Origin of the sequence: Terrabacter sp. Soil810 (genome assembly GCF_001429645.1) — a bacterium.
Classification (GTDB): Bacteria; Actinomycetota; Actinomycetes; order Actinomycetales; family Dermatophilaceae; genus Terrabacter.
On record NZ_LMSW01000012.1, the window covers coordinates 1 to 56324 of the forward strand.

The following is a 56324-nucleotide window of genomic DNA, read 5'->3' on the forward strand; positions in this document are numbered from 1 at the left end:
TCAGCGCCGATGGTACTGCACTGGTGACGGTGTGGGAGAGTAGGACGCAGCCGGACACACTTTCAGACAACCCCGCCGGGTAACCGGCGGGGTTGTCGCATTTCCATACCCTTTTCGTCGTCTCTTTCGGAGGCCGGCGACGCGTTCCGATGTCGGGACGCCCCGCCCAGGAAGGTGCTGAGGGCCCATCGGCCAGGGTCTAGGGTTGGCTCGTGCCTGAACTCATTCCCTTTCCCACCCGTATCCCCGTCCCCGGCGGCAAGGTCATCGACGAGCACGTCGGTGCCGTCAACACCCCGGGCGCGAGCCTGCAGGCGTCGGTCTCCGTGGCGCGGATGGTCGCCCCGGGCGGTTGGTCCGAGCCCTTCCAGACGCCCGAGTTCGACGAGATCACGCTGGTGCTCGCCGGAACGGTGATCATCGACCACGACGGTGGCACCCTCGAGGTCGCGGCCGGCCAGTCGGTCGTGACGCGGGGCGGCGAGCGCATCCGCTACTCGTGCGGTCCTGACGGCGCCGAGTACGTCGCCGTCTGCCTGCCCGCCTTCAGCCCGGACTCGGTGCACCGCGAGGACGAGACCGAGACGGGCGCCGGTGACGCGTCGTGAGCGCTGACGACGTCCGTCGGGCTCCCAAGGTCCTGCTCCACGACCACCTCGACGGAGGTCTGCGCCCGCAGTCGGTCATCGAGCTCGCCGCGGAGGTCGGCTACGACGTGCTGCCCGAGACCGACGCGGAGTCGCTGGGCACCTGGTTCCGGGAGAGCGCCGACTCCGGCTCGCTCCCGCGCTACCTCGAGACCTTCGACCACACCCTCGCCGTCATGCAGACGCGTGAAGGCCTCTTCCGGGTGGCCAGCGAGTGCGCCCAGGACCTCGCCGCCGACGGCGTGGTCTACGCCGAGAGCCGCTACGCGCCGGAGCAGCACCTGACCCGTGGTCTGACGCTCGAGGGCGTCGTCGAGGCCGTCAACGCCGGCCTGCGCGACGGGGAGGCGCGGGCTGCGGCTGCGGGACACCCGATCCGGGTCACCTCGCTGCTGACGGCCATGCGGCACGCGGCCAAGTCCACCGAGATCGCCGAGCTCGCGATCCGCTATCGGGACCAGGGCGTCTCCGGGTTCGACATCGCCGGAGCCGAGGCGGGCTACCCGCCCACCCGTCACCTCGACGCCTTCGAGTACCTCCGCCGCGAGAACTTCCACTTCACGATCCACGCCGGTGAGGCGTTCGGTCTGCCGTCCATCTGGGAGGCCATCCAGTGGTGCGGCGCGGACCGGCTCGGCCACGGTGTGCGCATCGTCGACGACATCACCATCGACGGCGCACCCTTCGCCCAGTGGGTCGAGGGCAACAAGGACGACGTCGGCGCCCTGACGACCCTGGAGCTCGACCGGGTGCGCCTGGGTCGGCTCTCGGCCTACGTGCGCGACAAGCGCATCCCCCTCGAGATGTGCCCGAGCAGCAACCTGCAGACGTCTGCGGCGCCGTCGATCGCGCTGCACCCGATCACGCTGCTGCGTCGCCTGCGCTTCCGGGTCACCCTCAACACCGACAACCGGCTCATGAGCGACACCTCGATGAGCAAGGAGGCGGCCCTGCTGCGAGACGAGGCCGGCTGGACCCTCGAGGACCTGCGCTGGGTGACGATCAACGCCATGAAGTCGGCGTTCATCCCGTTCGACGAGCGCCTCGCGCTCATCGACGACGTCATCAAGCCGGGGTACGCCGCCCTCGGCTACCAGGCGCCTCCCATCGCCTGAGGCTGCCGAGCCCCGTCCGTCCGGCGGGCGCCGCCGTGGGGGAGTCAGTCGCCCGCGAGCGCGGCGGTCACCGCGGCCTCGACGTGCAGGCGGGTCGTCGGGAAGACCGGCACGTGCGAGTCGGACTGGTCGACGAGCAGTTCGATCTCGGTGCAGCCGAGGACGACTCCCTCGGCGCCCGCCGCGACGAGCCGGGCGATGACCTCGCGGTAGGCCTGCCGGGACTCCTCGGTGACGACGCCGAGGCACAGCTCGTCGTAGATGACCCGGTGCACCAGGGCGCGGTCGTCGGCGTCGGGCACGAGCACCGTCAGGCCGTGGCCGGCGAGGCGCTCACGCAGGAAGCCCTCCTCCATCGTGTAGGCCGTCGCGAGCAGGCCGACCCGACGGAGGCCCGCCGCTCGCACCGCGTGGGCGGTGACGTCCCCGATGTGCAGCAGCGGGATGGAGACGGCCTCCTCGATGGCGGGGGCGACCTTGTGCATCGTGTTGGTGCACAGCACGATCAACTCAGCGCCTCCGGCCTCGAGTCCCGCGGCGGCCGCGGCGAGCAGCACGCCGGCCTCGTCCCAGCGGTCCTCGGCCTGCAGGCGCTCGACCTCGGCGAAGTCGACGGAGTGCAGCAGCAGTCGCGCGGAGGCGAGCCCGCCGACCCTCTCTCGCACGAGCTCGTTGGCGAGCCGGTAGTACTCCGCGCTCGACTCCCAGCTCATGCCGCCGAGCAGGCCGATGAGCCTCACGCCGGTCTCGCGCTGGGGAGTGCGCCGAGCTCGGTCTCTGCGTCGCGCGGGTGCACGCACCTGGCGCCGTGGGCCTGTGCCTCGGCGACCACGTGCGGCTCGTCGCGCCAGAGGGCGATCCCGCGGCGGACGAGGATGTGGGGGGGTTTCCGTCGCTCGGACAGGTCCCGCACGAACCGGCGCAGGGCCGTCAGGGTGCGGTTCTGCCGTACGCACAGGGCGTCGGCGAGCAGGCCCTCGCGCTGCAGGGGCTCGACGAGCCGGCCGGCGAAGAGACCCTCGGCCAGCACGAAGTCGGTCGGGCCGGCGTGCACGACGTGCCGACCCGTCACGGCGGACGCGCCGATGTCGTAGACGGGGACCTCGACGTGCCCCTCGTCGACGAGCCGACGCAAGGCGTCGACCGCGGCCTGGCTGTCCCACGAGTCGGCGTGGTCCCAGTCGGGGATGCCGATGGGGGACCGCGGCAGTCGGGGATCGCTCGCCTCGCGGTAGAAGTCGTCGAGGCGCACGACCGGCCACCCGTGGGCGGCGCTCAACCGAGCCGAGAGGCGGCTCTTGCCGGCGCCGCTGGGTCCGGTGAGGAGGATGACGCGGCGACGACCGGCACCCGTCTCGCGGTTGCCGCCCGCGCGGTGGTCGACCGACGCCACCTCGTCTCCTCCCACCGAACCAGGGTTCCGACCCGAACCGGGCTCAGAGACCCTTGGGGTGCCAGACGGTCTTCGTCTCGACGAAGGCGCGGATCCGACCGAGCCCCGGGTCGGCGTCCCAGTCGGGCTCGACGGGGGCGCCGTCGGCCAGGGCCGGCCGGTAGACACGCTTGAGGTTGCCCGCGGCCTCGGCCTCGAGCGCGGCCCAGTCGACGCCGTTGGCGCCGGCCACTCCGGTCAGGTCGATGGCGTTGACGTCGCGGTGCGCGGCGAGCCACGTCGCGACCTCGGCGGTCTGCGCGGTGACGATGTTGACGACGCCACCCGGGACGTCGGACGTCGCGAGGACCTCGCTGAAGGTCACCGCCGGGAGCGGTCGGGCAGCCGAGGTGACGACCACGGCGGTGTTGCCCGCCGCGATGACGGGGGCCACGACCGACACGAGACCGAGCAGCGAGGAGCCTTGGGGCGCAAGGACGCCCACCACACCGGTCGGCTCAGGAGCCGACACGTTGAAGAACGGCCCGGCGACGGGGTTGAGGTTGCCGAGCACCTGGGCGATCTTGTCGGTCCACCCGGCGTACCAGACGACGCGGTCGATCGCGGCGTCGACGACGGCACCTGCGGCACGGACCGTGAGCCCCTCGCTCGCGGCGACCTCGTCGACGAACTGGGCTCGGCGGCCCTCGAGCACCTCCGCGACGCGGTAGAGCACCTGGCCGCGGTTGTAGGCCGTCGCGCCCGCCCAGCCGGCCAGCGCGCCCCGAGCGGCGACGACGGCGTCCCGGACGTCCTTGCGAGAGCCCATCGCGGCGTTGGCGAGGAACTCGCCCGAGGCCGAGACGACCTCGTAGGAGCGACCGGACTCGCTGCGCGGGAACGTGCCCCCGATGTAGAGCTTGTAGGTCTTGCGCACGTCGAGGCGGCTCATCGGGCGGCTCCCGTCAGGGTCGAAGGGGCGGTGGTGACGTAGGCCTCGAGGCCGTGGCGGCCGCCCTCGCGGCCATAGCCCGACTCCTTGAAGCCACCGAACGGCGACGTCGGGTCGAAGCGGTTGAAGGTGTTGGCCCAGACCACGCCGGCCTTGAGCTGGTCGGCCATCCAGAGGATGCGCGAGCCCTTCTCGGTCCAGACGCCGGCCGAGAGGCCGTACGCCGTGTTGTTGGCCTTGGCGACCGCCTCCTGCGGTGTGCGGAAGGTCAGCACGGACAGGACCGGGCCGAAGATCTCCTCGGTCGCGACACGGTGCGTCTGCGAGACGCCCGTGAGCACCGTCGGCGGGAACCAGTAGCCCTTGGCCGGCAGGGTGCACTCGGGGCTCCAGCGCTCGGCACCCTCGGCGACGCCTGCCTCGACGAGCGAGGTGATGCGGTCGAGCTGCGCCTTGCTGTTGATCGCGCCGAGGTCGCTGTTCTTGTCCATCGGGTCACCGACGCGCAGCGTGCCGAGACGACGCTTGAGCTTCGCGACGACCTGGTCGTGGACGTTCTCCTGCACGAGCAGGCGCGAGCCGGCGCAGCACACCTGGCCCTGGTTGAAGAAGATGCCGTTGACGATGCCCTCGACGGCCTGGTCGAGCGGGGCGTCGTCGAAGACGATGTTCGCGGCCTTGCCGCCGAGCTCGAGCGTGGCCTTCTTCGACGTGCCGGCGATGGTCCGGGCGATCGCCTTGCCGACCTCGGTCGAGCCGGTGAAGGCGATCTTGTCGACGTCGGGGTGCTCGACGAGGGCCTGACCCGTGCGGCCGTCTCCGGTGATGATGTTGACGACGCCGGCGGGCAGCTCGGCCTGCTGGCAGACCTCGGCGAAGAGCAGGGCCGATAGCGGTGTCGTCTCGGCGGGCTTGAGCACGACGGTGTTGCCCGTCGCGAGGGCCGGGGCGATCTTCCACGCGAGCATGAGCAGCGGGAAGTTCCACGGGATGACCTGGCCGACCACGCCGTGCGGGCGCGGCACGTCGGCGCCCGAGGCGGACAGGCCGGCATACTCCAGCTTGTCGGCCCAGCCCGCGTGGTAGAAGAAGTGCGCCGCGGCGACCGGGACATCGACGTCGCGGGTCTCCTTGATCGGCTTGCCGTTGTCGAGCGTCTCGAGCACGGCGAACTCACGGGCCCGCTCCTGGAGGATGCGGGCGATGCGGAAGAGGTACTTGCCGCGCTCGGCGCCGCTCATGCGACCCCAGACGCCCTCATAGGCGCGGCGAGCCGCAGCGACCGCCTTGTCGACGTCCTTGGGGCCGGCCTGGCTCACCTCGGCGAGGACCGTCTCGTCGGCGGGGTTGAGCGTGGGGAAGGTCGCCTTGGGGCGCGTGAAGGCGCCGTCGATGAAGAGCCCGTAGGACTTCTCGATCGTGACGATGGCGCGCGACTCCGGCGCGGGGGCGTACTCGAACTTCGGCATCAGGGTGTCTTTCGTGGGCGCTGTCGTGTGGCGCGGTCGGTCAGTCGCGGTCAGTCGATCGTCACGTAGTCGGCGCCGGAGTAGGCACCGGTGGCGAGCTTCTGCCGCTGGAGGATGAGGTCGTTGAGCAGGCTCGAGGCACCGAAGCGGAACCACTCGGGGGTGAGCCAGTCGTCGCCCGCGATCTCGCTGACCATGACGAGGTACTTGATGGCGTCCTTGGTGGTCTTGATGCCACCGGCCGGCTTGACGCCCACCTGGGTGCCGGTGAGGTCGCGCCAGTCGCGCACGGCCTCGAGCATGATGAGCGTGACGGGCAGGGTCGCCGCAGGCTGGACCTTGCCGGTGGACGTCTTGATGAAGTCGCCGCCGGCGAGCATCGAGAGGTAGGACGCGCGGCGGACGTTGTCGTAGGTGACGAGCTCGCCCGTCTCCATGATGACCTTGAGGTGCGCCGTGCCGCAGGCCTGCTTGACCTCGGCGATCTGGTTGAAGACCGTGAGGTAGTCGCCCGAGAGGAACGCCCCGCGGTCGATGACCATGTCGATCTCGTCGGCTCCGGCCTCGACGGCGTCACGGGTGTCGGCGAGCTTGACCGGCATGCTCGCGCGCCCGGACGGGAAGGCGGTCGCGACGGCCGCGACGTGGATGCCACTGTCACCGAGCGCGGCCTTCGCGGTCGCGACCATGTCGCCGTAGACGCAGATCGCGGCGGGCCGCGGCGTCGTGGGGTCGAGCGGGTCGGGCACGAGGGCCTTCGCGCACAGCGAGCGGACCTTGCCGACCGTGTCGGAGCCCTCGAGGGTCGTCAGGTCGATCATCCCGATGGCGGTGTCGATCGCCCAGGCCTTGCTCGTCGTCTTCACCGAGCGGGTGCCGAGGGACGCGGCTCGCGCCTCGCAGCCGACCTGGTCGACCCCGGGCAGGCCGTGCAGCCAGGAGGTCAGGGCATGGTTCGTCAGGCGCGACACCCCGAGGACGTCCCGCGCCTGCGCGGTGAGGTCCTGCGCGGTGCGCGTCGTGGTGCTTACTGTCACCACGGGAGTCTATCCACCTATCGAGACGGCCCGTCACGCGTGAGAGAGTCGGTCCGTGAGCCCTGACGTGTCCCCACCGCCCTCCGACTCACCGGCCGAGGCCCCCGACGAGAGCGACGCTCTGCGCGATGCCCGCACCCTCCGGCCGGGCTCGTCGATCGTCGTCGGCGTCGTCGGCGGGGTCGCCGGACTCGCCCTGCTCGTCCTCGCCGCGCTGACCGAGCCGCGGAGCTGGACGCTCATCTCGACCGTGGTGCTCGCCCTCGCGCTGCTGTGGCTCTTCGTCGTGCGACCGTGCGTCGTCATCCACGCCGAGGGCATCCGGCTCGTCAACCCGCTGCGGGTCGTCGACGTCACGTGGCCCGCCATCGCCGAGGTGCGGTCGAGGTGGGCGCTCGAGATCGTCGCGGAGGGCCGGCGCTACACGGCATGGGGCGTGCCGGCCGATCCCGGCCGTCCGAGGTACGGCCGCGGCATGCTGACCGTCGGCGCCAACAAGGTGCGGGGCAAGGGGACCACGGAGGAGCCGACGAAGTCCAAGGTCGAGGCGCAGGCCGTCGCGGCCGAGGTCGAGGCGCGCATGAGCGCCGACCGCAAGCGCAAGGACGGCCGGACGCCGCGCATCGCGCACCAGGCCTGGGACCCGGTGTCCGTCGGCCTGCTCCTCGCCGCCGCGGCCTTCTTCGTCATCGGCACGTTCGTCGTGTGACGGGCTGCCGCTCACCCTGCCCCACGCGTACGCCGTCGATGGCGTACGCGTGGGGCTCCCTCAGAGGGACGTGAGGCGTTCCATGTCGGCCCGGACGCGGGCGAGCCGGGTCTCGGCGAGCGCGCGTGACTCGCCGAGGGCCGCCGGACCGGCGACCGGCTCGATGACCTCGAGGTAGACCTTCACCTTGGGCTCGGTGCCGCTCGGGCGCACGATGACGCGGGAGCGGTCGACGAGGTGGTAGCGCAGGCCCTCGGTGGGCGGCAGCCCGCCGTCGCCCCGGGCGAGGTCGTCGATGCGGTCGACCTCCACGCCGGCCACCGAGGCCGGCGGCTCGGCGCGCAGGCGCCCCATCAGGGTGTCGGTCTGGGCGAGGTCCGAGACGCGCACCGAGAACGAGTCGGTCGCGTGCACGCCGTGCTCGACGGCGAGGTCGTCGAGCTGGTCGATGAGCGTGCGCCCCTGTGCCTTGAGGGTGGCTGCGAGCTCGGCGAGCAGCAGGGCGGCGCTGACGCCGTCCTTGTCGCGGACGAGCTGCGGCGCGACGCAGTAGCCGAGCGCCTCCTCGTAGCCGTAGCGCAGCCGGTCGACGCGGGAGATCCACTTGAAGCCGGTGAGCGTCTCCTCGTGGGCGAGTCCGGCGGCCTTCGCGATCGACGCGAGCAGGCGCGAGGACACGATCGAGTTGGCGAAGACGTCGCGGCGCGAGACGCCACGCCGGACGATGTGGGCACCGAGGAGCGCCCCCACCTCGTCGCCGCGCAGCATCCGCCAGTCGCCGAGGGCCGGGTCGAGCACGGCCGCAGCGCACCGGTCGGCGTCCGGGTCGTTGGCGATGACGAGGTCGCACCCGACGGCGCGGGCTCGGGCCAGCGCGAGGTCGATCGCGCCCTTCTCCTCGGGGTTGGGGAACGCGACGGTCGGGAAGTCCGGGTCGGGTACGGCCTGCTCGTCGACGACGACCGGCGCCGCGAAGCCGGCCTGGACGAAGGCGGTGTGCACCGTGCCGTGACCGACGCCGTGCAGGCTCGTGTGGACGACGCGGAGGTCGCGCGGCGAGCTCGGGTCGACGACGCCGACGACGGCGTCGACGTAGTCCTCGAGGAGGTTGTCGCCCAGCATCTCCCAGCCATCGGCGGCGCGCGGCACGTCGGCCACCCGCTCGACGCGGCCGATGTGGGCGGCGATCCGGGCGTCGGCGGGCGGCACGATCTGGCTGCCGTCGCCGAGGTAGACCTTGTAGCCGTTGTCCTGCGGCGGATTGTGGCTCGCCGTCACCATGACGCCGGCATCGGCGCCGAGGTGGCGGATCGCGAAGGCGAGGACCGGCGTCGGAAGGGGCTGGGGCAGCAGCAGCGCCCGGCCGCCGGCCGCGACGACCACGGCGGCGGTGTCGCGGGCGAAGACGTCCGAGTTGTAGCGCGCGTCGTAGCCGACGACGACCGTCGGCGCGTCGCCGGCGCGCCCCTCGTCCTTGAGGTATGCCGTCAGGCCGGCCGCCGCTCGGATGACGACGCTGCGGTTCATCCGGTTGGGGCCGGCGCCGAGGGCCCCGCGCAGCCCGGCGGTGCCGAACTCGAGCAGTCCGGCCATGCGGTCGGCGAGGTCGGCGGCTGCGTCCGCGTCGCCCGCCGTCGCCCTGCCGAGGACGGCGTCGAGCTCGGCCCGCGTCGTCGGGTCGGGGTCGTCGTCGCGCCAGGCCCGCGCCGCGGCATACAGCGTCTCGGTGGTGTCGATGGTCGTCATCAGAGGCGCCCCACGACCTGGGCGAGCAGCCGGCCGCAGCGTTCGGCGGCGGCCTGTCCGGCCTCGAGCACCTCGGCGTGGCTGAGCGGCTGGTCCGAGATGCCGGCCGCGAGGTTGGTCACGAGCGAGATGCCGAGCACGTCGAGCCCGGCCTGGCGCGCGGCGATCGCCTCGAGGCTCGTCGACATGCCGACGAGGTCGCCGCCGATGACCTTGGCCATCTGCACCTCGGCCGGCGTCTCGTAGTGCGGCCCTCGGAACTGGACGTAGACGCCCTCGTCGAGGTCGGGGTCGACCTCGCGGGCGATGTCGCGCAGTCGCGGGGTGTAGAGGTCGGTGAGGTCGACGAAGTTCGCACCCTCGACGGGGGAGTGCGCGGTGAGGTTGATGTGGTCCCGGATGAGGACGGGAGTGCCGGGTGCCCACGCGGGGTTGAGGCCACCGCAGCCGTTGGTCAGCACGACGGTCGAGCAACCCGCCGCCTTCGCGGTGCGGACGCCGTGGACGACGGCCCGCACGCCGCGCCCCTCGTAGAAGTGGGTGCGGGTGCCGAAGACGAGCGCCCGGCGGCCGGTGTTGCCGATGGCCACCGAACGCATGCTGCCGGAGTGTCCGGCGACGGCGGCCTTGTGGAAGCCGGGGACGTCGGCGTTCTCGACGGTCGCGAGCGTCTCACCGATGAGGTCGGCGGTCTGGCCCCAGCCCGATCCGAGCACGAGGGCAACGTCGTGGTGGTCGGCGCCGGTGCGCTCGGCGATGACGGCGGCGGCGTCGGCGGCGACGGCGAAGGGGTCGGTGGAGGGGTCGCTGAGATCACGGTGGGAACTGGTCACGCTCAGGACTCTAGCGAGGTCGACCCGGTGCAGGAACCGGCCCGGTCGGGTCAGCCCGGACTCTCCGCGAACGCCGTGAGCACCGTGTCGACGGTGCGCGTGACGAAGGCCCGCCGGCGCCGCGCCGGCTGCGCCAGGGCGCTGAGCAGGACGCCCTCGAGGGCGGCCACGACGGCCTCTGCGCGGGTCCTCGTGTCGCCGTCTCGGCTGCGGCTCACGACCTCCTCGACGACGTCGAGCAGCCGGATGCGCCACTGCGCGAAGGCGGCGGCCAGCTCGTCGTCGCGGGCCGCCTCGAGCGTCAGCTCCAGACGGGCCAGCACGACGTCGGGATCGCGCAGCCAGCCGGCGAAGAGGTCGGAGACCTGGGCACCTGCGAAGGTCGGGTCGCCGGGTCGAGTGGCGAGGCGGCGGGCGAGTGCCTCGACGTCGTCGGTCAGGCCCGTGGCGACGTGCTGGGCGAGGGCGTGGACCAAGGCGGCACGCGTGCGCAGGTAGGCCGAGCAGGTCCCCGGCGGCAGCCCGGCCCTGGCGTCGACGGCGCGATGGGTCAGTCCACGGAGCCCGCCCGCGGCGACCACCTGCACGGCGGCCTCGAGCAGCTGTCGGCGGCGCGGGGAGAGGGGGGCGTCCGTCGGGGACATCGGTCCTGCCTGTCGCACGAGTGGGAGTCGTCACACCGAGGGTAGCCGGGAATGTGTGGCGGCTCGGACGGTGTTTCTACATATGTAGAATCTACGGATGTAGAAACCTTCAGGAGGTCCACCATGCAGATCCTCACCGGCATCACGCCGTTCCTCGTCGTCTTCTTCTCTCTCGCCGCGATCGCCGCGCTGCTCGTCCTCGGGGCTGCAGGCGCCTTCCTCGTGCGCAACCGCTCCCTGCGTGTCCGCGCCGGAACGCCCCTCGTGCCCTACTACCGTGGGCTTGCCCTCAGCCACTGACGGCCGGCTCCGCCCGGTCGCCGGGCGGTCGGACGCCCGTCCGAGGGATGGTTGGATGGTCCCGTGATCACGCGCGAGACATCCGTTGTCATCATCGGCGGCGGCCCCGGGGGCTATGAGGCGGCGCTCGTCGCGGCCCAGCTCGGGGCGCAGGTCACGATCGTCGAGAAGGACGGCCTCGGCGGCGCGGCCGTCCTCACCGACTGCGTCCCCAGCAAGGCCCTCATCGCGACCGCCGACTACATGTCCGACTTCGAGACCGCGTCGCGGCTCGGTGTGCGGCTGCAGGACGACGACGGTGACGAGGTGTCCGACGCCGTCGCCCAGGCGCACACCGTCAACGACCGCATCCTCGAGCTCGCCGCCGCTCAGAGCGCCGATATCCAGGGGAGCCTCGAGGCGGTCGGCGTCACCGTGCTGCGCGGCACCGCCCGGATCGTCGGCCGCGAGCGCGTGGTCGCCGAGCTCGCGGACGGGACGACGCAGGAGCTCACCGCGCACGTCGTCCTCGTCGCCACCGGCGCTGCACCTCGCGTCATGGACACCATGCGGCCGGACGGCGAGCGCATCCTGACGTGGCAGCAGATCTACTCCCTCGACGAGCTGCCCGAGCGGATCATCGTCATCGGGTCAGGTGTCACCGGCGCCGAGCTCGCCCAGGCCTACCTCGGCCTCGGCTCCCAGGTCGTGCTCGTCTCCTCACGCGACCGGGTGCTGCCCGGCGAGGACGCCGACGCCGCCACCGTCATCGAGGACGTCTTCCGCAAGCGCGGCATGGAGGTCCTCAACAAGTCGCGAGCGGCGTCCGTCGAGCGCACGGCCGACGGCGTCGTCGTCACGCTCGTCGACGGGCGCACCGTCGAGGGGTCGCACGCCCTGCTCGCCGTCGGATCCGTGCCGAACACCGACGGTCTCGGCCTCGAGGAGGCCGGTGTCGAGCTCAGCCCCTCGGGGCACGTCCAGGTCGACCGGGTCTCGCGCACCAGCGTCGGCGGCGTCTACGCGGCCGGCGACTGCACCGGCGTGCTGCCCCTCGCGTCCGTCGCCGCCATGCAGGGACGCATCGCCATGTGGCACGCGCTCGGCGACGCCGTGTCGCCCCTCAACGTGCGGGGCGTCGCCGCCAACATCTTCACGGAGCCCGAGATCGCGACCGTCGGCATCAGCCAGAACGCGGCCGACGAGTCACCCGACGTCGAGTCCGTGACCCTGCCGCTCGCACGCAACCCGCGCGCCAAGATGCAGGGCATCAGCGACGGCTTCGTCAAGCTCTTCTGTCGCAAGGGCTACGGGACGGTGCTCGGCGGGGTCGTCGTCGCGCCGAAGGCGTCCGAGCTGATCTACCCCGTCGCGCTCGCGGTGCAGAACCGCCTCAGCGTGGACCAGGTGTCGAGCACCATCACGGTCTACCCCTCGCTGTCGGGCTCGATCGCCGAGGCGGCGCGCCAGCTGCACCAGTCCGACTGACCTCGACCGAGGCCGCGCCGTCCCGGGGTGAGCAGACGTCCGACGCGGGACGACCGACCCGGCCGGACGGCATACCGTGTCGGCGGCTGCTCAGTGCTCGTCGTCGCGCGGCGCCGGGCGGTCAGCCTGCCCGCGCTCGAGCTCGGCTCGACGGTCCTCCTCAGCCCATCGTTCGCGCCGGCGGCGCGAGACCACCTCGCGCAGCTTCTTCTGCAGCGGGTAGACGATCGCGGCCACGATGACGAGGATGACGAGGTTCGCCACGGAGAAGACGGGCTGGTCGGCCGAGGCAGTGGGGAGGGTCGCAAACACATGAGCAGTGTGCCAGAGGCGTAGCGTCGGGCCCGTGGCGGCGTCGTCGCCATGTCAGGGATGGCTGTCCACCCGCGGGCGGTGGTTCCTGAGCAGGTCGGACCGTGGAGGCAAACGCAGTGAGCGACTGGATCCAGAAGGCCAAGGACTTCGTCAAGGGCCACCCCGAGCAGGCCCAGCAGGGACTCGACAAGGCCGAGGAGCTCATCAACGAGCGCACCGGGGGGAAGTACGCCGACCAGGTCGACCAGGGCAGCGACAAGCTGAAGGAGGGCCTCGGGCTGCCGCCGGACGCCGAGGGCACCCAGCCTCCCGGCGCCCCGGAGCCGCCGGCCACCCCGCCGCCGGCTCCGAGCCCGCCGCCGGCCCCGACGCCCGAGCCCACGCCGACACCGGAGCCCGTCCCGACGCCGGAGCCCGTTCCGACACCGGAGCCCGGACCCGTCGAGCCGAGGCCGCCGGTCGACCCGACCGACCCGGCTCCCGTCGACCCCCACCTGCCCGGCGGACCCGGCCCGTCGGAGATCCCGCCGGCGGGAGGGCCTGCCGGCGAGCAGGAGCTGCCCGGAGTCCCCGACCCCAACCTGCCCGGCTCGGGCGACGGCGACGTCACCCTCGGCGACCCGCCCGCCAAGCAGGGCTGACGAGACGCTGCCGGCGACGGCGGCACACGACGAGGGCCGACCCCGCCACGCGGGGTCGGCCCTCGTCGTCGGTCCGGTGGGTGGGCTCAGCCCTCGGCGACGTCGGTGATCTCGGCGAGCACGGCACCCGACGTGACGGTCTCGCCGACCTTCGCGGTGAGGCCCGACACGACGCCGGCCTTGTGGGCGGTGATGGGCTGCTCCATCTTCATCGCCTCCAGGACGATGACGAGGTCGCCCGCCGCGACGGTCGCGCCCTCCTCGACGGCGATCTTGACGATCGTGCCCTGCATCGGGGCGGTGAGGGAGTCGCCGGAGGCCGCGCCCCCGGACTTGCCGCCACCGGACCTCTTGGGCGCCTTCTTCTTGGCCGCAGACGCACTCCCGCCGCCGCCGAGCGACAGACCGCCCGGGAGCGAGACCTCGAGGCGCTTGCCCCCGACCTCGACGACGACGGTCTGGCGCTCCTCGGCCTCGGCCGCGTCGGCCGACCCACCGGCATACGCCTCGATCGTGTTGTCGAACTCGGTCTCGATCCAACGGGTGTGGATCGTGAAGGGCGCACCGTCGGCCGGCGCGAAGGCCGGGTCGGCGACGACGGCCCGGTGGAACGGCACGACGGTCGGCATGCCCTCGATGGTGAGCTCGGCCAGGGCCCGGCGCGACCGCTCGATGGCCTGCTCACGGGTGCGGCCGGTGATGACGAGCTTGGCGATCATCGAGTCGAAGGCGCCGGCGACGGTGTCGCCCTCGACGAGGCCGGCGTCCCAGCGCACACCGGGACCCTGCGGGACGACCATGCGGCTGACGGTCCCCGGTGCCGGCAGGAAGCCGCGGCCGGCGTCCTCGCCGTTGATGCGGAACTCGATCGAGTGGGCGTGCGGCTCGGGGTCGCCGTAGTCGAGGGACTCGCCGTTCGCGATGCGGAACTGCTCCCGCACGAGGTCGATGCCGGTGACCTCCTCGGTCACGGGGTGCTCGACCTGCAGACGGGTGTTGACCTCGAGGAAGCTGATGTCGCCGGCCGGGCCGACGAGGAACTCGCACGTGCCGGCTCCGACGTATCCGGCCTCCTTGAGGATCGCCTTGCTCGCGCGGAGCAGCTCGGTGTGCTGCGCCTCGGAGAGGAACGGTGCGGGCGCCTCCTCGACGAGCTTCTGGTTGCGGCGCTGGAGCGAGCAGTCGCGCGTCGACACGACGACGACGTTGCCGTGCTGGTCGGCCAGGCACTGGGTCTCGACGTGGCGGGGGTGGTCGAGGAAGCGCTCGACGAAGCACTCGCCGCGGCCGAAGGCCGTCACGGCCTCGCGGACCGCCGAGTCGTAGAGGTCGGGGATCTCCTCCATGGCGCGGGCGACCTTGAGGCCGCGGCCGCCGCCGCCGTAGGCCGCCTTGATCGCGACGGGGAGGCCGTGCTCCTTCGCGAACTCGACGACCTCGTCGGCTCCCGAGACGGGGTCCTTCGTGCCGGGCACGAGTGGCGCGCCGGCCTTCGTGGCGATGTGGCGCGCCTTGACCTTGTCGCCGAGGGAGTCGATCGCCTGGGGGCCGGGGCCGATCCAGATCAGGCCGGCGTCGATGACCGCCTGCGCGAACGAGGCGTTCTCGGCGAGGAAGCCGTAGCCGGGGTGGACCGCGTCGGCGCCCGCCTGACGGGCGATGTCGAGCAGCTTCTCCTGGACGAGGTAGCTCTCGCCGGGGGTCGAGCCCCCGAGGGCGTACGCCTCGTCGGCGACCTTGACGTGCAAGGCATCCCGGTCAGGCTCGGCGTAGACGGCGACCGAGGCGATCCCGCTGTCCGCGCACGCCCGCGCGATGCGGACGGCGATCTCACCACGGTTTGCGATCAGTACCTTGCTGATGGATGCCATGGTTCGGACTCTATCGGGATGACGTCGCGTCAATTCGGCGTCCTCGGGTCTATTCCCGGTCGTCTCGGAGTGAGGTCGGGCACACCACCCCGAGCGGCACCGACCTAGCGTGGGCAGCATGACGACACACGAGCCAGTCCACACCCTCGGCCTCGGCCACGCCTCAACCCCGGGCCTCGCTGTCCCGCAGGTCGGCTTCGGTGTCTGGGAGGTCCCGGACGCCGCCGTCGACGCCGCCTTCGGCCGTGCGCTCGATGCCGGCTACCGCCACATCGACACCGCGCGGATCTACGGCAACGAGGAGGGCGTCGGCCGGGTCCTCGGGCGCAGCGACGTCGACCGCGACGACGTCTTCGTCACGACGAAGGTCTGGAACGACGACCACAGGAGCGTGCCCGCGGCCTTCGACGCCTCGATGCAGCGCCTCGGCATCGAGGTCCTCGACCTCTACCTCATCCACTGGCCGGCCCCGCAGCAGGATGCCTACGTCGACGCCTGGCGGGCGATGCTCGACCTCCAGCGCGAGGGACGGGTCCGCTCGGTCGGTGTCTGCAACTTCCAGGTGCCCCACCTCGAGAGGCTGCTCGAGGAGACCGGGGTCCTGCCGTCGGTCAACCAGATCGAGCTGAGCCCGTACCTCCAGCAGAGGGAGCTGCGCGCCTTCCACGCCGAGCACGGCATCGTCACCGAGGCCTGGAGCCCGCTCGCCGTCCGTGCCGGGCTGCTCGACGACCCGGTCGTCGTCGCCCTCGCCGCGACGCATGCCGTGACGCCCGCCCAGCTCGTGCTGCGCTGGCACGTCGAGCTCGGCAACGTCGTGCTCGCGCGCTCCGTCACCCCGGCACGCATCGCGGAGAACGTCGAGATCTTCGGGTTCAGCCTCGGCGAGGACGACCTCGAGGCCCTCGCCGGGCTCGACCGGGGCACCCGTACCGGGCCCGACCCGGACGCCTTCGGCTGACCGGACCCGGGCCGCGTCCGAGCCACTAGATTGGCGGGCATGGGACTGTTCTCGCGCAAGGGCAAGGACGACACCGACGAGCCGGCGGGCGCGGCCCCCACGGTCGACGAGGACGCCGACGACGCCCTTGCCGCCGACTTCACCGGACGGCCGGTCGCGGTGCCGCTCGGTGACGAGGAGCGCGCGCGCATCACCGCGGCCCTCGAGCACGCGACGGATGACGGGGTGGACGTCGACGACCTCGCGTCCATCGGCGCGCACTACGACGCGGCCTACCGCCGCTGGGCCGACGCGGGCGGTTCGGGCGAGGGGCCGGACATCGTCGTCGAGACGTATGCCGTCGCCATCGGCGAGCACCTCGCGCGCCACAGCGCGCGTGACTGGGCGATCGTCACCGACGTCTTCGGCACCGACCTCGGTCTCGTGGCTGCACGTGCCGACACCGTGGTCGTGCCGCACAACCTCGTCGGCGCCCGGTGGATGCGCGGTGAGACCGGCTGGGTCCCGGGCGTCGTCTCCCACCTCGTGAGCATCCGCCCGCGCTCGCGCTGACGCGACCTCTAGGATCGCGGGCATGGACAGTGCCGCCCAGGGTGGGCTCGACCGGCGGAGCAAGCGCGACCTCGAGGAGGGCATCCAGCGTGACTTCACGCGCAGGATGTCCTACGGCGACTACCTCCGGCTGGACACCCTCCTCAGTGCGCAGCAGCCACTGAGCGAACCGCCCCAGCACGACGAGCTGCTCTTCATCATCCAGCACCAGACGTCGGAGCTGTGGCTCAAGCTCCTGATCCACGAGCTCCGTTCTGCCCGAAGCCTGCTCCGCGACGACGAGCTGGCTCCGGCGCTCAAGCGCCTCGCCCGGGTCAAGCACATCCAGCACACGTTGACCGACCAGTGGTCGGTGCTCGCGACCCTGACCCCGAGCGAGTACGCCGAGATCCGACCCTTCCTCGCCACGAGCTCGGGCTTCCAGTCGGCGCAGTACCGGGAGGTCGAGTTCCTCCTCGGCAACAAGAACGCCGACATGGTCGCCGTCTTCTCGCACGACGAGGGCGCCCGGGCGGCCCTCGACGCCCTGCTGCACGAGCCGAGCCTCTACGACGAGTTCCTCGCCTACCTCTCCCGACGGGGGTATGCCGTCCCGCCGGCTCTGCTCGACCGTGACTGGACGCAGCCCTACCGCCATGACGAGGGGCTCGTCGACGTCTTCGCGGCCGTCTACGCGCAGCCGAACGAGCACTGGGGCGTCTACGAGACCTGCGAGGAGCTGGTCGACCTCGAGGACAACTTCCAGCAGTGGAGGTTCCGGCACCTCCAGGTCGTGCAGCGCACGATCGGGCAGAAGACCGGGACCGGTGGCTCGACGGGTGTCGACTTCCTGCGCCGCGCGCTCGACCTGACCTTCTTCCCGGAGCTCTACGAGGTGCGCACCCGCATCGGCGGCTGACGAGCGTCTCGGGAGCGGCGGCGCGCGCAAGGGTGACCTTTCGGACAGGTCTGTCGTTGCCGACCCGTGGGCTCATCACCTACGTGTCGGGCGCCAGCGAGGACGCCGTCGCCGCTCTGGGCGGTACGACCTCCCTGCTGCTGCTCGGTGTGTTCACGATCGTCAACATCGTCGTCCTCGTGCTGCGCCGCGACCGGCAGACGAGCGACCACTTCGTCACGCCGTCCGTGCTGCCGGTCATCGGTGCCGTCCGCTGCTTCTTCCTGGTGCTGCCCTTCTCGGGACGACCGTCGGAGCACTACAGGATCGGCGGCGGACTGCCCGCGCCCGGCGTGGTGCTCTGGGCGTTGACGTGGATGGCCAACCGCGGCCTGCGAGCGAAGAAGACCTACTTCCGTGACACCGACGACCTCGGGGGCGGTGGGCCCGTCAACTAGGGGTGCCGTCACCCTCGAGCTCCCCGCGCTCCTCGTCGACCACGTCGGCGGGGAGCGCTCGGCGTCTGCCCAGCCGGTCGCGTCCCGGCTCGCACTGGCACGGGCACGCGGCGACGCAGAGCTCCTCGAAACACCTGTCGAGGCAGTGGCACTCGATGTCGGCCGTGGGTGGCGCGTCGACGCGCGGCTGCCGTCCACGCATCAGTCGACGCCGGAGCAGCAGCTCGCCTTCGGTCGGGTGGTCGGCCGGCCGCTCGCGGTGCGGGGCGTCGTCCGCGAGCTGGTCACGCGTCGAGCGGTGACGGAACCAGGCGCGTGCATCGGGACGGTCGTAGCGTGGGAAGGCCCAGCGTTCGAAGGGCACCTCGTCGGGAGGCGCGACGTCGAGGTGGGCGGGAAACCGTCGCCCCTGGTTGTCGCGCACCGTGTCGACCGGCACCGGCAGGACCTCGTGCCCCTCGCGGTCGACGACCACCAGCCGGAGTTCCGCCAGTGCGAGCAGTCGGACGTAGAGGGCGATGCTGGGCACCACGGCGCCGGACTCGATGCGACTCACGGTGCTCGCGGAGATGCCCACGAGGGCGGCGAGCTCCCGCTGGCTGAGGTCGGCGCGACGCCGCGCGCGAACGACATACCGTCCTGGCTCGTCGTCGGGGGCAGGGCTGCCTGCTGTTGCGCTCATGCGGACACGTTCGGTGTCGGCACCGACAGCGCCGTGCGCTCGAAGGGCCCTGTCCACATGTCCGGTGACCGACTCAGAGGGGTGTGGACATCCCGTCCACGGCTACGTCACTGCTGCATGGGGTGCAACAGTGACGTAGCGGGTGGGTCTGGTCACCCGGCGGGCGGTGGGGGTCCAGCGGCTACGTCACTGCTGCATGGGGTGCAACAGTGACGTAGCGGTTGGGTCTGGTCACCTGGCGGGCGGTTGGGGTCCAGCGGCTACGTCACTGCTGCACGGGGTGCAGCACTGACGTAGGAGGTGTGCCGGGGTTCTGCTGGTCAGGAGGCGGTCTTGGCGCGGACCTGGCGCTTGATGCGGCCGAGCATCGCGACCATGCCGCGCATCCGCAGCGGTGACACCGCTTCGGCGAGGCCGAAGCGCATCGGGGCGTCGTCGGGGACGTCGAGCACCTCCGCAGCCGAGAGGCCGTCCAGGCCCTCGTGCAGGATGCCGGCGAACCCGCGGGTCGTCGGTGCCTCGGGCGGGGCGTCGAAGAACAGGCTGACGACGCGGTCGTCGAGCGAGTCGCCGTCGCCCACCTCGACGGTGAGGAGGAGCGGCGACTGGCACTCGTCGACGCGTTCGAGCTGGTCGAGGTGGCCGGCATACCGCTCGGGAAGGCCCGGCAGCTCGTCGCTGAACTCGAGCAGCAGCTGGAGCTTGAGGTCGTTGCTCGCCGACCGGAAGTCCTCGGCGATCTCGGCGAGGGGGGCCGGCAGTGGGGTGTCGCTCACGAGAGACTCCTGGCTCGCATCCGGGTCACTTCTCGATCGGCACGCGCACGGCGTTGCCCCACTCGGTCCACGAGCCGTCGTAGTTGCGCACCGTCTCGAAGCCGAGCAGGTGGGTCAGCACGAACCACGTGTGCGACGAGCGCTCACCGATGCGGCAGTACGCGACGACGTCGTCCGAGGCCGTGAGGCCCTGCTCCTCGAGGTAGATCGCCTCGAGGTCCTCGCGCGACTTGAACGAGCCGTCCTCGTTCGCGGCGCGTGCCCACGGCACCGACCTGGCGCCGGGGATGTGCCCGCCGCGCATCGCCCCCTCCTGGGGGTAGTCCGGCATGTGCAGCAGCTCGCCGGAGTACTCGCCGGGGGAGCGGACGTCGACCAGAGGCTTGCCGAGGTGGGCGAGCACGTCGTCCTTGAAGGCGCGGATGGGGGCGTCGTCACGCTCGGCCACGGGGTAGTCCACCGTGGCCGGCGACGACACGTCGCGGGTGAGCTCGCGGCCCTCGGCGACCCACTTGGCCCGGCCACCGTCGAGGAGACGGACGTCCTCGTGCCCGAAGAGGCTGAAGACCCACAGGGCGTACGCCGCCCACCAGTTGCTCTTGTCGCCGTAGATCACGACGGTCGTGTCGCGGCTGATGCCGCGGGCGCCCATCACCTCGGCGAAACGCGCACCGTCGACGTAGTCGCGCGCCACCGGGTCGTTGAGGTCGACGTGCCAGTCGATCTTGAGCGCCCCTGGGATGTGGCCGGTCTCGTAGAGCAGCACGTCCTCGTCGGACTCGAGCAGCACGATGCCGTCCGGGCCCCCGAGGCCGCCGGCCGCGATCTGCTCCGCGAGCCACTCGGTCGTGACGAGGCGCTCAGGGTGGGCGTAGGCGGAGATCTTCGTGTCTTCAGCGCTCATGCACCCATCGTGTCACGCGCGACGAAAGGCTTCACACGTGGTCGAGGCGCCCGAGGTCGTCGCGGCAGCGCCGCTCGAACTCGCCCAGCTCGGCGATGGCGTCCTGCACGTCGCGCAGGCGCTGCTCGAGGTCGGTGCGACGCTCGTCGATCTGGCCGAGGACGTACTCGAGCTGCGTGCGACGGCCGCGCGGCGCGTCGAAGAGGTCGATGATCGTGCGGATCTCCTCGAGCGGGAAGCCCAGCCGCTTGCCGCGCAGGATGAGGCTGAGGCGCGTGCGGTCGCGGCGGTGGTAGACGCGCTGGGTCCCGCGCCGCTCGGGCGAGATGAGGCCGAGGTCCTCGTAGTGGCGAACCGTTCGGTGGGTGACGTCGAACTCCTCGGCCACCTGGGCGATGGTCCACGTCTCGCCGGTCCGCGAGGACGGGCGCGCGATCGAGGTGTCACTTGTCATGCGGTCGATAGTGCTTTACGTTTACGTCAACGTCAAGCATGCGTCACGAGCGCGTGATGGCCGCCACCCCTTCAGGAGAACAGCGATGTTCGAGCTCAGCCAGGACCACGAGGACTTCCGGATGGTCGTCCGCGACTTCGCCGAGAAGGAGGTCGCGCCCAACATCGCCAAGTGGGACGCCGCCGCGTACTTCCCGACCGACCTCGTGCCGAAGATGGGTGACCTCGGGCTGTTCGGCCTCGTCGTGCCGGAGGAGTACGGCGGCGCGGGGGAGTCCGGCGACTTCACGAGTCTCTGCGTCGCCATCGAGGAGCTGGGCCGCGTCGACCAGTCGATCGGCATCACGCTGTCCGCGGGCGTGGGGCTCGGCATCAACCCGATCCTCACCTACGGCACCGAGGAGCAGAAGCAGCGCTTCCTGCCCGACCTCGTCGCCGGCCGCGCCCTCGCCGGCTTCGGGCTCACCGAGCCCGAGGCCGGCTCCGACGCCGGCGCGACCCGCACGCGAGCCGTCCGCGACGGCGACGAGTGGGTCGTCAACGGCGCCAAGGCCTTCATCACGAACTCCGGCACCGACATCACGTCCGTCGTCACCGTGACCGCGCGCACCGGCACGAACGAGGACGGGTCACCGCAGATCTCGGCGATCATGGTGCCCGCCGGCACCCCCGGCTTCATCGTCGAGCCGGCGTACCACAAGCTCGGCTGGCACGTCTCCGACACCCACGGCCTCACCTTCGAGGACTGCCGCGTCCCCGCCGACCACCTCCTCGGCCAGGAGGGTGAGGGGTTCAAGCAGTTCCTCAAGACCCTCGATGACGGCCGCATCGCCATCTCGGCGCTGGCCGTCGGCTGCGCGCAGGCCTGTCTCGAGCTCGCCACGGACTACGCGAAGACCCGCGTTGCGTTCGGCCGCCCGATCGGCGTCAACCAGGGCGTGTCGTTCCAGCTCGCCGACCTCGCGGTCATGGTCGAGGGAGCCCGGCTGCTGACCTACAAGGCGGCCTGGCTCAAGGACGAGCTCCACGCGGGCAAGCGCTCCGTCAAGGAGGTCAAGCAGGCTGCCGCCATCGCGAAGCTCTACTCGACCGAGGCCGCCGTCACGGCCACCCGGATCGCGACGCAGGTGTTCGGCGGCAACGGCTTCATGGAGGAGTACCCCGTGGCCCGGTTCTACCGCGACGCCAAGATCCTCGAGATCGGCGAGGGCACGTCCGAGGTCCAGCGCATGCTCATCGCCCGCGGGATGGGGCTGCCGGCATGACCGAGCCCGCGCCCGGTGCGAGCCCCCACGGCGACCCGCGCGTGGCCGACGTCCGCGCGCGCCTCTCCGCCGCCCACGCCGCATCGGCCAGCGCGCCGGAGAAGGCGCAGGCCAAGCTCGACGCGCAGGGCAAGATCTACGTCCGCGACCGCATCGCCCTGCTCTTCGACGAGGGCTCCTTCGTCGAGGACGGCCGATACGCCAACGCCCTGCAGCCGGGCCTCCCGGCCGACGGCGTCGTCACCGGGCGTGGCACGGTCGACGGTCGGGCGGCGATCGTCATCGCCAACGACCCGACCGTCAAGGCCGGTTCCTGGGGCGCGCGCACTGTCGAGAAGATCGTGCGCGCCACCGAGATGGCGCTGCGCGAGGAGCTGCCCGTCTTCTGGTTCGTCGACTCGGCCGGCGCCCGCATCACCGACCAGGTCGAGATGTTCCCCGGCCGTCGCGGCGCCGGGCGCATCTTCCACAACCAGGTCGCCCTGTCGGGCAAGGTGCCCCAGATCTGCTGCCTCTTCGGCCCAAGTGCCGCCGGTGGCGCCTACATCCCCAGCTTCTGCGACCTCATCATCATGGTCGAGGGCAATGCCTCGATGTACCTCGGCAGCCCGCGCATGGCCGAGATGGTCGTCGGCGAGAAGGTCTCCCTCGAGGAGATGGGCGGCGCCCGCATGCACTGCACCGTCTCCGGTGTCGGTGACCTGCTCGCCCACGACGACGCCGAGGCCATTGAGCTGGCCAAGCTCTACTTCTCCTACGTCCCCGGCAGCTGGCGCGACCACCCGCCGACGTATGCGGCCGAGCAGCCGGCGACGCCGCTGACCCGGGAGACCGTGCCCGAGCGCGAGTCCGTGCCCTTCGACGTCCACGAGGTCATCGACGGTCTCGTGGACGACGACTCCTTCTTCGAGCTCAAGCCCCTCTGGGCCGGCGAGCTCGTCATCGGCTTCGGGCGCCTCGAGGGGCAGACCGTCGGCATCGTCGCGAACAACTCCATGGTCAAGGGCGGCGTGCTCTTCACCGACAGCGCCGACAAGGCCGCGCGCTTCATCTGGCTCTGCGACGCCTTCAACGTCCCGATCGTCTACCTCGCCGACGTGCCGGGCTTCATGATCGGCTCGGAGGTCGAGCGCGGCGGCATCATCCGGCACGGCGCCAAGATGGTCAGCGCCGTCTCGTCCGCGACCGTGCCGCAGTTCTGCGTCGTCGTGCGCAAGGCCTACGGGGCGGGCCTCTACGCCATGGGCGGTCCCGGTTTCGGTCCCGACGCGACCATCGCGCTGCCGACCGCGCGGATCGCCGTGATGGGCCCGGAGGCCGCCGTCAACGCCGTCTACGCGAACAAGATCGCCGAGATCGCCGACCCCGACGAACAGGCACGATTCGTGGCGGATCGCCGTCGCGAGTACGAGGAGGACGTCGACATCGAGCGTCTGGCAGCCGACCTCGTGCTCGACTCGATCATCGAGGCGGATGAACTGCGCTCGGACCTGGTGCGCCGTCTGGCCTATGCTTCCCGGCGTGACCGTCACTTCAGCGAGCGCCGACGCTCCGTCCCGCCGGTCTGAGCCGCGCCTCGGTCACAGGCTCGAGCACCCCGACCGCGACGCCGAGCGAGTGCAGCCGTTCTGGCGCCGGTTCCCGGTCTGGTTCCCCTTCGCCGTCTTCGGCGTCTCACGCATCTTCGTCTGGGTCGCCGCGACGTACCTCTCGCGCTACCAGATCCCGCTGCCGATCGGGACGGCGAACATCCGCATCTTCTACCCCTCGCCCGCGGACCCCGGCTATGCCGCGGTCATGACGGGCTGGGACGGCCAGTGGTACCGCGTCATCGCCGAGCAGGGCTACCCCGCGGTACTGCCTCGTGTCGGCTGGGGTGGCATCGACATGAACCCGTGGGCCTTCTTCCCGGTGTTCCCGATGACCGCCGGCCTCATCATGAAGGTGACCGGGCTGCCCTTCTCCGTGGTCGCCCCGATGCTCTCGATCGTCATCGGCTTCGCCGCGATGCACGTGCTGTTCAAGCTCGTCGACCAGGCGGTCGGTCGCTGGGAGGCGATCGTCGCCGTCGTCGCGACCTGCTTCTTCATCGCGTCCCCGGCCTTCTCGGCCTCCTACACCGAGTCGACCGCCCTCCTGGGCGTCGTCACGGTGCTGTGGCTGCTGCGCAAGCGGCAGTACTGGTGGGTCGCCCTCGCGCTCCTCGTGCTGTCCCTCAGCCGCAACGTCGTCATCGCGATGGTGCCGGTCATCATCGCCCACGCCGTCGTGCGCTGGCGGCAGGGCGACGAGGGCGAGCACCCGGTGCGCCTGCGCGTCGGGCTGGGCGTGCTCGCGGCGTACGCCGGCGCTCTGACCTTCCTCTGGCCGACGATCGTCACGATCGCGACCGACACGCCCAACGCCTACAACGACACGATGCTCGCCTGGAACATCGAGACGAAGATCAAGCTCTACCTGTGGTGGAACCTGCTCTACGACTACTGGGGCGTCCTCGGCCAGGTCGCGGGCGTGCTCGGCATCGCCGCGTTCACGTGGTTCATGCTGACGAAGAACTCGTGGCGCTGGGGCCCGGAGATCTGGGGCTGGGCCGGCGCCTACCCGGCATACATCATCCTCGTGACGAGCACGACGCCGAGCCGCGTGCGCTACGCGCTGCTGGCCTTCCCGATGACGCTCGTCATCGCCTGGTTCCTCAAGCTGCGCTGGTGGCGGCGCTACCGCTACTGGCTGCTCGGACTCATCGTGGTCATCGGCGCGGCCCAGATGTGGTGGTGGACCGAGCACTACCTCGTCATCGAGAACCTCACCGACGACCTCTACCCCTGACCGTCGACCCCGCCGACGACGTCGAACCACTCGATTCCGGCGTCGGCGAGCAGGTCGCGCAGCAGCGGCAGGGACAGGCCGACGACGTTGTGGTGGTCGCCCTCCACGGAGGTGACGAACGCGCCGCCGAGGCCGTCGATGGTGAAGGCTCCGGCGACGGTGAGTGGTTCGCCCGTGGTGACGTAGGCCTCGATCTCCTCGTCGGAGAGCTTCGCGAAGTGGACGGTCGTCGACGCCGTCGCGCCCAGCGTGGGGCCGCCGCTGCCGCGTTCGTCGATGAGCCAGTGGCCCGTGTGCAGCACCCCTGACCGGCCCCGCATCCGGCGCCACCGGGCCACAGCCTCCGCGGCGTCGCCCGGCTTGCCGTGGACCTCGCCGTCGAGCTCGAGGACCGAGTCGCAGCCGAGCACGACCACGCCGGCGTCGACCCGGGCCGCGACGTCCTCGGCCTTGGCGCGCGCGAGCAGCAGCGCGATGTCGGCCGGCTCGAGCGGGCCGTAGCGCTCCGTGGCTTCGGCGACGGTGAGGTCCTCGTCGACCTCGCTCACGACGACGACCGGCTCGATGCCGGCGGCACGGAGGGTCGAGCGGCGGGCGGGCGAGGCAGAGGCGAGGACGAGCTGGACGGTGGGCACGTCGGGGAGGGGACTCGGCGGCATGACGCCATGCTAGGCGCGCGGCCGGCCGATGGGACGCCGACGGCGCCGCTCCGGGAGCGGCGCCGTCGGAGCGTGGTCAGATCTCCCGCAGGACCGCGCTGCGCAGGGTGTCGAGGCCGACGCCACCGATGTCGAGCGCCCGCCGGTGAAAGGCCTTGAGGTCGAAGGCGTCCCCCTCGCGCTGCTTGACCTCGTCGCGCAGCTGCAGCCACAGTCGCTCACCGATCTTGTAGCTGGGCGCCTGCCCCGGCCAGCCGAGGTAGCGGTTGAGCTCGAAGCGCAGGATCTTCTCGTCCATGAAGCCGTAGCGGGTCAGGTAGGCCCACGCCTTGTCGTAGTCCCAGGCACCGCCGCCGACCTCGTCAGGTGCGTCGAAGCCGCAGTGCACGCCGATGTCGATGACGACGCGTGCGGCCCGGAGTGACTGTCCGGCAAGCCAACCCATCCGGTTGCCGGGGTCGTCCATGTAGCCGAGCTCGGCCATGAGCCGCTCGGCGTAGAGGGCCCAGCCCTCGCCGTGGCCGGAGGTCCAGGCCTCGAGGCGACGCCACTTGTTGAGCAGCTCGGAGCGGTACACCGTCTGGGCGACCTGGAGGTGATGACCGGGGACACCCTCGTGGTAGACCGTGGTCAGCTCGTTCCACGTGCGGAACTCGGTGTTGCCCTTGGGAACCGACCACCACATCCGGCCGGGTCGGCTGAAGTCGTCGGACGGTCCGGTGTAGTAGATCCCGCCCGTCTGCGTCGGCGCGATCATGCACTCGATGCGCTGGACCGGCTCCGGGATGTCGAAGTGGACGTCCTTGAGGTCGGCGATGACCTCGTCGGCCCGCTCCTGCATCCAGGCCCGGAGCGCGTCGGTGCCGTGCAGGGCGTAGCGGTCGTCGGCGTCGAGGATCTCGACCCCGCGCTGGACGCCGGCCCCGGCCTCGAGGCCCTCGGCGATCTCGCTCATCTGCGCGTGCAGGCTCGCGACCTCCTGCTGGCCCCAGCGGTAGGTCTCCTGCAGGTCGACCGCGGCGCCGAGGAAGTAGCGCGACTCGAGCCGGTAGCGCTCGATGCCGCAGGCGTCGGCCTCGGGGGCGTGCGGCAGCAGCTCCCTCTCGAGCCAGTCGGCGATGTCGCCGTATGCCGCCGCGGCCATCCTCGCGCCCTCGGCGAGCCGGTCCCTCACCTCGCCGGCGAGCGGCGCGTCTGCGACCGTCGCGTCGGCCACGACCTTCGCGAAGTACCCGTCGTCGGCCACGAGGTCACGCGTCTGCTCGGCGCAGGCCTCGACCTGCCGGCGTGGGGAGACCTGCCCACGCTCGCGCGCGAGGAGCAGCGACTCCTTGTACCCCTCGAGGGCGGCCGGGATCTTCGTGAGGCGGACGGCGAAGGTGCGCCAGTTGTCCTCGGTCTCCTGCGGCATGAGGTCGAACACGTCGCGGACGGCCTGGAGCGGGGACGCGAGGACGTTGAGGGACATCTCGTCGAGTCCCGCGGCATACCGGTCCTCGGAGAGCTGGAGGCGCTCGGTCATCGCGTCGACGGTGACCCGGTCGACGTCGTCGGCCGGGGTCGCCGCGGCGAGCTCGGAGAGCGTCGTGCGCCGCAGCTCGGAGGCGGCGGCGTTGCCGGCGGGGGAGAGGTCGTCGAGCTCCTCCTCGGCGCCGGGGACGCCGAGGAAGGTCGCGTTGATGGGACTGAGGGCGACGGAGGCGTCGAAGTAGGTCTCCGCGATGCGGTCGACGTCGGTCTGGGGTCGCGCTGTCTGGGTGTTGGCGGTCACCCGGCGAACGTAATCCAGCCCGCGGTCACGTGCCAGTGCATTGTGGTCGCGCGGGTCGGACGCGTCCGGGGCTCAGCCGTCGCCGTCGGACGAGCCGCCCTTGTCGCCGCCCGAGACGACGAGCACGACGATCCCGTCGGCCGTCGGGGTGCCGGCAGCAGGCCAGGTCGCGATGACCTGACCGCTCTCACCGTCGGAGGGGACCGTAACCCGCGTGACCCGGACGTCCTCGCGGTCGAGTGCCTTCTCCGCGTCCTTGGCGCTCGTGCCGACGAGGCCCTCGGGCACGACGAAGGAGGAGTTGACCTGGTCCGGGGCGTGGCCACGGCTCACGACGAGGGCGACCGTCTGGCCCTTCGTCATCGGCTGGCCCTCGGCGGGGAAGCTGCCCATGACCGCGCCGTCCGGCTGCGCCGAGCGCACGAGCACCCAGCGCACGTTGACGCCGAGGCCGATCAGCTCGTCGACCGTCGCGTCGCGCTGCTGTCCGACGAGGCCGCCGGGAACGGTGCTGCCGTCGGACGGCGGGTCGGTCTTCGAGGGGGCGGAGGTGGGCTTCGCGCTCGCCGACGGGCGCGTGCCCGAGGTGGCGGTCGGTGCGTCCGAGCCCGACAGCAGGACGTAGCCGAGGATCCCGACGAGCGCCACGACGGCGGCGAGGAGCACCCAGACGACGGGGCTCGGCCCGGACCGGCCGCGGCCGGCCACGCTCGAGCGCCGGGTTGCGGCGGCCGTTGGGCCCACGGGCATGGGCGCGGGTGCGGGTGCGGCGACTCCGGTGGGCACCCTGCGCGCGGCGGCCGCGCTGGGCACGGGGTGGACCGCCGTGCGCTCGCCGCTCGGCTGGAGGTCGACCGCGGGCATCATCGCCGTGCTCGTGCCGATGTCGAGGACCGAGGTGGCCTCGCCGGCGGGCAGGGCCCGGGTCGCGGCATCGGCACGCATCTCGTGGCCGAGCAGGGCCGCAGCCATGGCGTCGGCGTCGGCGTAGCGGTCGGTCGGCGACTTCGCCGTGGCGCGGACGACGACCTCGTCGAGGTTCGCCGGGAGGTCCGCGACGCGCGAGCTCGGCAGGGGCACCGACTCGTCGAGGTGCCGCATCGCGATCGCGACCGGGGTGTCGCCCTCGAAGGGGACGGCTCCGGTCAGCATCTGGAAGAGCAGGATGCCCAGCGAGTAGAGGTCCGACGACGGCGTCGTGGCCTCACCGCGGGCCTGCTCGGGAGCGACGTAGGCCGCCGTGCCCATGACGGTGCCGGTGTCGGTGAGCGATGCCTGTCCGAGGGCCCGGGCGATGCCGAAGTCGGTCACCTTGACCGTGCCGTCGGGGCGGACGATGACGTTGCCGGGCTTGATGTCCCGGTGGACGACGCCGGCGCGGTGGGCGGCACCGAGGGCTGCGCAGACCTGCTCCGCGATGCGCACGGCGTCGCTGGGGGTGAGCCGGCCGTGCTCCCGGATCACGTGGGCGAGGTCCTGGCCCTCGGCATACTCCATGACGATGAAGTGGGAGTCGCCGTCGACGCCGTAGTCGTAGACCTGGGCGATGTTGGGGTGCGACAGCGCCGCGGCAGTGAGGGCCTCGCGGCGGAACCGCTCGACGAAGTCGGGGGAGTCGGCGAACCCCGCGCCGAGCACCTTGACGGCGACGAGCCGACCCAGGCGGTCGTCGGTCGCGAGGTGGACCTCACCCATGCCACCGACGGCGAGGCGCTCCCGGAGGGAGTAGCGCTCGGCGATCCGGACGGTGGGGCTCGACTCGACAGACATGAGGAACGAGCGTAGGGCAGTGGGCCGGGTGACGGCCAACCGAAACGGGCCTCGCGTCAGCGGGGCAGGCCCGTGCGCCGCCACCCGCCGTGGCGGGCCGAGGGGCCGACGAGCGACCAGGAGGGGTCGGACCAGGCCGAACGGGCGTGCTCGGGCACCGCCTCGTCCCCACCGAGCGCGGACAGCACGGCGACGAGCGCCGCGACCTCCTCGGGCGTCGGGTGGCCCGAGACGCGGATCGTGGGCGGGACCGGGCCCGCCGCGGGCGTCGTGGGATCGCTCACAGCGGGATGTTCCCGTGCTTCTTGGGCGGCAGCGTCTCACGCTTGTTCTGCAGGGCGCGCAGGGCCCGGGTGACGTTCATCCGCGTGTTGGAGGGGCTGATCACCGTGTCGATGTAGCCACGCTCGGCCGCGACGTACGGGTTGGCCAGCGTCTCCTCGTAGTGGGTGATGAGCTCCTGGCGCTGGGCGTCGACGTCGCCGCCCCGCTCCGCGGTGTGCTTGAGCTCCTTGCGGTAGAGGATGTTGACGGCGCCCTGGGCGCCCATGACGGCGATCTGCCCCGTCGGCCAGGCGAGGTTGATGTCGGCGCCGAGGTGCTTGGAGCCCATGACGTCGTAGGCGCCGCCGTAGGCCTTGCGCGTGATGACGGTGATCTTGGGGACCGTGGCCTCGGCGTAGGCGTAGATGAGCTTGGCACCGCGACGGATGATGCCGTCCCACTCCTGGCTCGTGCCGGGGAGGAAGCCCGGCACGTCGACGAGGGTCAGCACGGGGACGTTGAAGCAGTCGCACGTGCGCACGAAGCGCGCGGCCTTCTCGGACGCGTGGATGTCGAGGCACCCGGCGAACTGGAGCGGCTGGTTGGCCACGATGCCGACCGACATGCCGTCGATGCGGGCGAAGCCGGTGAGGATGTTGGGCGCGAAGAGCGGCTGCACCTCGAGGAACTCGCCGTCGTCGACGAGGTGCTCGATGACCTGCTTCATGTCGTAGGGGACGTTGGGGGAGTCCGGGATGCACGTGTCGAGCCAGCGGTCGTCGTCGGTGACCGCGAGGTCCGCCTCGCCCTCGCCGTAGGCCGGCGGGGTCTCCATGTTGTTGCTCGGCAGGTAGGAGAGGAGCGCCTTGACGTAGTCGATGGCGTCCTGCTCGTCGGTGCCCATGTAGTGCGCGACACCCGACTTGCTGTTGTGCGTCAGCGCACCGCCGAGCTCCTCGAAGCCGACGTCCTCGCCCGTCACGGTCTTGATGACGTCCGGACCGGTGATGAACATGTGCGAGGTCTGGTCGACCATGACGGTGAAGTCGGTGATGGCGGGGGAGTAGACCGCGCCGCCGGCGCACGGGCCCATGACGAGCGAGATCTGCGGGATGACGCCCGACGCGCGGACGTTGCGGAAGAAGATCTCGCCGTAGAGGCCGAGCGAGACGACCCCCTCCTGGATGCGGGCGCCGCCGGAGTCGTTGAGGCCGATGACGGGGCAGCCGATCTTCATCGCGAAGTCCATGACCTTGACGATCTTCTCGCCGAAGACCTCACCGAGGGACCCGCCGAAGACGGTGAAGTCCTGGGCGAAGACCGCCACCTGGCGACCGTCGACCATGCCGTAGCCGGTGACGACGCCGTCGCCGTAGGGCCGGTTCTTGTCCTGGCCGAAGTTGTTGCTGCGGTGCCGGGCGTACTTGTCGAGCTCGATGAAGGTGCCCTCGTCGAGGAGCATCTCGATGCGCTCGCGGGCGGTCTTCTTGCCGCGGGCGTGCTGCTTCTCGACCGCGCGCTCCGACCCGGCGTTGGCCACCTCGGCGACGCGTCGCTTCAGGTCGGCGAGCTTGCCGGCCGTCGTGCCGAGATCGGGCCCGGGGGCCGACCCCGCCTCGGGCGACGTGCGCTCCGGCGACGTGCTGGTCGGCTGTTCTGCGACGGCATGATCGGTGGCCATGTTCGGCACTCTAGCCTTGTGGACGTGCGCGATTCGCTCGACATCGAGACTGTGAGTGCGGCCTTGGTCACGTCCGGACGGCCCTGGCGCGGGGTGGAGTTCCACCCGGCCCTCGGGTCGACGAACACCCGGCTGCGCGAGCTGCTCGCCGGGACGGCCCAGCCGACCGGTCCGTATGCCGTGGGGCGGGCGGGCGACGACCGCTGCCTCTGGTGGGTCGTCCTCACCGACCACCAGACCGGCGGGCGCGGACGGCTCGGGCGGGCCTGGACGGTGCCCGACCGGGCCTCGATCGCCATCAGCGTCGCGGTCCCGGTCGCCGACCCCGCGCAGGCGGGCTGGATGCCGCTCCTCGCCGGGCTCGCGCTGTCGCGCGCCGTGCGCCGCGTGACCGAGGCAGCCGGTCACGCGCTGACGGCCCGGCTCAAGTGGCCCAACGACGTGCTCCTGGCCGACGACGGCGACCGCAAGCTGAGCGGCATCCTCTGCGAGCTCGTGGCGGTGTCCTCCGGACAGGCAGTCGTCGTCGGCACCGGCGTCAACGTCGACCAGACCCGCGAGGAGCTGCCCGTCGACACCGCGACGTCCCTGGCGGTCGCCGGGGCCACCGTGCGCCGCGAGGACCTGCTGGTCGCCTACCTCGACGAGCTGACGGCCGTGCTCGCAGGAGCGGGGGCGGACATCGGCACCGACCCGTCGAGGGCGGCCGGGGTGGCTGGGGCGGTCGGGGCGGTCGGGGCGGCCGGGGCGGCCGGGGCACGGACGGCGTACCGCGAGGCGTGCTCGACCATCGGGCTGGAGGTCCGGGTGCACCTGCCGACGGGCGAGGCGATCGAGGGCGTCGCGGTCGGCGTCGACGACGGCGGAGCCCTCGTCGTACGCACCGACCACGGGGAGCGGAGCTTCGCGGCCGGTGACGTCGTCCACGTCCGGCCCGCGGCCGGCGGGCTGGCATGATCGGGCCATGACCGAGCCGGGCACCACGGGCGCCGAGCCAGTCGGGCGGGCCAGCGAGGACTACACCGAGCGGCTGCTCGGGCGTCCGCTCGAGCTGCGCCGCCGCGAGGTGAGCCGCGGTGCCGAGGTGTCCCTGCTGTCCGCGCGCAAGTTCTGGCACGCGCTCGGCTTCCCCGTCGTCGACACCGACGACGAGCTGTTCACCGAGGCCGACCAGAAGGCGCTCGCGGCGGTCGCGGGCATCGTGCGCGACGGGCTGCTCGACGAGCCGACGGCGCTCGCCATGACCCGGGCCTTCGCCCGCTCGGCCGACCGCCTCGCGGGCTGGCAGTCGCAGCTCATCGCCGAGGCCGTCGAGAACCACATGTCGGCCGCGCTGGCCGAGGAGAGCGACGACGACGACCAGGAGTCGCGGTCGGTGCCCAGCATCGAGACCGCGACCGAGACGGCCAAGCGCCTCGCGGTGCTCACCGACCGCCTCGAGCCCCTCCTCGTCTACGCCTGGCGCCGTCACCTGTCGGCCACGGTGGCGCGCATGCTCGCCGACGCCGACCCCGAGTCCTACGGCATGACGAAGATGCGCTCGGTGGGCTTCGCCGACCTCGTCAACTTCACGGCGCTCGTGCGTCGGCTGTCCGAGCGGGACCTCGCGCGCCTCGTCTCCCGCTTCGAGGCGCTGTCGGCCGACGTCATCACGGCCCACGGTGGCCGCCTCATCAAGACGGTCGGCGACGAGGTCCTCTTCACCACGATGGGGGCCGCGCCCGCCGCGGCCATCGCGCTCGACCTCGTCGAGACGATGACCCACGACGACGTGCTGCCGGACGTGCGCTGCGGGATGGCGCGCGGCCCGATCATCTCCCGCCTCGGCGACGTGTTCGGCACCACCGTCAACCGCGCCTCGCGCCTGACCGCCGTGGCCCAGGCCGGGAGCGTCCTCGTCGACGCGACGATGGCGCGCGAGCTCGCGAGCCTCTCCGGCTTCGAGCTGACCGGGCAGCGCCGGCGCATCCTGCGCGGGGTCGGGCCGGTCACGCCCTCGCTCCTGCGCCGGGCGACGTCCGTCGGCCGCCGCTCCGTCTCGGGGGACCCGGTCCCCGACACCGCCCGCCGACCCACGTCGCCCACCGACACGTGACCCCAGAAGGAGACCTTCGTATGCCGTCAACGCCGACCGCAGCCGACGACACCGCGAGCGCGGGGTCATTAGAGCCCGTCCTCGTGCGCGTCGAGCGCTTCGAGGACCCCGAGCTGGCGCACGTCGCGGAGATCGTCCTCGACCGGCCGGAGGCCATGAACGCCGTGTCGACCGCCATGGCCCGCGCCATCGCCGCGGCGACGGCCCGCGTGGCCGCGGACGAGTCGGTGCGCTGCGTCGTGCTGAGCTCGAGCCATCCGAAGGCGTTCTGCGTCGGCGCCGACCTCAAGGAGCGCAACAGCTTCACCGACGCCGACCTCATGGAGCAACGCCCTGTCGCCCGGGCGGCCTACGGCGGCGTGCTCGACCTGCCGGTGCCCGCGATCGCCGCCGTCGACGGTTTCGCCCTCGGCGGTGGCTTCGAGCTGGCGCTGTCGTGCGACGTCGTGGTCGCGGGCGAGGGTGCCCTCGTCGGACTGCCGGAGGTCAGCGTCGGCGTCATCCCCGGCGGCGGCGGCACGCAGCTGCTCGTGCGCCGGGTCGGGTGGTCGCGGGCCGCGAGGGCCATCTTCACGGCGGCGCGGCTCCCAGCGGCGGAGGCCCTCGAGCTCGGCGCCGTCGACGAGGTCGTGCCGGCCGGAACCGCGCGTGATAGGGCGCTCGAGCTGGCTCGGACGATCGCGGCGAACTCGCCCGTCGGGCTGCGCAACGCCAAGCGGGCGATGCGTCTCGGCGCCGACGTGGGCCTCGACGCGGGCCTGGAGATCGAGGACGGCTGCTGGCGGGCGACGGCCTTCTCGGGCGACCGGCGCGAGGGTGTGGCCGCGTTCGCGGAGAAGCGTCGCCCGGTCTGGCCGGGCCGCTGACCGGCGATCTGCCATGTCGCCGTGCCGTCAGGGTGCAATTCGGTCCGTTGTCGATAGGCTCACGACGGTCGGTGCGCCCCCGGGCCGGCAGATCTTGAGGACGGTGACATGACCCGAGTGCTCCTGGCGGAGGACGACCCAGCCATCTCCGAGCCGTTGGCGCGTGCGCTGCGGCGAGAGGGCTACGACGTCGACGTGCGCGAGGACGGTGTTGCTGCCCTCGACGGTGCCAAGGAGAACCCCGACCTCGTGCTGCTCGACCTCGGACTGCCGAAGATCGACGGGCTCGAGGTGTGCCGTCGCATCCGCGCCGAGGGCCGTGCCATCCCCGTCCTCATCCTCACGGCCCGCGCCGACGAGGTGGACACCGTCGTGGGCCTCGACGCCGGTGCCGACGACTACGTCACCAAGCCGTTCCGCCTCGCCGAGCTGCTCGCCCGTGTGCGGGCACTGCTGCGACGCACCCCCACCGAGGTCGTCGCCACCGGCGAGCTCGTGCGCATCGACTCCGACGGGCGCCGCGCCTGGTTCAAGGGAGAGGAGCTGCAGCTCACGGCCAAGGAGTTCGACCTGCTGCGGGTGCTCGTGCGCGAGCAGGGCAAGGTCGTATCCCGTGAGCAGCTGATGCGCGAGATCTGGGACACCGCGTGGTTCGGCTCCACGAAGACCCTCGACATGCACATCTCGGTGCTGCGCCGGAAGCTCGGCGACGACGCGACCTCCCCTCAGTACATCGCCACCGTCCGTGGCGTCGGCTTCCGCTTCGAGCGTCCCCAGGTCGACTGACCGTGCGCCGGGTGCTCGACCGGATGGCACTCGTCGGGGCCGTCGTGGGCGCCGGGCTCTTCGTGCTGCTCTCGACTGTCGTCGTCGTCTGGGCCGTGACGCAGCGGCCGAGTGCCCTCAGGGCCTGGGTCCTCTCGGACCCCTCGCTCGGGATCGCCCGGTTCGGCGCCGCCATGCTCGGGGTCGGTGCGCTGAGCGGGGCCGCGGCCTACCTCGCCACGACGAGCACCCGGGCGCACGTCGAGCGGTCCTCCCAGGAGCTCGTCCACCTCGCCACCCGGTTCGCGGCGGGAGAGGCGCGCCTGACGCCCGTGCACTCCGACATCGACGAGATCGACCACGTGTCGGGCGTCATGACCCGCCGGGCCCACGACATGACGAAGTCGCTCGCCGCCGAGCGCGACTTCGCGGCGGACGCCTCCCACCAGCTGCGCACGCCCCTGACCGCCCTGCTCATGCGCCTCGAGGAGATCTCCGAGACCGACGACGCCGAGGTGGTCAAGGAGGAGGCGACCATCGCGATCGCGCAGGTCGAGCGGCTGACCCGGGTCGTCGACGACCTCCTCGGGCGCACCCGCGGATCGGGCGGACCGTCACCGGCCGTGTCGCTCGACTCCGTCATCGCCGCCCTGCAGCGCGAGTGGCAGCCCGCCTTCGAGCAGGCTCGCCGCTCGGTGCGGGTGCGCGGCGAGCGCGGCCTCTTCGTCCGGTCGACGCCGGTTGCGCTCTCCCAGGTGCTCTCGACGCTCCTCGAGAACTCCCTCGTGCACGGCCGGGGCACCGTCGACGTGCACGCGCGCCGCTCCGGCCCGTCGGTCATCGTCGAGGTCAGCGACCAGGGTGACGGCGTGCCGGCGGCGATGGCCCCCCACATCTTCGAGCGCTCCGTCAGCAGCGGCGCCGGTGGCAGCACCGGTCTGGGCCTCGCCCTCGCCCGCGACCTCGCCGAGTCCAACGGCGGGCGACTCGACCTCGTCCAGGCGCAGCCGGCCCGCTTCGCGCTCTTCCTGTCCGAGGCCGAGACCGACTGACGTCGGCCCTCGAGGGTTCCCGAACCGGCCCGGGACTCCCGGCAACGCGGGGTAGGGTGCCCCGGTGAGGCGCCTGCATGAGTTCCTGTTCGTGCGCCACCGGCACAACTGGCTGCTGCTGCTCCGGTTCGCGGTCGTTGGCGTGTCGGGCGTGCTCGTCAACCTCATCACCCTGGTCGTCGTCAAGAAGCTCGGGCCGGGCTTCAACCAGCCGATCGTCGGCGTGCCGGGCACCGAGTTCAACGTCCGCTGGTACCACGTCTACTCGACCATCGCGTTCCTCGTCGCGAACCTCTGGAACTTCCAGCTCAACCGGACATGGACCTTCCGCACGAGCAAGCACGCCCGGTGGTGGCACGAGTACTGGCCGTTCCTCGCCGTGGGGCTGCTCGGTCAGGTCATCGGCCTCGTGCTGCTGACCCTGCTCATGCACCTCGACTCACCGATCCATCTCTCGCCCACGGTGTTCGACGACTCGACGGGCTTCCGAACCCGCCTCTACTGGGCGCAGCTCATCGTCATCGCCGTCGTCACGCCCATCTCGTTCGTGCTCAACAAGCTGTGGACGTTCGCGGCGGTGCGCACCCACCACCCCGACCTCGCCGACCCCAGCCACGTCGAGGCGGTGCTCGCCGACGAGGGCGACGAGGCCACCGCGTCGACCGATGCGGACCGGCGGGCCGGCGCCCTGCCGGGCCGCCACGACCCACTCGCCTGACGGCGACTACGCTTGGGCGTCGTGACCCAGCCGAAGCGCGCCCCCGGAGGATTCCCCGTCGTCGGCGTCGTCGGTGGCGGACAGCTCGCCCGCATGATGCAGGGCCCCGCCGTCGAGCTGGGCGTCCAGCTGTCGGTGCTCGCCGAGAGCGACACCGCGGCAGCCGCCCTCGTCGTGCCGAGCTCACCCGTCGGCGAGCACACCGACCTCGAGACAGTCCGCGCCTTCGCCCAGCACTGCGACGTCGTCACCTTCGACCACGAGCACGTGCCGCCCGCCGTCCTCGAGGCGCTCGAGGCCGACGGCGTCGCCATCCACCCCACCCGCGCCGCCCTCAACTTCGCGCAGGACAAGCTCGCGATGCGCGAGCGCCTCACCGCCCTCGGGATCGCCTGCCCCCGCTGGGCCCGCGCGTCCACCGCCGAGGAGGTCACCGCGTTCGGCGACGAGGTCGGCTGGCCGGTCATCGCCAAGACACCCCGGGGTGGCTATGACGGCAAGGGCGTGGCCGTCGCCTCCTCCGCCGACGACCTCACCGAGTGGATCTCCCGGATCGGGGAGCCCGGCCCGCTCGAGGGCGGCCTGCTCCTCGAGGAGAAGGTCGACTTCGTCCGTGAGCTCGCCGTCCTCATCGCCCGCAGCCCGTCAGGCCAGGCGGCGGCGTGGCCGGTGGTCGAGACGGTCCAGACCGACGGCATCTGCACCGAAGTGCTCGCCCCCGCACCGTCCCTCGACGCCGACCTCGCATCGGTGGCCACCGAGGCCGCCCTGCGGATCGCCGGGGAGCTCGGCGTGACGGGTGTCCTCGCCGTGGAGATGTTCGAGGTGCGCCCCGGGACGGGCGGCGCGGCCGCCTACGTCGTCAACGAGCTCGCGATGCGGCCGCACAACAGCGGTCACTGGTCCATGGACGGCGCCGTCACCGGGCAGTTCGAGCAGCACCTGCGTGCCGTGCTCGACCTGCCGCTCGGCGACCCTCGTCCCCGGGCCCCGTGGACCGTCATGGCCAACGTCCTCGGCGGCGACTACGAGCACCTCTACCCGGCGTACCGCCACATCATGGCGCGCGACCCCGGCGCCAAGGTGCACGTCTACGGCAAGGGCGTGCGTCCCGGCCGCAAGATCGGGCACGTCAACGTCAGCGGCGCCGACCTCGACGACGCGCGCGAGCGGGCCGGGCACGCAGCCGGCTACCTCCGAGGAGTGATCACCGAATGACCGACAGCCCCCGGAGCAGCGCGGTCGCGCCCGCTTCCGCCCCCGTCGTCGGCATCGTCATGGGCAGCGACAGCGACTGGCCCGTCATGCGTGAGGCCGCCCGCGCGCTCGAGGAGTTCGGCATCCCCTACGAGGCCGATGTCGTCTCGGCCCACCGGATGCCCGACGAGATGATCGCCTACGGCCAGAACGCCGCCGGACGAGGCCTGCGGGTCGTCATCGCCGGCGCCGGGGGAGCCGCGCACCTGCCGGGCATGCTCGCGTCGGTGACGCCGCTCCCCGTCGTCGGGGTCCCGGTGCCGCTGAAGTACCTCGACGGCATGGACTCGCTGCTCTCGATCGTCCAGATGCCCGCCGGGGTGCCCGTCGCGACCGTGTCGATCGGGGGCGCCCGCAACGCGGGCCTGCTCGCTGCCCGCATCGTCGGCACCGGGAGCGACGAGCTCGCCGCCGACGTGCGTGAGCGGATGGTCACCTTCCAGGCCGACCTGCGCGACCAGGCGCATGCCAAGGGAGCGTCCCTGCGCGAGCAGGTCGCTCGGGGCCTGACCGACTGAGCCCACCCCGCCCCACACCCGCCGCGGGCGACCGTGGGACCGTGGCGGCCGGCATACGGCCTCGGTCAGTCCGGCAGTGCGAGGAAGCCGCGCACGGCAGCCGCGAACGCCTCCGGCCGGCGGGCGTGCACGAGGTGTCCCGCGTCGATGCGCACGAGGCGACCGTCGGCGACGGTCTCGGCCATCTCGGTGACGTGCTCGGGCGGCATCGGGCTGCTCGGTCCGCCCCACACGACGAGCGTCGGGGCGGTGACCGCCGCGACCACCTGCGGCCATCGGGGGTCCGGGCGGTCGATCTGCGCGCGCACCTGGAGCACCGCCTCCCAGTCGAAGGCGAGCTCGCCGTCGGGGCGTAGCTGCCGGGCCACGGGCTCGCGCCGTGCCCGCGCAGGTCGACGGCCACGACGAGCCGGTCGTGCGCGAGGCCGGTCGCGACCTCGCCCCAGTCCGCCGAGGTGTCGCCCGTGGCATGGACGAGCAGGACGGGCGCGGGCTCGCCGGGGCTGCCCCAGCGCCGGACGTGGAGGGCGACCGCAGCCACGGTCGGGTCAGTCGGTCACGGCCGAGGCGCCGTCACCGGGCTGGATGCGGGGGTACTCGATCTTGGGGCACGTGTCCATGACGACCGCGAGCCCGGCCGCCTCGGCGCGGGCGGCCGCGTCCTCGTCGATGACCCCGAGCTGCAGCCACAGCGCCTCGATGCCGAGGCGGTCGCGCTCGGCGATCGCCTCGTCGACGACGGCGCCCACCCGGGAGCTGTTGACGAAGCAGTCGACGACCTTGACGACCATGCCGTCCGGGATGTCGGCCAGGGTCTTGTAGCCCGTCGCCCCGTGCACCGTCGCGGCGCTCGGGTGGACCGGCACGAGGCGGATGCCGAGCTCGCGCTGGAGCCACAGCGACACGCGGTATGCCGTGCGGTCGGGGTTGTCACCGAGACCGACGACGGCCCACGCGGCCGGGGTGTGGAGCAGATCCCGGATGACGTCCGGGTCGTTGTGGTGCGGACTCATGCCGCCATCCTCACACGCTGAGCCGTGCGGGTCGCGTGCTGATCGCCCCCGGATCGCACCCTGAGGGCGTCGAGCGGGCCGTGGTTGGATGGCGGGATGCGATTCGGAATGTTCGTTCCCCAGGGCTGGCGTATGGACCTCGTCGGCATCGAGCCGGCCCAGCACTGGGAAGCCATGGTCAACCTCGCCAAGCACGCCGACGACGGAGACGTCTACGAGTCCATCTGGGTCTACGACCACTTCCACACCACGCCGCAGCCGTCGGGCGAGGCGACGCACGAGGCGTGGTCGCTCATGGCGGGCTTCGGCGCCGCGACGAGCCGGGTGCGGCTCGGCCAGATGTGCACGTGCATGGCCTACCGCAACCCCGCCTACCTCGCCAAGGTGGCCGCGACCGTCGACGTCATCTCCGGCGGCCGCACCGAGATGGGCATCGGCGCCGGCTGGTACGAGCACGAGTGGCGCGCCTACGGCTACGGCTTCCCCAAGGCCGGCGACCGTCTCGGTGCCCTCCGTGAGGGCGTCCAGGTCTTCCGCGACATGTGGACGAAGGGCTCGGCCACGCTCGACGGGACGTACTACCAGGTCGACGGCGCCCTCTGCGCCCCGCGGCCGCTGCAGGGCACGAGCCACCCGGGCAGCGCCCTCAACGGCATCCCGATGTGGATCGCCGGGGGCGGCGAGAAGGTGACGCTGAAGATCGCGGCCGAGTACGCCGACTACACGAACTTCGACGGCAGCCCCGAGGGCTTCGACCACAAGAGCGCGATCCTCAAGGGCCACTGCGACGACCGTGGCCGCGACTTCGGCGAGATCGTGCGCTCGGCCAACTACAACGTCGTCATCGGCGAGACCGACGCCGACGTCGAGGACCGCCTCCAGTTCTACGGTGAGCTGCTCCGCAAGGGTGGCGTGGCCGACGACAAGGCTGCCGCGTCAGTCGAGGACCTCCGCAAGCAGCCCGCGGTCGGCACGCCAGACAAGATCGTCACCATGCTCAAGGACATGGAGGCACGCGGGATGACGTATGCCATCACGTACTTCGCGGAGGCCGCCTACGACCGCTCGGGCATCGAGCTCTTCGAGCAGACGGTCGCCCCCGAACTCAAGGCCTGAGGGCCCTCGTCCTCGTTCGATGTGTTCTGCCGTCACCCGTGACCGCAGAACACATCGAATCGGGTCGGCCGCTCGTCACCAGGCCGTCCAGCCGCCGTCGACGGCGACGACCTGGCCGGTGACGTACGCGGACGCGTCCGACGCCAGCCACGTGACGACCCCGCGGAAGTCGTCCTCGGTCCCCATCCGCCCCAGTGGCGTCAGGCGCTCGTAGCGCTCGACGAACGCGTCGTCCTGCCCACGGGCGATGCCACCGGGCGCGAACGCGTTGACCCGCACGTCGGGCGCGAGCACCGTCGAGAGGTAGCGCGTCAGCTGGGCGATGCCGCCCTTGCTCGCGGCGTAGGCCGCCGGGTTGCCCATCCGGGTGCCCTCGTAGAGCCCCATGTTGGGCCCGACGAGGCCGTAGATGCTCGAGACGTTGACGACGCTCCCGTGCCCGGAGGCGCGCAGGAGCGGGGCGAGCTGCCGGGTGAGCGAAAAGGGCGCGGTGAGGTTGAGCGCCAGCGCCATCGCGAAGGCGTCGTCGGTCTGCTCGTCGAAGGGGACGGCATACCCCGGCACCCCGGACGTGCCGGTGAAGGCCGCGTTGTTGACGAGGACGTCGCAGGCTCCGAGGTCGCGCACGGCATCGACGACGCTCGAGATCCCTGGTGGGGCAAGCAGATCGGCCCCGACCGGCACGTGTCCGGAGCCGGGGAGCGCGCTCGAGGTCGCGGCGCAGGCCGCCTCGTCGAGGTCGACGACGACGACCCGGGCGCCTGCCGTGGCCAGGGCGTCGGCCAGCACGCTGCCGAGCGGACCGGCGCCTCCGGTCACGACCGCGGTGCGACCCGCGAGGGACGGGGTCGGTGCGCTCGTCATGGGCTCTCCTTCGTCGGGGTGGCACCCGTGCCGGCGGCGAGGTCGGTGACGTCGAGCCAGGGCAACGTGATGAGCCCCGAGCCGATGAGGGACTCGATGAGCCGGAACTCGTACTCGTCGTCGATCGAGAAGGCCTGCGCCTCGGGGATCTCGAGGCCCTCGTGGGTGCCCTCGTCGAACCACGACGACTCGAGCCGACGCACGAAGTCGGCGCGCCAGAGGTAGAAGTTGCCGTTGATCCGCAGGAAGCGACCCACCTCCTGGCGTCGGGTCACCCCGGTGCCGGCCTCGAAGTAGCGCGTCAGGGCCCCGGCGCGCCCCTCATCGGGTCGCACGCCGACCCAGACGGGGTTGAAGGTGGGCTCGGAGACGCTGACGACACCGTCGAGGGCCGGGTTCGTCGCGAGGCGGGCCACGGCCTCGGCGAGCTGGGCGGGCACGCGGGCCGGGCTCGTCGGGTCGAGGAGCAGCACGGCGTCGTAGGCGGTGCCCTCGTCGCCTTCGACCCACTCGAGGGCGTGCCGGACCACCGGGGCCATCGGGGTGTCGTCGGCCGCGAGCTCGGCCGGGCGCAGGAAGGGGGCGTCACCGCCGTGCGCCCGCACGACGTCGGCGATCTCGGCCGAGTCGGTCGTGACGACGCAGCGCGTCACCTCGGGCGTCAGGGCAGCGGCGCGGACACTGTGCGCGATGAGGGGCAGTCCCCACATGGGGCGGATGTTCTTGCCCGGCAGTCCCTTCGAGCCTCCCCGCGCGGGGATGACGGCGAGGACGCGGGGCGGGTGGCGGTCGGTCACGAGGCGTCCTCGGGGTCTGCGGCCGGGTCGGCCACGTGCAGCCCCGTCGCACGCGCCTCGTCGCACACGCGCAGGGCGTCGATGCCCTCGGCGAGGGTGGCGGGGGCTCCGCGTGCGAGGCGCTGGTCGGCCGGTGCCGACGGCCGGAGGTCGAGGGCCGCGCGGGCCTGGGTGCCCATGACGATGTCGCGGTCGAGGTCGTGGTCGAAGACCTGTTCGCTGACTTCGCCGTCGGCCGTCGTGTGCCGCACCATCGCTCGCGTGACGTCCCACTCGAGGATGCCGTCGTGGGAGTGGACGACCACCCCGCGTGACGTCGGTCGGGTGACGTAGTCGAGCCGCGCCGTGACCGTGAAGGGGTGCCCCGTCTCCCACAGCAGGGTGGCGGCCTGCTCGGCCTCGATGTCGAGCGGCCCGCTGGTCTCGAGGCGAGAGCCGATGAGCTCGGGGCGACCGAAGAGCACGGTGGCGTAGTCGATCTCGTGGACCATGTCGCGCAGCACGCCGCCCTCGTCGGGACGCGCGGAGTAGGAGGTGCGGTAGTCGCGGTCGGGCCGCCAGCCGGGCAGCCAGGACTGGGACCTCACGTGGGCCGACGCGCTGCCGTCGATGCGCCCCACGAGCCGGCGCAGGTGGCGGAACGCCTCGTGGGCGCGCAGCGGGGCGGCGACCCACACGTCGACGGACCGTGGGTGGCCGCGCAGCGCGTGGGCGTCGTCGACCGTCGCCGCGACGGGCTTCTCGACGAGGACGGCGAACGCGCCGGCGTCGAGGGCGGCGATCGCATCCGCCACGTGTCGGGAGGTGTCGGTGGCGACGACGACGAGCGTGTCGCGCAGCGAGCCCGGCCCGGTGGAGTCGTCGAGGAGCCGCGCGCCCGTGGCCTCGTCGACGGCATCGGGGGCGGCATCGGGGGCGGCGCCGCGGTCGCGGACCGGCCACAGGGAGACCTCGGCGCCGACCTGCCGGAAGACGCGCGCGTGGCGCTGCCCGATCGAGCCGGAGCCGCGCACGACCACGCGCATCGACGAGGAGGACGGGCTGGGCACACCTGCAGGCTAGAGGACGCGGTCGCCTGCCGCGCACGACGGCGGGTGGCTGACCGGTCGGCGTGCCGCGCACCGGTACCTTCGGGTCTGTGACGAGCCCGCCCGGAAGCCCCGCGCCCACCGCCGGCCGTCCCGGCGCGTCGCTCGGGGCGCACTCGGTGGTCTACCTCGTGGGCACGGCCCTGCAGGGCCTCGGCGTGCTCCTCGTGCTGCCCTTCGCCACCCGGGTGCTCGGGGCCGTCGAGTTCGGCCGGGTGGCAACGGGTCTCGTGGTCGTGCAGATGGTGGGCACCATCGCCGCGGCGGGCCTGCCCCAGGTCGTGCTCCGCGAGCACCACCGCGGCGCCGAAGGTCCGCGGGTCGCGAGGGCGCTGGCCGGGACGATGGTGCTGCTCGCCCTCGGTCTCGGTGTCGTCGGTCTGCTGCTCGCGCTCGTCCTGTCCGCCACCGGGCACGCCGACCTCGGACAGTGGGTGCCGCTCGTGGTCGCCGCGGTCGCGCTGACGACCGTCGTGGCCGGCCAGACCCTGATGCGGGCCCGGCTGCAGCCGTGGGGGTTCCTCGCGCTCGCCGTGCTCGCGACCGTCGGCGCGCAACTCGCGGGACTGCTCGCCTCGCGCACCGAGCCGACCGCGGAGACGTACCTGACGGCATACGCCGTCGTCGTCGTGCTCGCCGCCGTCGTCGCCCTCGTGCTCGGCCGTCCGCTGCCGCCCACCGTCGAGCGCGAGCGCGTGCGGGCCGGCATCCGCCTGGCGACGCCGCTCCTGCCGCAGGCGGCGGCGATGCTCGGGCTGCTCTCGGGGGACGTCCTGCTCGCCCGCGTCCTCGTCGGGGAGGCCGGCGCCGGCAGCTACCAGGTGGCCCTCCAGCTCGGGAACATGCCCTTCGTCCTCGCGGTCGCCCTCTTCAACGCGTGGGGTCCCCTCGTGCTCTCCCACCCTCTGGAGCGCCGCTGGGCCTGGACCGCCCGGACCGGCACCGCGCTGACGACGGTCGTCGCCGCGGGAGCGGCCGGGGTGGCGCTGCTCGGGCCCTGGCTCGTCGCCGTCATGGCCGACCCCGGCTTCGACCACGTCGCGATGGTCGGCGCGCTCGGCGTCATCTGCACCGTCTCGGTGTCGTACATGCTCTACCAGGGCTCCTCGCTGGCCGTGCTCGACGCGGAGCGCACCGGCCGGCTCGCGTGGGCTGCCCTCGTGGCACTCGCCGTGCTCGTCCTCGTCGCCCTGTCGCTCGCCCCACAGGCCGGCTCGACGGGCGGGATCGTCGGCGTGGCCATCGCGAAGGCCGCCGGCTACGTCGTGCTCATGGCGCTGACGACGTGGTTCGCCCGGACCCACTCGCCGCTGCGGTGGCCTCCCCGGGTGGCCGCGGTGGCGCTCGCCGGCGTCGCCCTCGCGCTCGTCGGTGCCGTGCTGCCGCTGGACGGACCGGCCGCGTGGGTGCGGGTCGCCCTCACCGTCCTCGTCGGGGCGGCGGCCGTGGCCGTCGCGCCGCGGATCCTGCGCACGCTGCGCGGATAGGATGGGGCGCTCGCCCGGCTCGCCTCGATCCGGCACGCACCGACACGCAGGAGAGACGCTTTCGTGGTGACACCGCTCGTCCACATGGGGTTGGGCTACGACGACCTCCTCGTGCCGGCCCTCGTGCACGCCGGCTTCGAGACGAAGGACGTCGTGCTCGTCGTGCGGACGGACGCCAACCTCGCGTGGGTGCGCAAGCACGCGCCGCGTGCCACGACCGTCCGGCTGCCGTATGCCGCAGCGCGCAAGGCCAACGTCGTCAGTGGCCTCGCGCCCCACGCGGCTCTCAAGCGGGCCTGTGCCGGCGTCGGCCTCGACCCGCTCGACCTGCTCGTGTCGGAGCGGGCGCTGCGCCGCAACCGCGTCGACACCGCGATGAACTTCCTCAACCTCGCCGCCGAGGAGCTCGAGGCGGCCATCGAGGGTCGCGGTCCCGTGCTCGCCCTCGTCGAGTTCACCGTGACCTCCGAGCTGCTCACGGCGGGCCTCGTGACCCACCACGGCGGCCTCGCGACCTGGCCACGCGGCATCCGCCTCCCGTCCGACCGTTTCGGCCTCATCGGCGCGCCCAAGGGGATCACCCTGTGGGAGCGGCAGGTCGAGGACCCGTCGGCGGTGGCAGCGGGCCAGGCGTTCATCGACACGTGGCGGGCCGAGCACGGGCGCCCGATGGGCTTCGCCCGCAACCTGCAGGTCGAGACCGGCCAGGAGATCTGGCGCCTCGCGAGCGACCGCATCAAGGAGTTCGCCGTCGACCGGGGCGCGAACCTCCAGCTGCCACGGCCCTCCGACTACGCGCGGCTGCCGTGGCTCAACCCCGTCAAGGCCCGCCTCAACCTGCGCGAGTACCAGGACCGACGCTGGGACCCGGTGCCGGAGAAGTTCGTCTTCCTGCCGCTGCAGGTGCAGCCGGAGTCGAGCGCCGACGTCATGGGCCAGGAGTGGCGCGACCAGGCCTACACCGCACGCGTCCTCGCCGACGCGCTCGCGCCGCTCGACATCGGCGTCGCCGTCAAGGAGCACGCGCACTTCATGTGGCGGCGTGACCCCGACTACTGGCCGCAGTTCGACGCGCACCCCAACATCGCGACGATCGACCCGTTCGCCGACTCCCGTGAGCTGATGAAGCAGGCGGTCTTCACCGTCACCGCGACCGGCACGGTCGGTCTCGAGGCGGGGCTGCTCGGGCTGCCGGTCGTCACCGGGGCCGAGATGCCCTGGAGCGGTCTGGGCAACGTGGCCCGGCTCGACTCGCCCGACGACCTGACGCAGTTCGTCGCCGACCGCGGCTGGGAGTCGCTGCGTGCCGACCAGGCCTCGATCGACGAGTGGTTCGTCCACGGCTACGTGCGCAACTCGTGGGAGGGACTGGTGCTCGACCCGCCACGCGTGCCCGCCGTGCTGGAGCCCGACAACATCCGCAAGGTCGGCGGTGCGCTCGGCGAGGCCGCGGCGTCGCTGGGTCATCGGGACGGCCTGACGTGACGGCGGGCGGCGCCGGCTGGGTCGTCCTCGGCGCGGGCGGCCACGCGCGCTCGGTCGTGGACGTCCTCGAGCGAGCCGGGCACACCGTCGTCGCGGTCTCGGGCACGGTCTCGGGCACGGTCTCGGGCACGGTCTCGGGCGCGGCCCCGGGCGGCGAGCGCTGGCACGTCGACGTGCTCTCGGACGACCGCGCGGCCTTCGAGCTGATCGAGGCGCAGGGGCTGCAGGCCGTGGTCGCCATCGGCGCCAACCCCGCTCGCGCCCGCCTCGTCCGAGAGCTCGTGGCCCGCGGACTGCCCGTCCCCCCGGTCGTCGCCGCGACGGCCACCGTCTCACCCCGCAGCGTCCTCGGTGCCGGCTGCGTCGTGCTCGAGCACGCGCACGTCGGAGCCGCGAGCAGTCTGGGTGTCGCCGTCGTCGTCAACACCGGCGCCGTCGTCGAGCACGACTGCACGGTCGGCGACGGTGCCCACATCGCGCCCGGCGCCGTGCTCCTCGGGGCGGCGTCCGTCGGCGACGGCTCTCTCGTCGGCAGCGGCGCGCGCGTCCTGCCGGGCGTCACCGTCGGAGCCGGCGTCACCGTCGGCGCGGGCGCCGTGGTCACCGCGCGCGTCGCCGACGGGGAGACCGTCGTCGGAGTCCCCGCCGAGACGCGCGACCCCCGCAGCACCCCCGACACCCGCCCGCCTGGAGGCACTGCATGAGCGACCACCTGAACGCCGTCACGCCGGTCGCGATCGGCGACGTCGACGTCCCCACTCCCGGCGACGTCTACGTCATCGCCGAGGCGGGCGTGAACCACAACGGCGACATCGACCTGGCGCACCGCCTCGTCGACATCGCGGTGGCCTCTGGCGCCGACGCCGTGAAGTTCCAGACGTTCTCGCCCGACAAGCTCGTCTCGTCGGCGGCGGCGACGACGCCCTACCAGCGCGACCGGGGTGGCAGCACCGACCAGCGCAGCCTGCTCGAGGCGCTCACCCTGCCCAAGGAGGCCTGGGTCGAGCTGCGCGACCACGCGACCGAGGCCGGCACGACCTTCCTGTCGACCCCCTTCGACCTCGACAGCGCCGAGATGCTCGTCGAGCTCGGCCTGCCCGCGCTCAAGGTGAGCTCGGGCGAGCTGACGAACCTGCCTTACCTGCGCGAGATGTCGCAGCTCGGCGTGGTCCTGCTCGTCTCGACCGGCATGGGCACCCAGGACGAGGTCGAGGCGGCCGTCGAGGCCTGTGCCGACGCGCCGGGTCTCGTCCTCTTCCACTGCGTGTCGGCCTACCCGGCGCCGGTGGAGGAGTGCAACCTGCGGGTCATCCCACGCCTGACCGAGCTGCACGGCATACCCGTGGGGTGGTCCGACCACACGCCCGGGCTCACGACGGCCCTCGGCGCCGTGGCGCTCGGCGCGCCGATCCTCGAGAAGCACTTCACGAGCGACCGCACGCTGCCCGGACCCGACCACCTCGCCAGCCTCGAGCCCGAGGCCCTCACCGAGTACGTCGCGACGACCAAGCTGCTCGCCCGCGCGCTCGGCGACGGCGTCAAGGTGCGCATGCCGTCTGAGGAGGAGAACGCCGTTCTCGTGCGTCGCTCCTGGCACGCCGCGCGCGCGATGCCGGCCGGCACCGAGCTCGCGGGCACTGACCTCCAGCTGCTGCGCCCCGAGGGCGGCGTCAGCCCCGCCGTCGACATCCGCGGACGCGTCCTGGCCCGTCCCGTCGAGGCCGGGGCCCCCGTGACCGACGCCGATCTCGCCGACTGACGCGCACGATGACCCCTCTGCCCACGGTAGCCGTCTTCGTCGGCACCCGCGCCGACCTCGGACCGCTGTCGCCCGTCCTCGAGGCGCTGCAGTCGGCCGACGACGTGACCCTGCGCGTCCTGACGGGGGTCATGTATGCCGCTGACGACCTCGTCGCCGCCCTGCCCGCGAGCGCCACGGCGGACGCGTGGCGCGCGGCGGTCGTGCCGCTCGCCGAGCCGATGACCGAGGTGACCGTCGACGCCCAGCTCGAGCAGGGCGCGGTGCTCGCCCGCGCCGCCGGCCGGGCGTTGCGCGACGAGCACGTCGACGTCCTCGTGGTGCTCGGCGACCGGTGGGAGCTGCTCTACGTCGTGCCCGCGGCCGTCCTGCTCGGCGTGCCGGTCGTGCACCTGCACGGGGGAGAGGTGACGGAGGGGGCGCTCGACGAGCGGGTCCGCCACGCGGTCACCAAGCTCGCCGACCAGCACTGCGTCGCGTCCGAGGACGCCGCGGCGCGAGTGCGACAGCTCGGCGAGCCGGCCGACCGGGTCCACGTGACCGGGGCGCCCGGCCTCGACCGGCTGGCGACCGCGTCGCCGATCTCCGACGCCGACCTCGGCGAGCTGCTCGGAACGGCCGTGGAGCGGCCGCTCGCGCTCTTCACCTACCACCCGCCGACCGCCCAGCGGGGCGCGCCGGTCGGGGAGTGGGCCCGAGAGGCGGCCGAGGCGGTCCTGGCCACGTGCGGCACGGTCGTCGCCACCCACCCGGGCATGGACGAGGGACGCGACGAGATCCTCACGGAGCTGACCGCCCTCGCCGAGCGCGAGCCGCGGCTGCGACTCGTCGCCGCCCTGGGCCGGGACTACCCACGCGTCCTCGCCGCCAGCGACGTCGTCGTCGGCAACTCGAGCTCGGGCGTCATCGAGGCGGCGACGCTGCACGTGCCCGCCGTCGACATCGGCGAGCGCCAGCGGGGTCGCCTCCGGGGCGACAACGTCGTGCACGCTGCAGAGGGGCGCGACGCGGTCGAGGCCGCGCTGGGCACGGCCCTCAGCCCCCGGTGGCGGGAGCACTCGGCCCACGTCGCCAACCCCTACGGCACGGGTACGGCCAGCGCCGCCATCCTCGATATCGTTCGGACAGCGGCGCACGCCCCGCGGTCCAAGCACTTCGTGGACCTCGCGCCGGCGCCGACTCCCGGCCGGCAGTGGGACGGCGACACGAACGAGGAGGAAGAGGAGTGACGGCGCGAGACCTGCGCGCGGCCTGCGCGCCGACCACCGCGACGATCCGGGACGCCCTCGAGGTCGTCGACCGCAGCGGCAACCTCGTGTGCCTGCTCGTCGACGACGACAACCGCCTCGCCGGGCTGCTCACCGACGGCGACCTGCGCCGTGCCTTTCTCAAGGGCACGAGCCTCGACGACGTCGCCCTCGACCACGCGACCCGCACCCCGCACTTCGTCGCCGCCGGGTCGCCTCGGGCGCTCGTGCTCGACCTCATGCAGGCGCTGCGGATCTCGGCGGTGCCCGAGCTCGCCGACGACCGCACCCTCGTGGGCCTGCACACGCTCTCCGACGTCGTCGGGTCGGCGCCGCTGCCCAACGTCGCCGTCGTCATGGCCGGTGGCCGCGGCACCCGCCTCGGTGACCTGACCAAGGACACCCCGAAGCCGCTCATGACCGTGGCGGGACGCTCGATCCTCGAGTGGATCGTCCTGGGCCTCGTCGGTGACGGCATCCGCGAGATCTACGTCAGCGTCAACTACCTCGCCGAGCAGATCGAGGAGCACCTCGGCGACGGCTCGCGTCTCGGGTGCACCGTGCGCTACCTGCGCGAGGACCCCGACCGCCCGCTCGGCACCGCCGGCTCGCTGACGCTCCTGCGCGACGAGCGACCCGACCTCGAGCACGCCGTCCTCGTCATGAACGGTGACCTCATGGTCGAGTTCGACGCGGGCGACCTCCTCGACGCGCACCGGCGCACCGGCGCCGCTGTCACCGTCGCGACCCGCACCTACCAGCACGAGGTGCCCTTCGGTGTCGTCGAGAGCACCGACGGCCGCGTCACCGGCGTCTCGGAGAAGCCGACGCTGAGCTTCGACATCAACGCCGCCGTGTATGCCGTCGAGCCCCGCGCGCTCGCCTGGCTGCCCACCGGGCGGGCCAGCACGATGCCGGGCCTCGTCGAGACGTGTCTCGAGCGCGACGAGCCGGTGACGGCGTGGCCGATCCAGAGCGACTGGATCGACGTCGGCACCCCCAAGGACCTCGCCCGCGCGAAGGGTGAGACATGAGCATCCCCGTGACCGGCACCGACGCGCACGACGTGGCTGACGGCATACGAGAACACATGAACGACGAAAAGGCAGCTGTGACAACACTTTCCGGCCTGAGCACCAACGCTGACGTCCCCGACATCGAGCTGACCGCGAGGCCCGTCGAGGGGTCCGTCGCCGGCAAGACCGTCCTCGTCACGGGCTCCGACGGTTTCATCGGGTCGCACGTCGTCGAGCGGCTCGTCGCCGACGGGGCGCACGTGCGGGCCTTCTGCCTCTACAACTCCAACGGGTCGACGGGCTGGCTCGACGAGTCCGACGTCTTCAAGGCCGCGGTGCGCGACGGGCAGGCCGAGGTCGTCCTCGGCGACATCCGCGACCCCGAGCACGTCATGGCCACGACCGAGGGCGTTGACGTCGTGCTCCACCTGGCGGCCCTCATCGCGATCCCGTTCTCCTACGTGGCTCCCCGCTCCTACGTCGAGACCAACGTCATCGGCACGCTCAACGTCCTCGAGGCCGTCCGCCGTCACGGGACACCGCGGATGGTCAACACGTCGACGTCCGAGGTCTACGGCACGCCGGAGTCGGTGCCGATCACCGAGGCGCACCCGCTGCGCGGCCAGTCGCCCTACTCGGCGACGAAGATCTCGGCCGACAAGATGTGTGAGTCCTACGCCCTGTCCTTCGAGACGCCGGTGACGACGCTGCGCCCGTTCAACACGTTCGGTCCCCGACAGTCCACGCGCGCCGTCATCCCGACCGTCCTGTCCCAGCTGCTCGCGGGCGCGAGCCAGCTCAAGCTCGGCGACCTCACGCCCAAGCGCGACTTCACCTTCGTGGCCGACACGGCCGACGGCTTCGTCCGCGCCGCCCTGGCCGACGTCGCGCCCGGCACGACGATCCAGCTCGGCACCGGGCGCACCGTCTCGGTCGGCGACGTCGTCGAGCTGTGCCGCAAGGTCACCGGCAGCGACGCCGAGATCGTCACCGAGAGCGACCGCATCCGCCCCGAGGGGTCCGAGGTGCAGATCCTGCTGTCCGACCCGTCGCTCGCCAACGAGGTGCTCGGCTGGGCGCCCACCGTGTCGCTCGAGGAGGGCCTGTCGGCCACGGCGGAGTGGCTGCGGCCGCGCGTCGACCCCGAGACCGCCGGGCGGTACCACCGGTGACCGAGGCCCACGCCCCTGGAGCCCGCGGGCCCGAAGGGACGATCCCGCTCGCGGTGCCCAACATCGGCGAGCTCGAGCGGCGCTACGTCCTCGAGGCCGTGGAGTCCGGCTTCGTCTCGTCCGTCGGTCCCTTCGTCTCGGAGTTCGAGCGGCGCTTCGCCGCGCGGGTCGGGTCGAAGCACGCCATCGCCTGCGCGACCGGCACGGCCGCGATTCACATCGGCCTGCTCCTGCTCGGGGTCGGGCGCGACGACGACGTCGTCTGCTCCGACTTCACCTTCGTCGGCTCGGTCAACCCGATCGCCTACTGCGGCGCCCGCCCGGTGCTCGTCGACGCCGAGACGACGACGTGGAACATCGACCCGGCCCTGCTCGCCGCCGAGCTCGACCGCCGCGCCGCCGCGGGGGAGGCCCAGCCGAAGGTCGTCGAGGTCGTGCACGTGCTCGGGCAGCCCGCCGACATGGGACCGCTCATGGACGCCTGCGAGCGACACGGCATACCCGTGCTCGAGGACGCCGCGGAGTCGCTCGGGGCGACGTGGACGTCCGGTCCCTACGCCGGGCGGCACACCGGCACCGTCGGCCGCATCGGCTGCTTCTCCTTCAACGGCAACAAGATCGCGACGACCGGCGGTGGCGGCATGATCGTCACCGACGACGACGACCTCGCCGCACGCGCCCGTCACCTCACGACCCAGGCGAAGGTGCCTGACGTCGGCTACCTCCACGACGAGGTCGGCTACAACTACCGGCTCACCAACATCGCTGCCGGGCTCGGGCTCGCCCAGCTCGAGCGGCTCGACGAGTTCGTCTCCGCCAAGCACCGCATCGCGGCCCGCTACGACGCGGCGTTCGCCGACCTCCCGCTCGTCCTGCCGCCGCGGGTCGAGGGACTCGACGCGACGTACTGGCTCTACTCGGTCCTCGTACCAGAGGCCGACGGGCGCGGTCGTGACGAGTTCCTCGCCCACCTCAACGGGGCCGGCGTCGGGGCCCGGGCACTGTGGCGGCCGCTGCACGCGCAGCCGCCCTTCCTGTCGGCGCCGCTGCTCGGTGGGGCGGTCGGCGACGGGCTCTTCGCCCGCGGCCTCTCGCTGCCCTGCGCGACCGAGCTGACCGAGGCCGACCAGGACCGCGTCATCGCGGCGGTGCGCACCTTCTTCGCCTGACGCGCGGACGGCCGACGCACCCACGACCCGTGTGGGGCAGGATGTCGTCGTGGAGATCGCCATCGGGCTGCTCGCGATCGCAGCCACCGTGCTCGGGGGGTCGTGGCTCGCCGACCGGTTCGACCTGCCGGCGCCGATCGTCCTCATCGTCATCGGCATCCTCGGGTCCTACCTCCCGTTCGTGCCCGAGGTGGCCCTGAGCCCTGACGTCGTGCTGCTCGGCATCCTCCCGCCCCTGCTGTACGCCGCCGCGATCCAGACCTCGCTCGTCGACTTCCGGAACAACCGGGCAGTCATCCTCAGCCTGTCGGTCGGGCTCGTGCTCTTCACCGCACTCGGGGTGGCGCTCTTCCTGCAGTGGGCGCTCGGCCTCGACTTCGCGGTCGCCTTCGCGATCGGTGCGGTCGTCGCGCCGCCGGACGCGGTCGCGGCGACGGCGGTCGGCCGCCGTATCGGGCTGCCGCGGCGCCTGGTGTCGATCCTCGAGGGCGAGTCGCTCGTCAACGACGCCACGGCGCTCGTGTCGCTGCGCACGGCGCTCGCCGCGGCCGGGCTCGCGACGGGGTTGGCCTCCAACGGCGTGACCTTCGGCGGTGTCGTGCTCGACTTCGCCTGGGCGTCGGTGGGCGGCATCGCGATCGGCGTCGTCGTCGCGATCGTCGTCTCGGTGCTGCGCCGGCACTTCTCGACCGAGCCGGCCTTCGACACGGTGCTGTCGTTCATGGTGCCCTTCGCGGCCTACGTCCCTGCCGAGGAGCTGCACGCCTCCGGCGTCATCGCCGTCGTCACGGCAGGCCTCGTGCTCGGCCACAAGTCGCCGCGGACCCAGACGGGCGCCTCGCGCCTCAGCGAGCGGATCAACTGGAGCTCGATCCAGTTCCTCCTCGAGAACGCCGTCTTCCTCCTCATCGGCCTGCAGGTCTTCTACGTCCTCGCCGAGGTCCGCAGCTCCCCGCTGTCGGCCGGGCAGATCACGCTCGCCGCCGTCGGCACGCTCGTCGCCGTCCTGCTCCTCCGGCCGCTCTGGATCGTGCCGTTCCGATTCCTCAGGACGCGCGTGTTCCGCATCGAGGCACACGCGCCGTGGTCCCACACCGTCGTGCTGTCGTGGGCCGGCATGCGTGGCGTGGTGACCCTCGCCGCGGCCCTGCTCCTGCCGCCGGAGACCCCGCACCGCGACGTGCTGGTCCTCATCGCCGTCGTCGTCACCATCGGCACCCTGCTCATCCAGGGCACGACGCTGCCGGCACTGGCCCGCTGGCTCGACGTGCGGGGGCCGGACCCCCGCGAGGACGCGCTCCAGGCGGCGACGGTGCTCCAGGCCGCGACGCGCTCGGGCCTCGACGCGCTCGACCGCATGGACGACGTCGACGAGGCGACGCGCGAGATGCTGCAGTCGCGCTCCGAGGACCGGCTCAACCAGATGTGGGAGCGGCTCGGGCCGCGCAGCGGCAACGACGACGAGACGCCGAGCGCCCGCTACTGCCGGGCCCGGTTGCAGATGCTGCAGGCCGAGCGCGACGAGGTCCTGCGCCTGCGCGACGAGGGGCGGGCCGACCAGGTCGTGCTCCGCGTCGTCCTCAGCAGCCTCGACCTGGAAGAGACCATGCTCGACCGCATCGACGACCAGGAGAGCCGCCTGGCAGAGAGTGAGATGTTGCCCGTGGACACCATCGAGGCCCCGTGCGAGCACCTGCAGGAGACCGACTCGTGCGTCGAGCCGCGCACGCCCGAGGGGTGCGAGGAGTGCCTGCGCGACGGCACGACGTGGGTGCACCTGCGTCTGTGCCTCCGGTGCGGGCACGTCGGCTGCTGCGACTCCTCGGAGATGAAGCACGCCACGGCGCACTTCCACGAGACGCAGCATCCCGTCATGCGCTCCATCGAGCCGGGCGAGGCGTGGCGCTGGTGCTTCGTCGACGAGGTCGTCGGCTGAGCCGAGCCGTCGGCGGTCTCAGGAGAGGCGCTGCGTGACCTCGTGCCGGTCCCCGTCGTGGACCACGCTGGTCGTGGCGCCCTGGACGAGAGCGAGGAACGGCTGCACGTGCCCGCACTCGACGTCGGCGAGGATCGGCACGCCCAGCATCCCGAGCGCATCGACGACGGCCGCGTGCTGGGTGAAGCCGTGCGGCTCGGGCGCATGGGTGCGTGAGACGAGGACGCCCGTGGCGGCGTCGAACCAGCCGCGCAGGCGCATGGCGTGCAGGGCCCGGCAGATGTCGTAGGAGCTCCACTCGGAGATGTCGAGGAGCACGACGACGCCCTCGGGCGCGTGGTCCCGCGCGAAGGCGCCCATGTCGGCGAAGCGCCCGCCGGCCAGGAAGCTCACCGTCTCGACGCAGCCGGCGACGAGGCGGCCCGAGAAGCTGGCCGGCTCGTCCTCGTGACCCGGGTCGATGCGCGTCCACGTGCCGCGCCCCTCGAGGGTCATCTCGGAGACCGTCGGGTTGCCGGCGTAGTCGTCCCAGCCGCCGGTGCGGTGCCGCCCGGGGGAGTGCTGGCGCAGCTCCGCACCTGCGGCGGCGGAGGCGACGTCGACCCAGTGGAGTATGCCGTCCGGCACGGCGAACGGGGTGTCCATGAGGTTCTGCCCGTGGTCAGGGTGAGCGGGGTCAGCCACGTCGACGTGTCGGAGAAGCCGACGCACCACGTCGGCTCGGCCGCCGAGACCGCGTCGAGGTCGAGCAGGTCGAGCAGGTCGATGCCCGTCTCGCCGCCCCACGGCGGGACGACCGCGCGGATGCTCGGGTCGAGCAGCATCGACATGAGCTCGTCGGCGCGCGCCTCGCGCGGCCCGCTCACGTGGGTGGGCGCGTGGTTGAGCTCGCCCACGACGATCTCGAAGCCGCGGTCACGGAGGCACTGGACGGCATACGCGAACCGCCCCCAGAGGGCGTCGGAGACGCCGGAGCTCGGCGAGGTCACGCCGATCCGGTCGCCGGGGCGCAGCGGGGCGGGGTAGCGGATCGGCATGGCTGCCATCGTGCCAGCCGTGCCGATCCGCTTCAGCCCGGTTCGGGCGGTGTCAGGCCTTGGCGGCGGTGAAGCCCTGCTCGAGGTCGGCGACGATGTCGTCGATGTGCTCGATGCCCACCGAGAGGCGCACGAGGCCGGGCGTCACGCCCGCGGCGAGGCGGTCCTCGTCGGGACCCTGCGAGTGCGTCGTCGAGGCGGGGTGGATGACGAGCGAGCGCACGTCGCCGATGTTGGCGACGTGGCTGTGGAGGGTCAGCGCCTCGACGAACTTCTTGCCGGCCTCGAGCCCGCCCTCGATCTCGAACGACAGCACGGCCCCGGCGCCGCGCGGCGTGTACTTCTCCGCGAGGGCGTGGAACGGGCTGTCGGGCAAGGACGCCCACACGACCTTCTCCACCTGGTCGTGGCCCTGGAGGTAGGCAGCGACCCGGTGCGCGTTCTCGATGTGACGCTCGATGCGCAGCGACAGCGTCTCGATGCCCTGCGCGATGAGGAAGGCGTTGAAGGGCGAAGCGGCCGGGCCGAGGTCTCGAAGCAGCTGCACCCGTGCCTTGAGGATGAACGCGAGGTTGGCGCCGAGGGGGCTGCCCACGCCGAGGTCGCGGGCGAACACGAGCCCGTGGTAGCTCTCCTCGGGCGTGTTGTAGTTGGGGAACTTCTCGGGGTCCGCGCCGAAGTCGAAGTTGCCCGAGTCGACGATGACGCCGGCGATCGAGGTCCCGTGGCCGCCGAGGTACTTGGTCGCCGAGTGCACGACGATGTCGGCGCCCCACTCGATCGGGCGGATGAGGTAGGGCGTCGCGACGGTGTTGTCGACGACGAGCGGGACACCGTGCTCGTGCGC

58 protein-coding genes (1 of these 58 running past the window's edge) are annotated in these 56324 nt (G+C 72.3%); 31 read left to right on the forward strand and 27 right to left on the reverse strand.

From position 1 onward, the window contains the following. Positions 1-212: 212 nt before the first annotated feature. Positions 213-608 carry a cupin gene (locus ASG96_RS14845; RefSeq protein WP_056761779.1) on the forward strand — a complete coding sequence of 132 codons (396 nt, stop codon included), beginning with the start codon at positions 213-215 and terminating at the stop codon, positions 606-608. Further along, positions 605-1762, forward strand: coding sequence for an adenosine deaminase (locus ASG96_RS14850; protein WP_057588461.1), 1158 nt, complete (start codon positions 605-607; stop codon positions 1760-1762). Before ASG96_RS14845 ends, ASG96_RS14850 begins: the two co-directional genes overlap by 4 nt. 44 nt (positions 1763-1806) lie before the next feature. Here the strand turns inward: ASG96_RS14850 and ASG96_RS14855 are convergent, their stop codons facing one another. The 5 genes from ASG96_RS14855 to deoC are packed head-to-tail and all read right to left on the reverse strand — an operon-like array spanning position 1807 to position 6592. Beyond that, positions 1807-2502 (reverse strand): aspartate/glutamate racemase family protein, encoded by a 696-nt coding sequence (locus ASG96_RS14855; protein WP_057588462.1) that lies wholly within the window; start codon positions 2500-2502, stop codon positions 1807-1809. Then, entirely contained in the window at positions 2499-3170 is a 672-nt protein-coding gene (locus ASG96_RS14860; RefSeq protein WP_235509172.1) for a uridine kinase, read from the reverse strand. The genes ASG96_RS14855 and ASG96_RS14860 overlap by 4 nt, the downstream gene beginning before the upstream one ends. Positions 3171-3198: 28 nt before the next feature. After that, a complete protein-coding gene (locus ASG96_RS14865; protein WP_057588463.1) occupies positions 3199-4086 on the reverse strand; it encodes an aldehyde dehydrogenase family protein in 888 nt (295 codons plus the stop codon). After that, positions 4083-5555 (reverse strand): aldehyde dehydrogenase family protein, encoded by a 1473-nt coding sequence (locus ASG96_RS14870; protein WP_057588464.1) that lies wholly within the window; start codon positions 5553-5555, stop codon positions 4083-4085. The genes ASG96_RS14865 and ASG96_RS14870 overlap by 4 nt, the downstream gene beginning before the upstream one ends. Before the next feature lie 50 nt (positions 5556-5605). Beyond that, positions 5606-6592, reverse strand: a complete 987-nt coding sequence (gene deoC, locus ASG96_RS14875) for a deoxyribose-phosphate aldolase (RefSeq protein ID WP_082588988.1) — start codon at positions 6590-6592, stop codon at positions 5606-5608. 55 nt (positions 6593-6647) lie between these two features. On the opposite strand from deoC, the gene ASG96_RS14880 reads away from it, so the two are divergent. Continuing rightward, positions 6648-7301 carry a PH domain-containing protein gene (locus tag ASG96_RS14880; protein ID WP_056761761.1) on the forward strand — a complete coding sequence of 218 codons (654 nt, stop codon included), beginning with the start codon at positions 6648-6650 and terminating at the stop codon, positions 7299-7301. A gap of 60 nt (positions 7302-7361) precedes the next feature. Here the strand turns inward: ASG96_RS14880 and ASG96_RS14885 are convergent, their stop codons facing one another. The 3 genes from ASG96_RS14885 to ASG96_RS14895 are packed head-to-tail and all read right to left on the reverse strand — an operon-like array spanning position 7362 to position 10524. Further along, complete coding sequence (locus ASG96_RS14885; protein ID WP_057588465.1) at positions 7362-9047, reverse strand: phospho-sugar mutase; 1686 nt, start codon at positions 9045-9047, stop codon at positions 7362-7364. Next, a complete protein-coding gene (locus tag ASG96_RS14890; protein WP_057588466.1) occupies positions 9047-9880 on the reverse strand; it encodes a purine-nucleoside phosphorylase in 834 nt (277 codons plus the stop codon). The genes ASG96_RS14885 and ASG96_RS14890 overlap by 1 nt, the downstream gene beginning before the upstream one ends. A gap of 50 nt (positions 9881-9930) precedes the next feature. Then, entirely contained in the window at positions 9931-10524 is a 594-nt protein-coding gene (locus tag ASG96_RS14895) for a TetR/AcrR family transcriptional regulator (protein ID WP_057588467.1), read from the reverse strand. Positions 10525-10647: 123 nt separating this feature from the next. On the opposite strand from ASG96_RS14895, the gene ASG96_RS23305 reads away from it, so the two are divergent. Both ASG96_RS23305 and ASG96_RS14900 read left to right on the forward strand, forming a co-directional pair. Then, positions 10648-10824: a hypothetical protein gene (locus ASG96_RS23305; protein ID WP_157610909.1), complete on the forward strand. Its 177-nt coding sequence runs from the start codon at positions 10648-10650 to the stop codon at positions 10822-10824. 63 nt (positions 10825-10887) lie between these two features. Next, positions 10888-12291 (forward strand): NAD(P)H-quinone dehydrogenase, encoded by a 1404-nt coding sequence (locus ASG96_RS14900; protein WP_056761749.1) that lies wholly within the window; start codon positions 10888-10890, stop codon positions 12289-12291. Between the two features lie 90 nt (positions 12292-12381). Here ASG96_RS14900 and ASG96_RS14905 read toward each other — a convergent pair whose 3' ends face one another. Then, on the reverse strand, positions 12382-12603 hold the full coding sequence (locus ASG96_RS14905) for a hypothetical protein (RefSeq protein WP_056761747.1): 222 nt from the start codon (positions 12601-12603) through the stop codon (positions 12382-12384). A 119-nt stretch (positions 12604-12722) separates the two neighbouring features. Here ASG96_RS14905 and ASG96_RS14910 point away from each other — a divergent pair, with 119 nt between their 5' ends. Continuing rightward, entirely contained in the window at positions 12723-13247 is a 525-nt protein-coding gene (locus tag ASG96_RS14910) for an antitoxin (protein WP_057588468.1), read from the forward strand. A gap of 86 nt (positions 13248-13333) precedes the next feature. Here the strand turns inward: ASG96_RS14910 and ASG96_RS14915 are convergent, their stop codons facing one another. Then, positions 13334-15118: a biotin carboxylase N-terminal domain-containing protein gene (locus tag ASG96_RS14915; protein ID WP_056761741.1), complete on the reverse strand. Its 1785-nt coding sequence runs from the start codon at positions 15116-15118 to the stop codon at positions 13334-13336. A 118-nt stretch (positions 15119-15236) separates the two neighbouring features. Between ASG96_RS14915 and ASG96_RS14920 the strand changes: the two genes are divergently transcribed. Genes ASG96_RS14920 through ASG96_RS14935 form a run of 4 tightly spaced genes read left to right on the forward strand, consistent with a single transcriptional unit; the run spans position 15237 to position 17966 of the window. Continuing rightward, on the forward strand, positions 15237-16079 hold the full coding sequence (locus ASG96_RS14920) for an aldo/keto reductase (protein WP_057588667.1): 843 nt from the start codon (positions 15237-15239) through the stop codon (positions 16077-16079). A gap of 39 nt (positions 16080-16118) precedes the next feature. Continuing rightward, a complete protein-coding gene (locus ASG96_RS14925) occupies positions 16119-16631 on the forward strand; it encodes a DUF3806 domain-containing protein (RefSeq protein ID WP_056761736.1) in 513 nt (170 codons plus the stop codon). A gap of 22 nt (positions 16632-16653) precedes the next feature. Continuing rightward, positions 16654-17529: a tryptophan 2,3-dioxygenase gene (gene kynA / locus ASG96_RS14930; protein ID WP_056761733.1), complete on the forward strand. Its 876-nt coding sequence runs from the start codon at positions 16654-16656 to the stop codon at positions 17527-17529. A gap of 56 nt (positions 17530-17585) precedes the next feature. Next, positions 17586-17966 (forward strand): hypothetical protein, encoded by a 381-nt coding sequence (locus ASG96_RS14935; RefSeq protein ID WP_056761731.1) that lies wholly within the window; start codon positions 17586-17588, stop codon positions 17964-17966. Here the strand turns inward: ASG96_RS14935 and ASG96_RS14940 are convergent. From ASG96_RS14940 to ASG96_RS14955, 4 genes are all read right to left on the reverse strand, one after another. Further along, a complete protein-coding gene (locus tag ASG96_RS14940; protein WP_056761728.1) occupies positions 17959-18648 on the reverse strand; it encodes a helix-turn-helix domain-containing protein in 690 nt (229 codons plus the stop codon). The two genes, ASG96_RS14935 and ASG96_RS14940, sit on opposite strands and share 8 nt — an antisense overlap. A 320-nt stretch (positions 18649-18968) precedes the next feature. Continuing rightward, complete coding sequence (locus ASG96_RS14945) at positions 18969-19424, reverse strand: SufE family protein (RefSeq protein ID WP_057588469.1); 456 nt, start codon at positions 19422-19424, stop codon at positions 18969-18971. A gap of 25 nt (positions 19425-19449) precedes the next feature. After that, entirely contained in the window at positions 19450-20328 is an 879-nt protein-coding gene (locus ASG96_RS14950) for a sulfurtransferase (RefSeq protein WP_056761722.1), read from the reverse strand. Positions 20329-20359: 31 nt separating this feature from the next. Then, complete coding sequence (locus ASG96_RS14955; protein ID WP_056761719.1) at positions 20360-20782, reverse strand: MerR family DNA-binding transcriptional regulator; 423 nt, start codon at positions 20780-20782, stop codon at positions 20360-20362. Positions 20783-20867: 85 nt separating this feature from the next. Here ASG96_RS14955 and ASG96_RS14960 point away from each other — a divergent pair, with 85 nt between their 5' ends. Genes ASG96_RS14960 through ASG96_RS14970 form a run of 3 tightly spaced genes read left to right on the forward strand, consistent with a single transcriptional unit; the run spans position 20868 to position 24875 of the window. Beyond that, positions 20868-22046 carry an acyl-CoA dehydrogenase family protein gene (locus ASG96_RS14960; protein ID WP_056761716.1) on the forward strand — a complete coding sequence of 393 codons (1179 nt, stop codon included), beginning with the start codon at positions 20868-20870 and terminating at the stop codon, positions 22044-22046. Further along, positions 22043-23614, forward strand: coding sequence for an acyl-CoA carboxylase subunit beta (locus tag ASG96_RS14965; protein ID WP_057588470.1), 1572 nt, complete (start codon positions 22043-22045; stop codon positions 23612-23614). Before ASG96_RS14960 ends, ASG96_RS14965 begins: the two co-directional genes overlap by 4 nt. Further along, on the forward strand, positions 23568-24875 hold the full coding sequence (locus tag ASG96_RS14970) for a hypothetical protein (RefSeq protein WP_235509173.1): 1308 nt from the start codon (positions 23568-23570) through the stop codon (positions 24873-24875). Before ASG96_RS14965 ends, ASG96_RS14970 begins: the two co-directional genes overlap by 47 nt. Here the strand turns inward: ASG96_RS14970 and ASG96_RS14975 are convergent. The 5 genes from ASG96_RS14975 to ASG96_RS14995 all read right to left on the reverse strand — a co-directional run bounded on the left by ASG96_RS14975 (position 24866) and on the right by ASG96_RS14995 (position 31020). Next, positions 24866-25534: a nucleoside triphosphate pyrophosphatase gene (locus ASG96_RS14975; RefSeq protein WP_057588472.1), complete on the reverse strand. Its 669-nt coding sequence runs from the start codon at positions 25532-25534 to the stop codon at positions 24866-24868. The two genes, ASG96_RS14970 and ASG96_RS14975, sit on opposite strands and share 10 nt — an antisense overlap. 76 nt (positions 25535-25610) lie before the next feature. Further along, positions 25611-27305: a DUF885 domain-containing protein gene (locus ASG96_RS14980; RefSeq protein WP_056761705.1), complete on the reverse strand. Its 1695-nt coding sequence runs from the start codon at positions 27303-27305 to the stop codon at positions 25611-25613. 72 nt (positions 27306-27377) lie between these two features. Continuing rightward, complete coding sequence (locus tag ASG96_RS14985) at positions 27378-29075, reverse strand: protein kinase (protein WP_057588473.1); 1698 nt, start codon at positions 29073-29075, stop codon at positions 27378-27380. A gap of 56 nt (positions 29076-29131) precedes the next feature. Further along, positions 29132-29359, reverse strand: coding sequence for an acyl-CoA carboxylase subunit epsilon (locus ASG96_RS14990; protein ID WP_082588985.1), 228 nt, complete (start codon positions 29357-29359; stop codon positions 29132-29134). After that, complete coding sequence (locus ASG96_RS14995) at positions 29356-31020, reverse strand: acyl-CoA carboxylase subunit beta (protein WP_235509174.1); 1665 nt, start codon at positions 31018-31020, stop codon at positions 29356-29358. Before ASG96_RS14995 ends, ASG96_RS14990 begins: the two co-directional genes overlap by 4 nt. A gap of 24 nt (positions 31021-31044) precedes the next feature. Here ASG96_RS14995 and ASG96_RS15000 point away from each other — a divergent pair, with 24 nt between their 5' ends. The 8 genes from ASG96_RS15000 to purE all read left to right on the forward strand — a co-directional run bounded on the left by ASG96_RS15000 (position 31045) and on the right by purE (position 38291). Beyond that, positions 31045-31977 (forward strand): biotin--[acetyl-CoA-carboxylase] ligase, encoded by a 933-nt coding sequence (locus ASG96_RS15000; protein ID WP_235509175.1) that lies wholly within the window; start codon positions 31045-31047, stop codon positions 31975-31977. A gap of 7 nt (positions 31978-31984) precedes the next feature. Next, positions 31985-33115 (forward strand): adenylate/guanylate cyclase domain-containing protein, encoded by a 1131-nt coding sequence (locus tag ASG96_RS15005; protein ID WP_057588475.1) that lies wholly within the window; start codon positions 31985-31987, stop codon positions 33113-33115. Between the two features lie 20 nt (positions 33116-33135). Then, the gene (locus ASG96_RS15010; RefSeq protein ID WP_056761695.1) at positions 33136-33981 is read left to right on the forward strand and encodes an enoyl-CoA hydratase/isomerase family protein; all 846 of its coding nucleotides are present in this window, start codon (positions 33136-33138) and stop codon (positions 33979-33981) included. A 108-nt stretch (positions 33982-34089) separates the two neighbouring features. After that, positions 34090-34767, forward strand: a complete 678-nt coding sequence (locus tag ASG96_RS15015) for a response regulator transcription factor (protein WP_056761693.1) — start codon at positions 34090-34092, stop codon at positions 34765-34767. A 2-nt stretch (positions 34768-34769) separates the two neighbouring features. Continuing rightward, positions 34770-35798, forward strand: coding sequence for a sensor histidine kinase KdpD (locus ASG96_RS15020; protein ID WP_057588476.1), 1029 nt, complete (start codon positions 34770-34772; stop codon positions 35796-35798). Positions 35799-35862: 64 nt separating this feature from the next. Further along, on the forward strand, positions 35863-36516 hold the full coding sequence (locus tag ASG96_RS15025) for a GtrA family protein (RefSeq protein WP_057588477.1): 654 nt from the start codon (positions 35863-35865) through the stop codon (positions 36514-36516). Between the two features lie 21 nt (positions 36517-36537). After that, positions 36538-37734: a 5-(carboxyamino)imidazole ribonucleotide synthase gene (locus ASG96_RS15030; RefSeq protein WP_057588478.1), complete on the forward strand. Its 1197-nt coding sequence runs from the start codon at positions 36538-36540 to the stop codon at positions 37732-37734. Next, positions 37731-38291 carry a 5-(carboxyamino)imidazole ribonucleotide mutase gene (gene purE / locus ASG96_RS15035; RefSeq protein ID WP_056761684.1) on the forward strand — a complete coding sequence of 187 codons (561 nt, stop codon included), beginning with the start codon at positions 37731-37733 and terminating at the stop codon, positions 38289-38291. The genes ASG96_RS15030 and purE overlap by 4 nt, the downstream gene beginning before the upstream one ends. Positions 38292-38356: 65 nt before the next feature. On the opposite strand, the gene ASG96_RS23830 is transcribed toward purE, so the two are convergent. Both ASG96_RS23830 and ASG96_RS15045 read right to left on the reverse strand, forming a co-directional pair. After that, complete coding sequence (locus tag ASG96_RS23830; RefSeq protein ID WP_057588479.1) at positions 38357-38659, reverse strand: alpha/beta fold hydrolase; 303 nt, start codon at positions 38657-38659, stop codon at positions 38357-38359. A gap of 180 nt (positions 38660-38839) precedes the next feature. Next, positions 38840-39304, reverse strand: coding sequence for a CoA-binding protein (locus ASG96_RS15045; protein WP_056761680.1), 465 nt, complete (start codon positions 39302-39304; stop codon positions 38840-38842). A gap of 96 nt (positions 39305-39400) precedes the next feature. On the opposite strand from ASG96_RS15045, the gene ASG96_RS15050 reads away from it, so the two are divergent. Beyond that, positions 39401-40420, forward strand: coding sequence for an LLM class F420-dependent oxidoreductase (locus tag ASG96_RS15050; RefSeq protein WP_056761677.1), 1020 nt, complete (start codon positions 39401-39403; stop codon positions 40418-40420). Between the two features lie 75 nt (positions 40421-40495). Here ASG96_RS15050 and ASG96_RS15055 read toward each other — a convergent pair whose 3' ends face one another. From ASG96_RS15055 to ASG96_RS15065, 3 genes are read right to left on the reverse strand one after another with little or no spacing between them, the layout of a single operon-like run. Further along, positions 40496-41284, reverse strand: a complete 789-nt coding sequence (locus ASG96_RS15055) for an SDR family oxidoreductase (protein WP_056761675.1) — start codon at positions 41282-41284, stop codon at positions 40496-40498. Beyond that, complete coding sequence (locus ASG96_RS15060; RefSeq protein WP_056761672.1) at positions 41281-42081, reverse strand: cytidylyltransferase domain-containing protein; 801 nt, start codon at positions 42079-42081, stop codon at positions 41281-41283. Before ASG96_RS15060 ends, ASG96_RS15055 begins: the two co-directional genes overlap by 4 nt. Next, positions 42078-43130 carry a Gfo/Idh/MocA family protein gene (locus ASG96_RS15065; protein ID WP_235506888.1) on the reverse strand — a complete coding sequence of 351 codons (1053 nt, stop codon included), beginning with the start codon at positions 43128-43130 and terminating at the stop codon, positions 42078-42080. The genes ASG96_RS15060 and ASG96_RS15065 overlap by 4 nt, the downstream gene beginning before the upstream one ends. A gap of 89 nt (positions 43131-43219) precedes the next feature. Between ASG96_RS15065 and ASG96_RS15070 the strand changes: the two genes are divergently transcribed. The 9 genes from ASG96_RS15070 (at position 43220) to ASG96_RS15110 (ending at position 54440) form a co-directional block, all read left to right on the forward strand. Then, complete coding sequence (locus ASG96_RS15070; RefSeq protein ID WP_057588668.1) at positions 43220-44656, forward strand: lipopolysaccharide biosynthesis protein; 1437 nt, start codon at positions 43220-43222, stop codon at positions 44654-44656. A gap of 66 nt (positions 44657-44722) precedes the next feature. Then, positions 44723-46141 carry a hypothetical protein gene (locus tag ASG96_RS15075; RefSeq protein ID WP_235509176.1) on the forward strand — a complete coding sequence of 473 codons (1419 nt, stop codon included), beginning with the start codon at positions 44723-44725 and terminating at the stop codon, positions 46139-46141. After that, positions 46138-46845, forward strand: a complete 708-nt coding sequence (locus ASG96_RS15080; protein ID WP_057588480.1) for a NeuD/PglB/VioB family sugar acetyltransferase — start codon at positions 46138-46140, stop codon at positions 46843-46845. Before ASG96_RS15075 ends, ASG96_RS15080 begins: the two co-directional genes overlap by 4 nt. Then, positions 46842-47900, forward strand: a complete 1059-nt coding sequence (locus tag ASG96_RS15085; RefSeq protein WP_057588481.1) for an N-acetylneuraminate synthase family protein — start codon at positions 46842-46844, stop codon at positions 47898-47900. The genes ASG96_RS15080 and ASG96_RS15085 overlap by 4 nt, the downstream gene beginning before the upstream one ends. A gap of 8 nt (positions 47901-47908) precedes the next feature. Then, a complete protein-coding gene (neuC, locus tag ASG96_RS15090; protein WP_057588482.1) occupies positions 47909-49129 on the forward strand; it encodes a UDP-N-acetylglucosamine 2-epimerase in 1221 nt (406 codons plus the stop codon). Beyond that, on the forward strand, positions 49126-50181 hold the full coding sequence (locus ASG96_RS15095) for a nucleotidyltransferase family protein (protein ID WP_057588483.1): 1056 nt from the start codon (positions 49126-49128) through the stop codon (positions 50179-50181). Before neuC ends, ASG96_RS15095 begins: the two co-directional genes overlap by 4 nt. Beyond that, positions 50178-51335: an SDR family NAD(P)-dependent oxidoreductase gene (locus tag ASG96_RS15100; protein WP_200962703.1), complete on the forward strand. Its 1158-nt coding sequence runs from the start codon at positions 50178-50180 to the stop codon at positions 51333-51335. The genes ASG96_RS15095 and ASG96_RS15100 overlap by 4 nt, the downstream gene beginning before the upstream one ends. Next, positions 51332-52504 (forward strand): DegT/DnrJ/EryC1/StrS family aminotransferase, encoded by a 1173-nt coding sequence (locus tag ASG96_RS15105; RefSeq protein ID WP_057588484.1) that lies wholly within the window; start codon positions 51332-51334, stop codon positions 52502-52504. The genes ASG96_RS15100 and ASG96_RS15105 overlap by 4 nt, the downstream gene beginning before the upstream one ends. A gap of 49 nt (positions 52505-52553) precedes the next feature. After that, positions 52554-54440 carry a Na+/H+ antiporter gene (locus ASG96_RS15110; protein WP_057588670.1) on the forward strand — a complete coding sequence of 629 codons (1887 nt, stop codon included), beginning with the start codon at positions 52554-52556 and terminating at the stop codon, positions 54438-54440. Positions 54441-54458: 18 nt separating this feature from the next. On the opposite strand, the gene ASG96_RS24680 is transcribed toward ASG96_RS15110, so the two are convergent. The 3 genes in view from ASG96_RS24680 to ASG96_RS15120 are tightly spaced (at most 52 nt apart) and all read right to left on the reverse strand, a layout consistent with a single transcriptional unit that may run on beyond the window. After that, a complete protein-coding gene (locus tag ASG96_RS24680) occupies positions 54459-54935 on the reverse strand; it encodes a hypothetical protein (protein ID WP_369813614.1) in 477 nt (158 codons plus the stop codon). Continuing rightward, positions 54932-55477: an LD-carboxypeptidase gene (locus ASG96_RS24685; RefSeq protein ID WP_369813605.1), complete on the reverse strand. Its 546-nt coding sequence runs from the start codon at positions 55475-55477 to the stop codon at positions 54932-54934. Before ASG96_RS24685 ends, ASG96_RS24680 begins: the two co-directional genes overlap by 4 nt. Positions 55478-55529: 52 nt before the next feature. Beyond that, positions 55530-56324 carry the 3' portion of a bifunctional o-acetylhomoserine/o-acetylserine sulfhydrylase gene (locus ASG96_RS15120; protein WP_255358601.1) on the reverse strand. 555 nt of this gene lie beyond the right edge of the window, so 795 of the gene's 1350 nt are visible here — the last part of the coding sequence; its start codon lies off the right edge, out of view; the stop codon is at positions 55530-55532.

Bases quoted from the DNA above. Each gene is read 5' to 3' on its own strand.
- ASG96_RS14865 (WP_057588463.1), bottom strand. From the start codon at position 4,086: ATGAGCCGCCTCGACGTGCGCAAGACCTACAAGCTCTACATCGGGGGC.
- ASG96_RS14870 (WP_057588464.1), bottom strand. From the start codon at position 5,555: ATGCCGAAGTTCGAGTACGCCCCCGCGCCGGAGTCGCGCGCCATCGTC.
- ASG96_RS14885 (WP_057588465.1), bottom strand. From the start codon at position 9,047: ATGACGACCATCGACACCACCGAGACGCTGTATGCCGCGGCGCGGGCC.
- ASG96_RS14895 (WP_057588467.1), bottom strand. From the start codon at position 10,524: ATGTCCCCGACGGACGCCCCCCTCTCCCCGCGCCGCCGACAGCTGCTC.
- ASG96_RS23305 (WP_157610909.1), top strand. From the start codon at position 10,648: ATGCAGATCCTCACCGGCATCACGCCGTTCCTCGTCGTCTTCTTCTCT.
- ASG96_RS14915 (WP_056761741.1), bottom strand. From the start codon at position 15,118: ATGGCATCCATCAGCAAGGTACTGATCGCAAACCGTGGTGAGATCGCC.
- ASG96_RS14920 (WP_057588667.1), top strand. From the start codon at position 15,237: ATGACGACACACGAGCCAGTCCACACCCTCGGCCTCGGCCACGCCTCA.
- ASG96_RS14925 (WP_056761736.1), top strand. From the start codon at position 16,119: ATGGGACTGTTCTCGCGCAAGGGCAAGGACGACACCGACGAGCCGGCG.
- kynA (WP_056761733.1), top strand. From the start codon at position 16,654: ATGGACAGTGCCGCCCAGGGTGGGCTCGACCGGCGGAGCAAGCGCGAC.
- ASG96_RS14940 (WP_056761728.1), bottom strand. From the start codon at position 18,648: ATGAGCGCAACAGCAGGCAGCCCTGCCCCCGACGACGAGCCAGGACGG.
- ASG96_RS14950 (WP_056761722.1), bottom strand. From the start codon at position 20,328: ATGAGCGCTGAAGACACGAAGATCTCCGCCTACGCCCACCCTGAGCGC.
- ASG96_RS14955 (WP_056761719.1), bottom strand. From the start codon at position 20,782: ATGACAAGTGACACCTCGATCGCGCGCCCGTCCTCGCGGACCGGCGAG.
- ASG96_RS14960 (WP_056761716.1), top strand. From the start codon at position 20,868: ATGTTCGAGCTCAGCCAGGACCACGAGGACTTCCGGATGGTCGTCCGC.
- ASG96_RS14965 (WP_057588470.1), top strand. From the start codon at position 22,043: ATGACCGAGCCCGCGCCCGGTGCGAGCCCCCACGGCGACCCGCGCGTG.
- ASG96_RS14975 (WP_057588472.1), bottom strand. From the start codon at position 25,534: ATGCCGCCGAGTCCCCTCCCCGACGTGCCCACCGTCCAGCTCGTCCTC.
- ASG96_RS14985 (WP_057588473.1), bottom strand. From the start codon at position 29,075: ATGTCTGTCGAGTCGAGCCCCACCGTCCGGATCGCCGAGCGCTACTCC.
- ASG96_RS14995 (WP_235509174.1), bottom strand. From the start codon at position 31,020: ATGGCCACCGATCATGCCGTCGCAGAACAGCCGACCAGCACGTCGCCG.
- ASG96_RS15005 (WP_057588475.1), top strand. From the start codon at position 31,985: ATGACCGAGCCGGGCACCACGGGCGCCGAGCCAGTCGGGCGGGCCAGC.
- ASG96_RS15010 (WP_056761695.1), top strand. From the start codon at position 33,136: ATGCCGTCAACGCCGACCGCAGCCGACGACACCGCGAGCGCGGGGTCA.
- ASG96_RS15015 (WP_056761693.1), top strand. From the start codon at position 34,090: ATGACCCGAGTGCTCCTGGCGGAGGACGACCCAGCCATCTCCGAGCCG.
- purE (WP_056761684.1), top strand. From the start codon at position 37,731: ATGACCGACAGCCCCCGGAGCAGCGCGGTCGCGCCCGCTTCCGCCCCC.
- ASG96_RS15045 (WP_056761680.1), bottom strand. From the start codon at position 39,304: ATGAGTCCGCACCACAACGACCCGGACGTCATCCGGGATCTGCTCCAC.
- ASG96_RS15050 (WP_056761677.1), top strand. From the start codon at position 39,401: ATGCGATTCGGAATGTTCGTTCCCCAGGGCTGGCGTATGGACCTCGTC.
- ASG96_RS15055 (WP_056761675.1), bottom strand. From the start codon at position 41,284: ATGACGAGCGCACCGACCCCGTCCCTCGCGGGTCGCACCGCGGTCGTG.
- ASG96_RS15085 (WP_057588481.1), top strand. From the start codon at position 46,842: ATGAGCGACCACCTGAACGCCGTCACGCCGGTCGCGATCGGCGACGTC.
- neuC (WP_057588482.1), top strand. From the start codon at position 47,909: ATGACCCCTCTGCCCACGGTAGCCGTCTTCGTCGGCACCCGCGCCGAC.
- ASG96_RS15100 (WP_200962703.1), top strand. From the start codon at position 50,178: ATGAGCATCCCCGTGACCGGCACCGACGCGCACGACGTGGCTGACGGC.
- ASG96_RS24680 (WP_369813614.1), bottom strand. From the start codon at position 54,935: ATGACCCTCGAGGGGCGCGGCACGTGGACGCGCATCGACCCGGGTCAC.
- ASG96_RS24685 (WP_369813605.1), bottom strand. From the start codon at position 55,477: ATGCCGATCCGCTACCCCGCCCCGCTGCGCCCCGGCGACCGGATCGGC.